Origin of the sequence: uncultured Jatrophihabitans sp., assembly GCF_964252635.1 — a bacterium.
Lineage (GTDB): Bacteria > Actinomycetota > Actinomycetes > Mycobacteriales > Jatrophihabitantaceae > Jatrophihabitans.
Genome location: NZ_CAXUNP010000025.1, coordinates 1 through 51,147, shown reverse-complemented (window position 1 = coordinate 51,147; position 51,147 = coordinate 1). Strand labels below are relative to the sequence as shown.

Sequence of the window (51,147 nt, the reverse complement as noted above, 5' to 3'; positions counted from 1 at the left end):
GAGCTGTGGCTCCCGACCCAAGCGCCCGCCAATGCCCGGCGTGCGGCGGCGGCGCGATCGGCCTCGGCCCGGGCCGCCGCGGCAGCCTCGCGCTCGGCCCGTGCCACCTGCCGCTGCTTGGCCATGCGCTCATCCTGCCTGCCTCGAGTGGTCACCTGTGCGGCGAGTGGTCACCTGCAGCCGACCACTCGCCGCGCAGGTGACGACTCGGCGCCCGTCAGACGGTCTTGAGCCAGTTCTCGAGCAGCGCGGCGCCGGCGTCGCCGGACTTCTCGGGGTGGAACTGGGTGGCGCTGACGGCCCCGCGCTCGACGGCGGACACGAACGGCTCGCCGTGCGTGGTGCGGGCGACCAGCCCGCTGGTCTCGTGCACCGCGTAGGAGTGCACGAAGTAGAAGCGGGTGCCGGCGTCGAGGCCGGCGAACAGCGCCGACTCCTTCGGCGCCTCGACGGTGTTCCACCCCATGTGCGGGCGCACGGGGGCCCGCAGCGCCTCGACCCGTCCGGGCAGCACCCCGAGCCCGGCCGACTCGACCCCGTGCTCGACGCCGGCGTCGAACAGCACTTGCATGCCCACACAGATGCCCAGCACGGGACGCTCGTCGCGAAGTCGGGCGGTTAGCACGTCGGCCGCCCCGACACCGCGCAGCCCGGCCATGCACGCCGCGAACGCACCGACCCCGGGCACGACCAGGCCGTCGGCCTCGACGGCGGCGGACGCGTCGGACGTGACCGTCACGTCGGCGCCGACCCGCTCGAGTGCCCGCTGGGCCGAGCGCAGGTTGCCCGACCCGTAGTCGAGCACGACGACCGTGGTCAGAGCACACCCTTGGTGGACGGGATGCCCTGGACGCGCGGATCGAGTTCGACGGCCGCGCGCAGTGCCCGCGCCACCGCCTTGTACTGGGCCTCGGTGACGTGGTGCCAGTCACGCCCGGCGTGCACGGTGACGTGCAGCGCGATGGCGGAGTGGTACACGAAGGACTCGAAGACGTGCCGGGTCAGCGTGGTGGCGTACTGGGTGCCGATCATCGGCGGCGCGCCGTCGGGCTCGTTGTGCACGAGGTACGGGCGGCCCGACAGGTCGACGGCGGCGTGCACGAGGCACTCGTCCATCGGGATGCTGGCGTCGCCGAAGCGGCGCGTGCCGGCCTTGTCGCCGGCGGCCTGCGCGAACGCCTGGCCCAGCGCGATGGCGGTGTCCTCGACGGTGTGGTGCGCGTCGATGTGCAGGTCGCCCTCGACCTGGACGGTGAGGTCGAACAGCCCGTGCCGGCCGAACGAGGTGAGCATGTGGTCGTAGAAGCCCACCCCCGTCGAGACGTCGGTGCGCCCGGTGCCGTCGAGATCGATCTCGACGAGCACCTTGGTCTCGGTCGTCGAGCGCTCGACGCGTCCGAACCTGCTCATGCGGGAACCTCCGTCAGTATCGCGGTCAGAGCCGTGCGGAACGACGCCATCTCGGTAGGCGTGCCGATGGACACCCGCAGCCACCCGTCGGGTCCAGTCTCGCGGATCAGCACGCCCCGGTCGAGCAGGCCCTGCCACACGCGGTGCCGGTCACCGAAGACGCCGAAGAGCACGAAGTTGGCGTCCGACGGCGCGGCGTGCAGCCCGAGGCCCACCAACCACTCCTGCGTGCGATCGCGTTCGGCCCGCAGTTCGTCGACCGCGGCGAGCATCTCGCCGGCGTGTGCCAGTGCCACCCGCGCCACGGCCTGGGTGACCGACGACAGGTGGTACGGCAACCGGACGATGCGTACGGCGTCGACCACTGCCGACGACGCGGCGAGATAACCCAGGCGGCCGCCGGCGAGCGCGAACGCCTTCGACATGGTGCGGGTGACCACCAGGCGGGGGTGGGCGGGCAGCAACGACACCGCGCTGGGCACACCGGCGCGGCGGAACTCGCCGTACGCCTCGTCGACCACCACCACGCCGGGGGCGGCCGCGAGGATGGCCTCGACGTCGGCGAGGCCCAGCGCGGTGCCCGTCGGGTTGTTCGGCGAGGCGAGCAGCACGACCGACGGCCGGTGCTCGGCGATGACGTCGAGGGCGTGCGGCAGGTCGATGCCGAAGTCGTCACGACGGCGGCCGACCACCCACCGGGTGTGGGTGTCGCGTGCGTACTCGGGATACATCGAGTACGTCGGCGCGAACGACACCGCGGTGCGGTCCGGCCCACCGAAGGCCATCAGCAGCTGCAGCATGATCTCGTTGGAACCGTTCGCGGCCCACACCTGGTCGACCCCGAGCTCGGCCCCGCCGTCCGTGGAGAGGTAGGCGGCGAGATCGGTGCGCAGGTTGAGCGCGTCCCGGTCGGGGTAGCGGTTCAGGCTGCGTGCCGCGTCCGCGACCGCCGCGGCCATGTCGGCGACGGTGGCCTCGGACGGCGGGTACGGATTCTCGTTGGTGTTAAGCGCGACCGGCACGTCGAGCTGCGGCGCGCCGTAGGGCAGCTCGCCGACGAGCTCAGGACGCAGCGGAAGGGCCTCGGTCATGAGGTGACGCGCACGGCGACGGCGGCGCCGTGCGCGGGCAGGTCCTCGGCCTCGGCCAGCGCGATGACGTGCGGCGCGACCTCGGCCAGGGCGGCGGCGTCGTACTCGACGAGGTGGATGCCCTTGAGGAACGACTGCACCGACAACCCGGACGCGTGGCGGCCGGTGCCGCCCGTCGGCAGCACGTGGTTGGAACCCGCGCAGTAGTCGCCGAGCGACACCGGGGCGTGCGGGCCGACGAAGATGCAACCGGCGTTGCGCACGCGTTCCGCCCACGCGCGGGCGTCGACGGTGATGACCTCGAGGTGTTCGGCGGCGTAGGCGTCGACCACCGCCAGACCCTGTTCGAGGTCGGTGACGAGCACGACGGCCGACTGCTCGCCGGTCAGGGCGGTGCGCACGCGGTCGGTGTGCTTGGTCGCCGCCACCTGCCGCTCGACCTCGGCGTCGACGGCGTCGGCGAGCTCGGTGGAGTCGGTGACCAGTACTGACGCGGCAAGGGTGTCGTGCTCGGCCTGGCTGATGAGGTCGGCGGCGACGTGCGACGGGTCGGCGGTGGCGTCGGCGAGCACCGCGATCTCCGTGGGCCCGGCCTCGGAGTCGATGCCGACGATGCCGCGCACGACGCGCTTGGCCGCGGCGACGTAGATGTTGCCGGGGCCGGTGACGACATCGACGGGCTCGATGCCAAGCGACACGTCGCCGTAGGCGGCGAGCGCCACGGCCTGCGCGCCGCCGACCGCGTACACCTCGTCGACCCCGAGCAGGGCGCACGCCGCCAGGATGGTCGGGTGCGGCCGGCCACCGAACTCCTTCTGGGCGGGCGAGAACACCGCGATCGAGCCGACGCCCGCCACCTGGGCCGGGACGACGTTCATGACGACGCTGGAGGGGTAGACGGCCAGCCCGCCCGGCACGTACAGCCCGACCCGCGCGACCGGCACCCACCGCTCGGTGACCGTGCCGCCGGGGACGACCTGCACGTCGACGACCTCGCGCCGCTGTGCCTCGTGGACGATGCGGGCGCGGCGGATCGACTCGGCCAGCGCGTCGCGCACGGTCGGGTCGAGACGGTCCAGGGCCTCGCCGAGGGCGGCGTCGGGAACCCTGGGCTCGGGCACGTCGACGCCGTCGAAGCGCAGCGTCGCGTCGCGTACCGCCGGGTAGCCGCGTGCCGCTACGTCCGCGATCAACGGGGTGACGGCCTCGAGCGCGGCATGCACGTCGACCCGGGCGCGCGGGAGCACGCGGCGCAGGTCGGCGGAGGCTGCGGTCGTCAGATCCAGGCGGCGTAGCACAGGGCCGAGTTTACGGGCCCGCGCTGCACCGGGTCCGCCTTGTGACCGGCGTCTAGCGTGAGGGGGTGGCGCCCGAGCACGCACTGATCCCGTTGTTCCCGCTCAGCCACGTCCTGCTGCCCGGCATGCCGCTGCCGCTGCACATCTTCGAGCAGCGGTACCGGCAGCTGCTCGACGACATCGCCGAGACCCCGGACGGACCGGTGTTCGGGGTCGTCGCCCTGCGCACCGGGACCGAGGCCGAGAACCCCGGTGTGGCCGCGCGCGGCGACGCACCCGACGTCGAGCGGGTGGGCACACTGGCCGAGATCCTCGAGATCGAGCGCGAGCCCGACGGCGCCGCCGACCTGCTGGCGGTGGGCACCCGGCGGTTCACGGTCGAGGCGCTGGTGCCCACCGGCAAGCCCTACCTGCGTGCGGAGGTCACCTTCCTCGACGAGTCGGACGGCGGCCTGACGCGTGCGCAGGAGGTTCGGGCCCGCGAGCTCATGGACGTCTACGACTCCTACCTGCTGCGCCTGGCCGGGCGGGGCACCGGTTCGGAACTGCCCAACGACGCGAGCATGCTCGCCTACCAGATCGCGGCGCGGCTGCCGCTCCCGCCGGCAGAGAAGCAGGCCCTGCTCGGAGACCTCAGCACGTCAGAACGGTTGACCCGGCTGGCCCGGTTGCTGCGGCGGGAGATCGCCCTGCTGCAGGGGACGCGCAGCATCGCCGTATCCCCCGCCGTACTGCGGATGGGCGCCGGCAGCAACTGACTCGGGTGGCTGCCTCGCGGCCACCACGGCGTCGTGGACCGGGTCGGGACGGCCGAGGTCGTCCCGGGCGGCGAAGGCCACCAGCATCCCGAACACCAGCACCGACACCGCGGCCTGCACGACCAGCAGGCCGTGGGCGTGCACGGTCAGCGGCAGCTGGTCGCTGAACCGTTCGGAGCTGTCGGGGATGGCCCGGCCGGTGCCGTCGCCGCCGCCGGTGAGGTGACCGACGGCCATGGTGAGCAGCGATCCGGCCACCCCACCGACGGCGAGGGCCAGGGCGGTGGCGACGCCCCGCATCGGGCGCAGGAACCACATCGCGAGGCCGGCCACCAGCCCGAGCACGGCCGCGATGACCAGGAACCGACCGTCGCCGGCGACGAACGCCTCGGTCTCGTCGGGCACGTAGACGCCCGGGTGCAGCACGAGCGCCCGGGGGCCCCTCGGGCTCCACCCGGACCAGACGAGCCCGGCCAGTGCCCCGACCGCGGCCAGCACGAGCACCAGCAAGCCGGCGCGCAGGACGTCGGTGCGGGTGGACGGGGCGCTCACGGACGCCAGTCTGCCAGCGCGCGTGGGCGGGTCAGGTGCTCGGGGGCACGCGGCCCACCGATTGGCGCAGGACGAGGTAGAGCTCGTCGCGGCTCGCCTTCGGTACGGCGCGGTCGACCTCGAAGCGGCGGATCCGCGCCATGGTGTCGGCCCGACGCCGCCCCACCAGCCGCACGATGAGCAGCGGCAGGGTGATGACCCGGCCGGGCAGGCCGACGCGCCGCAGCTCGCGGAACACGCCTGCGCTGGCGCCGTTGACGATCTCGGACACCCGATGCTCCATCGGCCCGTAGGCCTTGGCGTTCATCAGCCGCCGCAGGACCAGGCGCAGCAGCCCGCGCATGGCGTACACGCCGATCGCGAGGACGACGAGCAGGACGGCCAGCAGCGTCGAGTGCAGGACCCACTGCGACACGGCGGCGAGCGCGACCAGCACGAGCGCGAGGACCAGCAGCGCCCAGCTGACGCGCTCGAGGATCACCCGACCGACGATGTAGCGGGCCAGGGCCCACCGGCTGAACTCGTTGCCCTGCTCGAAGGAGCCCACCTCGTCGGCGCTGTAGAAAGCGTCGCCGTCGGGTCGATCGGGTACGGCCGGTTCCATGGGAGCGAGGTTACCGACGCACCGTGTGGGCTCGGCCCGGTGAGGTGGCGGCGTGCCGTCCATCCCGTGTTCACCGCCCGCTCATCCGGGCCTCGGACCATGCTGGTCATGCCCGCCCCCCGCTGCGCTCCGAGCGCCGAAGGCCGTCCCGTTCCGTCGCGCTCCGACTGCGTCGCCGCATGACCGGCACGCCCAACCTGTCCGTCGTGCTGCCCGTCCTGAACGCCGAGCCCTACATCGGCCAGACGTTGCGCTCGGTGGTGGCCAATCTTCGACCCGACATCGAGCTCATCGTCATCGACGACGGCTCGGACGACGCCACGCCGGAGATCGTCGCCGAGGCGGCACCCCGCCTGCCAGGGACGCGCGTCATCACCCACGAACACGCACATGGCCTGGCCGACGCCCGCAACGTCGGCCTGGCCGCGGCCGAGGGTCGGTTCGTCACCTACCTCGACGGCGACGACTGGCTGGCCCCCGGGTACCTGCCGCAGCTGGTCGATGCCATCGACAGGCTCGGTTGCGACTTCGTCCGTGTCGACCACGTGCAGGTCGAGGGCCGCGCGCGGGCCACGCACTGGGCCCCGCAGGGGATGCGGAACACGGTGCTCGACCCCCGCGAGAGCATCCTGCCGGCGAACCGGCGCAGCATGGTCGACTACCCGTACGCGTGGGCCGGCGTCTACCGCCGCAGCCTGGGCGACCTGCTGACGTTCCCGTCCGGCCTGCGCACGGCCGAGGACCGTCCGTGGATCTGGCGCCTGCACCGCGAGCTGCGCTCGTACGCCGTGGTGTCGCTCGCCGGGCTGTTCTACCGGCGGCTGGTCACCACGTCGCTGACCCAGGTCGGCGACGAGCGCCAACTGGACTTCTTCCGCGCCTACGACCAGGTCCTGCGCGAGGTCACGGCCGACCCGCAGGCCGCGCGCTTCCTGCCGAAGGCGACCCGGCAGTTCGTCGCCATCCTCGGGCACCACCTCACCCTGCTGCCGCGCTACGAACGGGCGCTCGCGGCCCGTTTCCGTGCGCGTGCGCGATCCGCGCTGGCCGCCCTGCCACCGGAGCAGCTCGCCGGGATCGTCGTGCGGGGCGAGCGAGCCGCCGCGCTGCGGACGGTCGTGCCCGCGAGCAGTCCGCTGCGAGCAGGACTGCGGCGATGAGCGCGCCGACGACCCAGGTCTTCTACTGCTCGACGCTACTCAGCGCGATGACCATCGCCGCGGGCATCGACGCCGGCCGCTTCGGGGCCGGCGACCGGCGGGTGGTGATCGTGTCCGACAACGGGCCGGCACCCGAGATCGGCACGTCGCTGGCGCAGTCACCCGGCTTCGCCGTGCTCCGTGATCGGGTCGACCGCGTCGTGTCGTGGAACGACCTCATCGCCCCGCTGCACCCGTCGGCCTGGTCGCCGCGCGACGTCGAGGTACCGATGCTGGCGCGCGCGCTGCTCGCGCACCTCGGTCTCGAGGAGCCGCCGGGCGAGCTGGTCGTCGAATCGATCGCGGTGGCACCGGCGCGGGCCGTGGCGACGCTGCTGCGTGACTGCCCCGTCAGCGTCGTCAGCGACGGGCTGATGAGCTACGGGCCGACCCGCAACCACCTGCCCGGCGAGCTGGGTTCGCGGATGCGGCGCGTGCTGTACCTCGACCTGGTGCCGGCCCTGCGACCGGTCCTGCTGCGCGAGGAGGGCGTGGACACCGACGCATTGCCGGACGAGCCGGTGCTCAAGGTGATGGCGGAGGCCACGTCTGTTCCGGCCCTCGCCGACGCCGTCGTGTCGTTGCCGCGCGGCGGCGCCCTCGTGCTGGGCCAGTACCTGTCCGCGCTGGACATCATGACGCCGGCGCAGGAGGCCACGCTGTACGCCGACATGGTGCGAGCCGCCGCCCGGGCCGGTCACCGCCAGGTGCTGTTCAAGGCCCACCCGGCCGCCGACCGCGCCCAGGCGGGCACGGTGCGGGCGGCCGCGGCGGAGGCCGGCGTCCGGTTGACCGTCGTGCCGCCGTACCTGCCGGCCGAGCTGTGCTTCGCCGAGGGACGGCCCGACCTCGTCGTCGGCTGCTTCTCGACCGCGCTGCTCACGGCCCGGAGCCTGTTCGGCCTGGAGGTGGCGACGATGGGCGCGCGGCAGGTGCTCGACGCGCTGACGCCGTACCAGAACAGCAACCGGATCCCGGTGACCATCGTGGACGCCGTCGTACCCCGGCTGAACCAGGACGGCACGACAACGGGTGCCGAGATGGCCGCCGCCGACCTCACCGAACTCGTCGAGGCGGTCAGCTTCTGCATGCAGCCGACGATGTTGCCGGAGCTGCGACCTGCCGCGGAACGGTGGCTGGCGCGGCACGGCTCGACGCGCTACTTCACGCGACGTCGGCTGCGCGCGACCGGCCTGGCACCCACGAGTCGCGCGCGCACGCGGTTGGCCGACTCCCGCATCGCTCACTGGGACGCGACGCGGGGCGGCCTGCGGCGGGCGCGCGCGTTCCGCGCCCGGGTGGACGTCACGCGACGTGCGGCACGTGGTGGTACACCAAGTCGATGACGCGCGTCCGGGTGCGCACGATTGTCTGTGGCGGATCGCTACCGGGCGGGTCTGTGCCGGGTGGGTCGGGACTGTGACTTGCATACCGGTGCCCGGTGGGGGTGGTGGTCGTGATGACGCCGTCGGCGCGGGCCGACCAGCCGGGTGCCTGTTTGGCGTAGTTGCAGGCCTCGCAGGTGCCGGCGGCGTTGGCGATGGTGGTGCGGCCGTCGCAGGCCCAACCGCGAACGTGGTCCGTGTGCCTGATCAACGCATCGCACCAGGGGGTGCGGCAGCGGCCCAGGTCGCGGAGCCGGACGAAGCGCCGCTGATTGGCGGTGAAGGTGCGGGCGCGGGTCTCCATCGCGGCCAGCTCACCGTTGCCCGGGTGGCGGAACAGTCGGCGTAGCCACCGCGGCGCGTCGGTGTCACCCAGGGCCAGCTCGCGGGCCAGGTCGGCGGGGATCGGGCCGTGCCCGACGAGTTCGGCAGGCTCGTGGTCACCGGCGAGCAGGGCGCGGTCGGTCATGACCAGCTCGATCTCGACCGGCACCGCGCCGGCGGTGGCCTGGCCGGTGAGCCGTTCGACCAGGGTGTCGGCCATGACCTGCCCCCGCCCGCGCTCGTCACCGCCCGCCGCCTTCAGATCGGCGTGCCGACCCAACGCCGCATACGCCGCGACGCCTTGGGCGACGGGCAGCAACGCGGTCAGCCGGCACATCGTGTCGGCCGCCGGCCGCACCGAGACCCGCCGGTCGTTCACGGCCGCGCGGGAGCGCTCCACGAAACCGGCCGGGTCGAGCCGGTAGGCAGCCCTCCGCGCCTCGACCTCGACCCGACGATCACCCCACCCGGACAACCGTGTGGCCAGTTCGGCATCCACCAGCGCGCGGTCCTCCCGGGACAGGAACAGCGTCTCCCGGGCCACGAGCATTGCCCGCCACTCCGAGACCCGTCCCGCCCGAAGCTCGGCGAAGGTGGTCGGCAGCTCCCGAGTCAGCACCGCACACCAGCCGACGTAGCGGCGGGCCTGCCACGGCGAGACCCGTCGCGCCAACGCCACCTGCCCGGCGATGCCCCGATCCTGCCGGTCGGTTGGCTCCCCCGCCGCAGCCGCGCGTCGGGACAAGGCGAACGCCGCCGTCACCGCGGCCTGCGCCGCTGCAGCAGCAGCCTTCAGCTCCTCCAACAGACGCAACTGGTCGACTAGAGCCGCATCATCGGCCGCCGGCTCCACCGCGCGCAGAGCAGCCGACATCACCGCCAGTTCGTCACTCGCAACCCCGTCCACAATGCAGACCCTGCCCGAGGGGTCCGACAGTTTCCGCGGCGAGCCGCGGCCCTCAAAATCGAGAGCCGGTAACCGTCCCGGAGAGGTACGAAGGTTTCGTGACTCACGATTCCGAACACGTCGACGCAGTACGCCACGGCTACGACGTCCTGTCCTACCTCTACCGAGGCGATGCCGACCCGGTGGGTCCGCAGTACGCAACTCGGCTGGAACGCCTGGTCGCTGCACTCCCCGTCGGCGCGCACGTGCTCGACGTCGGGTGCGGCAACGGCATTCCTGTGGCAAGGCGGCTGGTCGACGACGGGTTCCAGGTCACCGGCGTCGACCTCAGTGACACGCAGATCCGGCGGGCCCGCGCACTGGTCCCCGGCGCGGCGTTCGTCAGGGGCGACATCACCGACCTCCGTTGGCCTCCCGCGACGTTCGACGCGGTGCTCGCGTTGTACTCGGTGATCCACATCCCGTTGTCCCGTCAGCCCGCCCTGCTCGCGGACCTGGCCCGATGGACGAAGCCGGGCGGACAGTGCTTGCTCGTCGCGGGAGCCACGGCCTGGACAGGCACGGAGGAGAACTGGCTGGGTGGCGCCGCATCGATGTGGTGGAGTCATCCCGACGCGTCGACCTACCGACGATGGCTGGCCGCCGCCGGGTGGCACGTGGTCGACAGCTGGTTCGTGCCCGAGGGCGACGGCGGCCACCAGGCGTTCTGGTCTGTCAGGTCGTGACGCCCACCCGGGGGTCCCGCGGGGCGACCGCCGCGATGTGCGCGACGAAGTCCCGCGCGTGGCTCGTCGCCGACGGCGTGAACCACGACGGATCGACCGGACGCACGTCGATGCGCACGCCCTCGTCACGCATGAGGTCCCCCAGGACCACCGGCAGGGTGTGCGACGCGGTCGACGGGAACGTGATCACCCGGCGCGACACCGGACCCTTGCGCAGCGCGAGTTCCGCGGGCAGGTCGGCGCGGACGACCGTGACACCCGGCAGCGTGTCGATCTCGGCCACGAGCGAGTCCGACTCGCGCCGGTGCGCGAAGTACCGCACCGGGGCGTGCCGGCGGACCAGCGTCGCGACCGCGTCGACGTACGCACGCCGGTCGATGAGGCCACTGTCCACCAGCGAGATGCCGAGGACGTCGACGCGGTCGTCGACGATGTCCGGCGTGCGCCAGGCCCGCGCCCACGAGTAGCGGTTGTCCACCCGCGTCGCGCCGAGCGGCGTCGCGTCGCGCAGGCAGCTGAACACCGTCAGGCGCCGTCGGACGCTCGGCGTCAGCAGCTTCGTGGCTCGCGCCTCGAGCGCCATCCGTCCCTGCAGCGGCTTGCGCCACCGGACCATCGGCTTGTTCGCGTCGAGGCAGGCCACGAACTCCCACGTCGCGGTGCCGTCGTCCACGGCGACGAGGTGGTCGGCACGCACGAGCGGCAGGAGGCTCTGGATGTAGCGCGAGAACGGGTCGCCGAGCACCAGCCGGTCCGCGGTGCGGACGTCGTGGGCCACGGCTGCCGCGCCGGTGAACGCCGCCGAGTTGCGCGCCCGCACCGAGCGGTGACGCACGTCGACACCCATCCCCCGCGCCAGAGCCGCCACGCGGAACAGCTGACGCAGCGACTGCCGGTCCGTGGGGGCCAGCACGTCGACGCGGACGTCGTCGATGGAGCCCGTCGTGTGCGCCCACTCGACGACGTTGTGCAGCTGGGTGGCCGTCTCGACGAGCGCGACCGTCTTGGGCATGGCCACGGTCAGCTCACCGCCGTCTCGAGACCGACGCGGCGCAGCTTGGCCCGGATCGGCACCTCGCTGTCGTAGACGCGCTTCACACCGTCGCCGAGCGCGGCCTCGACCGTACGGATGTCCCGCACCAACCGCTGCAGGCCGCCCGGTTCCACCGACGCGGCCTGGTCGGAACCCCAGTTCGCCCGGTCGAGCGTGATGTGCCGCTCGACGAAACACGCCCCGAGCGCGACGGCCGCGACCGTGGTCTGCAGGCCGATCTCGTGGCCCGAATACCCGATCGGCACGTCGGGGTAGGCGTGCATCAGGGTGTGGATCATGCGCAGGTTCAGCTCGGGGGCGGGCGCCGGGTAGGAGCTGGTGGTGTGGCAGATGATCAGCTTCTCGCGGCCCAGGACGTCGACCGCGTGCCGGATCTGCTCGAGCGACGACATGCCGGTCGACAGGATCACCGTGCGCCCGGTGTCGCGCACCCGCGCCAGCAGCTCGTCGTCGGTGAGGCACGCCGAGGCGATCTTGTGGGCGGGCGGGTCGAAGGTCTCCAGGAAGTCGACGCTGGGGACGTCCCACGGTGACGCGAACCAGGCCATGCCGCGGCTGGCACAGTACCGCTCGATCGCCGCGTACTCCTCGGTGCCGAACTCGACGCGGTGCCGGTACTTCAGGTACGTCATCCGGCCCCACGGGGTGTCGCGCTCGACCCCCTGCTGGTCGGCGGGGACGCAGATCTCCGGCGTGCGCTTCTGGAACTTGACCGCGTCGCAGCCGGCGGTCGCGGCGACGTCGATCATGGCCAGCGCGTCCTCGAGCGAGCCGTTGTGGTTGATGCCGATCTCGCCGGTGACGTAGACGGGGTGGTCGGGTCCGACCGGGCGGTCACCGATGTAACGCAAGCGGTTCAGATCCATCGCGGATGTCCTTTCCGAGCACTCTCGACGCGACTTCGCGAACCGCGCCGTGGCCACCTGGGGCGGCCGTGACGATGCGGGCCCGTGCCCGTACCGAGTGATGCGCGTCGGCGACCGCGATGGGCCAGCCGACGAGGTCGAAGCACGGCAGGTCGTTGACGTCGTTGCCGACGAAGGCCGTGCGGTGCAGGGCGTGCCCGCGGTCGGCGCACCACTGCGCCAGCGCCACGCCCTTGTGGTCGATGCCGGTGAGCGCGGGGACGTGGAGCTTGCGGGCCCGTGCCTGCACGACGGGGTTGCGTTCCGTCGACAGGATCAGCACGTCGAGACCTGCGCGGCGCAGCGCGGCCACCCCGAGCCCGTCGCCGCGGTGCACCGTGACCGCCTCGCGGCCGTCCTGGTCGACGGTCACCCGATCGTCGGTGAGGGTGCCGTCGAAGTCGAGCACCACTGCGTCGAGATCGGCCGGCCCGGGGTCGCGCGGCCGGTCGAGCAAGGGGCTGAGCAACCGGGCCCGCGCGAGGTCGTCCGGCTCGTCGATCTCCAGCGTGCGGGACGGGTCCACCACGACCGGGCGCACGCGACCGAAGAAGCGATGACCCTGGCACCGCAGGCCACTCACCCGCATCGCGTACGCGGCTCCGGTCTCGAGCAGCTCGACGGCGCGGTCCTGACGGCGCGCACGGTGGCCGGGGTCGTGGTTGACGCCGCTGCCGTCCGGACGCCACAGGAACCCGTGCGACGGTGCGGCCGTGAACGCGCTGTCGGCCTCGCCGTCGAGGACGGGGTGGATCACCCCGTCCAGGTCCGAGCTGTCGAGGAACGGGCTCGTGCACTGCACGAGCACCGCGACCACCGCCTCGGGGGCGTAGCTGTCGAGCGCGTGCAACAGCGCGGACTCCGAGGACGCAGCGTCCGAGGCCAGCTCGGCGGGACGCACGACGACCTCGGCGCCGGCCTCGCGCGCGGCCTCGGCGATCAGCCGGTCGTCGGTCGAGACCAGGACCCGGTCGACGAGCTCGGCGCGCCGGGCCGCGTCGACGGCACGTGCCACCAGCGCGCGACCGCCGACCAGCGCGACGTTCTTGCCGGGCACACCTTTCGACCCTCCCCGCGCCGGGATCACCGCCACCACGCTCATGCCCTCACTCCGTTCGGGCATGCAGAGACGCAATTCCGTCGGACCGCTCCGCAAGCGTCGCTCATTGGTTCGCCCACCTCCGCAGACGCGGCTCGATGCGGGCGGTGCCGAGCCGGTGGACGCGACGGGCCGCACCACGCAGGACACGCCGACCCCGGTGTGGCTGGTGCTCGATGCGTCCGGCCGGCGTCGAGCCGTCCGGGTCCAGCCCGTGCCGCGCGAGCAGGTGCGGGAGGTACGCGCCGGATTTCTCGGTCGTGAACCACGGCCGCAGCGGCGGCAGCGTGTCGTGCTGCGCTGTCAGGCGGAGCAACCGGTCACGTACCGCCTCGTAGGCGTCGTCGTCGCCCACCCCGTTGTCCGCCGCCCACGTCGGGTCGGTCGTGGGGAGCACGCCGTCGTGCAGCTCCGGCCAGGACACGAGCGCACCGGACGCGGCGAAGACGTGGTTGCCGAGCGACTCCCGCACCCCGAAGTCGGTGAGGACACCGACCGGGATGTTGCGGTGCATCGCCTCGAGGGCTGCGGTCGAGCTGACGGTGACGCACAGGTCCGTGCGGTCGAGGACGTCGGCCATCGAGCCGTAGGCGTAGCTGACGTTGGCCGGCAACGACGCCTCGCGAACGAGCGTCGCGTAGTGATGGGTCTCGACGTGCGTCGTCTGCTCACCGGGACGCGCGCGCAGCTTGACGACGACGTGCCGCTCCGGGTGGCGACGCGCGTGCTCGAGCACCTGCGTCATCGCGTACCGGCGCTCCTGCGCCGTCTCCGGCACCGAGGGTTGCGCCACGAAGGTGACGGTGAACGGGCGGTCGCCGGCGGGTGTCCCCCGACGGCTGCCCAGGAACGGCAACGCCGTGCGAACGACGCTGTCGGGGTCGGCGCCCACGGCCCGGTACACGCTGCGGAACGTGCGCTCGTCGGCCGCCGAGTTGGCCAGCACGACGTCGGCGCCGGCGCGCAGCAACAGCCCGTCGACGACGCGCTCGTAAACGACCCCGACGTACCCGGTCACGACCACGGGCCGCGACTGGCGGCCCTGCCAGGCGTGCGCCAGGCCGTGCAGCAGGGACTGGATAGTGCCGCCGGCGCAGGCGAGCACGACGACTTCGGCCTCGACGTCGGCCAGTCGGTTCAGCACGTCGCTCATGCCGCCGCGGGTCAGCGTGACCGCGGCGACGCCGACCTCGCGCACCTGCGCGTCGGTCGGCGCGGCACGGCCGTCCACCAGGTGGCCGTGCACACGTGACGTGCCCGCGCCGGTGAGCTGGTGCGCCAGCGACGCACCCCACTTCCAACGCGTGTCGGAATCGGCGACGACGTGGACGTCCCACGTGGTCGTCGACCCGAGCTCGGCGCTGTTCATCACGACGAGCGTGGCTGCGACGTTCGCCGGGACGGCGGATGACACGTGACCGGAAGGTGTACGTCGAACGGACGCTGAGAATTGACTGGTGACGCCCGTCATGCCGCGGTCCGCGGCTTGCGGCCCGCGTGGAACACGCGGACGTTCTCGCGCCAGCCGCCCAGCGCGTCGAGTGGCATCGGGTCGCGAGCGGCCTTCTTCCGTACGTCCCGTCGGCGCTCGGTGGTGTCGAAGCCCTGCTCGATCACGTCGAGGCCGCCGAACAGGAAGGCCAGGGCGTCCGGTGTGTAGCGGTAGTAGTCGATCGGGCAGGGGTGGTAGCGCCAGCTGAACAGCGTCGAGGTGTAGGACAGGCCCCCGGGTGCCAGGATCCGCGTGATCTCCTCCGCCGCGAGCCAGGGCCGGTCGAGATGCTCGAACACGTCGACGGACACGACCACGTCGAAGCTCGCGTCCGCGATCTCGGGACAGGCGGTGATGTCGCCGACCACGGTGCGCTCGTCGGAGTGCTCCAGGTCCAGGTTGAGGTAGTCGAAGCCGGCGCCGAACACGTGCCCGCGGGGGTGGCGGCGGCCGCCGATCTCCAGCACCCGGCCGTTGGTCACGCCGCAAGTGGCGAGGAGCCGGCGCAGGTGGCCGTTGATGCGGTCGTCGCGCACGCCGGCACCGCGCCACTCGTTCTCGAGAACGGTCAGCTGGGCGAGCCGGGCCTGGGCCGGCGACCGTCGCAGCCCGGCCGAACCTCGCCGTCGCAGCTCGTCGCGCAGGCGGTGGGCTGCGCTGCGCGCGGCGGGGACGACGGCCATGTCGCGAACCTAGGAACGGCGGGTGGACCGCGCGGTCCCTGCGCGCGACGAGTCGCCGTCGTCGAGATGGACGTCGGGTTACCGAGCCGGGGCTCCGTCCCACCGACGTCGTGCACCGCTGCCGCGGTCAGGCCGAGAACGCGCCCGCGCCCAGCAGGGCCTTCAGGTCGCCCATCAGCGCGGCCGACGGGGTGACGCGATGCTCGAGGACGAGCTGCGGGCTGTTGCTGCTCACCAGCGCGAGGTGCACCTCGGTCATCCCCGGATGCCCGACCAGCACGTCCTTGAGCCGCGACACGAGCGGCGGGGTGCACCGGTTGGCCTCGATGCGCAGCCGCACCGGGCCGCCCGGACCCTGCGTGGTGTCCAGGATCGTGAGGTCGCTGGCGATGAGCTTGACGGTGTCCTCGCGCGCGTCGGTGCGGCCCTTCACCGAGACGATCGCGTCCTCGGTGACGTTCAGTGCCACCTGGGCGTAGGTCGCGGGGAAGAACATGACCTCGATGGAGCCCTCGAGGTCCTCCAGCACGGCGTTGGCCCACGGTGCGCCGGCCTTGGTGACCCGACGGTTCACCGAGCTCAGGATGCCGCTGAGCGTGACCGTCTGCGCGTCGCCCTGCCCCTCGGTCTGCACCGACGCGACCGTCATGTCGGCGCTGGAGGACAGGATGTGCTCGAGTCCGAACAGCGGGTGGTCGGAGACGTAGAGCCCGAGCATCTCGCGCTCGAACTGCAGCAGCACCTTCTTGTCCCACTCGCCGTCGGGAACGCGGATCGCGAACACGTCGTCGACCGGGGCGTCTGCGCTGTCGTCGCCGAAGGAGCCGAAGAGGTCGAACTGGCCGATGGCCTCCGCGCGTTTGGTGTCGAGCACGGCGTCGACCGCGGCCTCGAAGGTGTTCATGAGCCCGCGGCGGGTGTGGCCCAGCGAGTCGAACGCGCCGCCCTTGATCAGACCCTCGATGGTGCGCTTGTTGCAGACGACGGCGTCGACCTTGCGCAGGTAGTCGCCGAAGTCGGCGAACAGGCCCTTGGCCTTGCGGGTCGCGACGACCGAGGCCACCACGTTCGCGCCGACGTTGCGGATGGCGGTGAGGCCGAAGCGGATGTCGGTACCGGTCGGGGTGAAGTTGGCCTCGGACTCGTTGACGCACGGCGGCAGGACCTTGATGCCCATGTGGCGGCACTCGGCGAGGTAGATCGCCATCTTGTCCTTGTCGTCCTTGACCGACGTCAGCAGCGCGGCCATGTACTCGGCCGGGTAGTTGGCCTTGAGGTAGGCCGTCCAGTACGAGATCAGCCCGTACGCGGCGGAGTGCGCCTTGTTGAAGGCGTAGTCCGAGAACGGCAGCAGGATGTCCCAGAGCGTCTTGACCGCGGCCTCGGAGAAGCCGTTGTCCTTCATGCCCTGCGCGAACCCGGCGTACTGCTTGTCCAGCTCGGACTTCTTCTTCTTGCCCATGGCGCGGCGCAGGATGTCGGCCTGGCCGAGGGAGAAGCCGGCGACCTTCTGCGCGATCGCCATCACCTGCTCCTGATAGATGATCAGGCCGTAGCTGGTGTCCAGGATCTCCTTGAGCGGCTCCGCGAGCTCGGGATGGATCGGCGTGATCTCCTGCCGGCCGATCTTGCGCAGCGCGTAGTTGGTGTGCGAGTCGGCACCCATCGGCCCGGGCCGGTACAGCGCGATCAGCGCCGAGATGTCCTCGAAGTTGTCGGGACGCATGAGACGCATCAGCGAGCGCAGCGGCCCGCCGTCGAGCTGGAACACGCCGAGCGAGTCCCCCCGCGCCAGCAGGTCGTAGGCGGCCCGGTTGTCGAGCGGGAGATCCTCGAGGACGAGGTTCTCGTCGCGGTTGATCGTGATGTTCTCGAGGGCGTCGTCGAGGATCGTGAGGTTGCGCAGCCCGAGGAAGTCCATCTTGATCAGGCCGAGGTGCTCGCACGTCGGGTAGTCGAACTGCGTGATGATCGCGCCGTCCTGCTCGCGCTTCATGATCGGGATCAGGTCGAGCAGCGGGTCCGAGGACATGATGACGCCGGCGGCGTGCACGCCCCACTGCCGCTTCAGGCCCTCCAGGCCCTTGGCCTGGTCGACGACCTTCTTGACCTCGCCGTCGGCCTCGTACAGCGAGCGGAACTCGCCGCCCTCGTTGTACCGGTCGTGGGTCTTGTCGAAGATCTTGTTGAGCGGGACGTCCTTGCCCATGACGGGCGGCGGCATCGCCTTGGTGATGCGGTCGCCCATGGCGAACGGGTAGCCCAGCACCCGGCCGGCGTCCTTCACGGCCTGCTTGGCCTTGATGGTGCCGTAGGTGACGATCTGCGCGACGCGGTCGTCGCCGTACTTCTCGGTGACGTAACGGATGACCTCACCGCGCCGACGCTCGTCGAAGTCGACGTCGAAGTCGGGCATGGAAACGCGGTCGGGGTTGAGGAACCGCTCGAAGATCAGCCCGTGCCTCAGCGGGTCGAGGTCAGTGATGCGCATCGCGTAGGCGACCATCGACCCCGCGCCCGAGCCACGACCGGGGCCGACACGGATGCCGTTGTCCTTCGCCCAGTTGATGAAGTCGGCGACGACGAGGAAGTAGCCCGGGAAGTTCATCTGCTCGATGACGCCGACCTCGTAGTCGGCCTGGCGCTGCACCTCGTCGGGGATGCCGCCCGGGAACCGGCGCCGCAGCCCGGCGGCGACCTCCTTGGCGAACCAGGTCCGCTCGGTCTCGCCTTCGGGAACCGGGAAGCGCGGCATGTAGGTGCCGTTGCCCTCGGTGAAGTCGACCTCGCAGCGCTCGGCGATGAGCAGGGTGTTGTCACACGCCTCGCGCAGGTCGTACTTGTCGGCCCACAGCGAGCGCATCTCGGCCGGGGACTTCAGGTAGAAGTCGCGCGCGTCGAACTTGAACCGGTTCGGGTCGGCCATGGTCTTGCCCGACTGCACGCAGAGCAGGATCTCGTGGGTGTCGGCGTCCTCGGCGTGCGTGTAGTGCAGGTCGTTGGTGGCGACGGTGGGCAGCTGGAGGTCCTTAGCCAGCTTCAACAACCCGTCGCGGACCCGGGTCTCGATGTCGAGGCCGTGGTCCATGAGTTCCAGGAAGTAGTTCTCCCGGCCCAGGATGTCCCGGAACTCGGCGGCGGTGGCCCGGGCCTTGTCGTAGTCGCCGATGCGCAGCCAGGTCTGGATCTCGCCCGACGGGCAGCCGGTGGTGCCGATGAGGCCGCCGGCGTACTCGCTCAGCAGCTCGCGGTCGGCGCGCGGCTTGTAGAAGAAGCCCTCGATGCTGCTGCGTGAGGCCAGCCGGAACAGGTTGTGCATGCCCGTGGTGTTCTCGGCCAGCAGGGTCATGTGGGTGAACGCACCGCCGCCGGACACGTCGTCGTCGCCGCCCTTGTTCCACCGCACCCGGGTGCGGTCGGAGCGGTGGGTGTTGGGGCTGAGGTAGGCCTCCATGCCGATGATCGGCTTCACGCCGGCGGCGGTGGCCTTGCTGTAGAAGTCGTAGGCGCCGAAGACGTTGCCGTGGTCGGTCATCGCCAGGGCCGGCATGCCCATCCGATGGGCTTGCTCGAACAATTCCGTCAGGCGCGCGGCGCCGTCCAACATGGAGTACTCGGTGTGCACGTGCAGGTGCACGAAGCTGTCGGAGCTGCCGTCTGACACGGAGGATCGAGCCGCCTTCCCGGGGTGGAACCGTGCGCGCGAACCATCCGCGCCGCAGGACGCCAGTCTGTCACCCGGGTCGGACATCGTCGGGCGTGTCGGGGCACGCGTGTCTCTCGACCCGAGGTCGAGGTGGCGACGTCCTCAGTGCGCTGATCGGTCGGTGGTGTTATCTTCCCGTGATCTCGCCCGGGCGAATCATGGGCGGACGGACCGAGGAGACCCATGCGACTCTCGACCTGGCTCGGCATCGGCGCCCTGACCCTGAGCTGCTGCCTGGCCCCCGCGGCGGCGATAGCCGCTCAGCCCGCGGCCGCGGTGTCCCCGGTCTGCGTCGAGAACGACGGTGACCCCAACAGTGGTCTGTACTCGATCACGGACATCAACTACGACGCCCTGTCCGACGACGTGGTCGGCGTCCCGAACGCCGCCGAGGCCGGGCACGCGGGCGCCGGCGCGGTGGACATCCACTACGGCTCGTCCCAGTCCGTGCCGGCCCGCACCCAGCGCTTCGACGCCTCGCTGTTCCCGGCCACCGGCGGCCCGGAGACGAACGCGGCGTTCGGGGCCTCCGTCGCGTTCACCCACCTGACCACGCGCGACGACGGCGGCTGCGCCGATCTGCTCATCGGCGCGCCGGGCGCCAACGGCGGCCGCGGCTCGGTCGTCATCGCGCGCGGGTCCAACGCCGGGGTCACCGCCGAGGGGGCCACCGTGCTCTCGGGCAGCAGCGCCGGGGAGCGTTTCGGGTCGGTCGTCGTGGCCGACGACGACGACCTCTGGATCGGCGCGCCCGACCGCACCGTCGACGGGGCGGTGCAGGCCGGGGCGATCGACCACTACCGCTGGGCGAACGGCACGGCCACTCTCGTGCAGACCCTGACCGAGTCCACGCCCGGCGTTCCCGGCCTGGCCGAGGCCTACGACCATTTCGGCAGCGTGCTCTCCATCGAGCACTACGGCGCGCTGGTCGTCGGCGAACCCGACGAGGACGTCGGCACCGGTGCGCGAGACGCGGGCACGGTCACGGTGGTCTTCACCGACCGCACGACCGGCAAACTGACGAGGGCACGCACCTTCGCCCAGAACTCGCCCGGTGTCCCGGGAACCTCCGAGGCCGGTGACCACTTCGGCGCGAGCGTGACCTCCGTGGCCAACAACAACGCGGCCGGCACCGCTAACATCGCGGTGGGCGTGCCCGGCGAGTCCCTCGGGCGCCTGGCGGGTGCCGGGACGGTCGACCTGTTCACCGTCAAGGCGTCCAGCGTGAACCCGAGTTCGGCGTCGGCCCTGTCGCAGGACTCCCCTGGCGTACCAGGGGCCGACGAGGCCGGGGACCACCTCGGCCAGCAGGTCGACTACATCGGGAACTACCTGTGCGTGAGCATGCCCGGCGAGGACCTCGGCAGTGCCGTCGACACCGGCCGGGTGCTGTGCAGCGGCGTCGGTACCGTCGGCGGCCCGGGCAAGCACGGCTGGGTCTCCTACCAGCAGGGCTCGACCGCCGGTGGACCGAGCGGTTCACCGCAGTCGGGTTCGGCGCTCGGCACGTACCTGTCGCGGAGTGCCTACAGCCTGGCGGGTGACTACTTCGCGGGCGGGGAATCGGTCGTCATCGGTGCACCAGGGGTCACGCTCGGGGGCAAGAAGGACGTCGGTGCGGTGTTCTACGACACCGGGGTCACCGACAGCGGCGGCCAGGTGGCCGGCGAGCGCTACGGCGTTCCTGCCTTCACCGTCAGCAACGGGGCCTCCTACGACACGCGCTGACCACCCGACGAGGGCGGTCGGTCAGCGGATCCGCACTCGCGCGCCGACGTGCACCCACCGGTAGAGGAACGCGATCGCGGCGAGCGGCATGTGCACGCAGCCATGCGAGCCGCCTGTCCGGTATCTCGGGCTGCCGAAGGGAAAGGTCTGCCATGACGCGTCGTGGAAGCCGAACAACGGGGCGTCGAACGGGATCCAGTACCTGACGGCGAAACTGCGCCCGTCGACCAGCGTCAGGGTGGTGTTCCGCGTGCGGGCCTGAACCGTGTACGAGCCGGTGGGTGTGTGCGTGTCCTCACCCGGGATGCCGGTGGTGACGGCGGTGTCGCGTACGAGCCGGTGGCCGGCGCACACCCACAGATGCTGGGCCCGCACGCTGACCCGGACGAGCTGCCCGGAGGTGTTCGAGGCGCACGGGTCGATCGCGGTCGTGGGCGTGGTCGTGGGCGTGGTCGTGGGCCTGGCGGCGGGTGCCGCGCTCGTCGTCGCGGCCGCGGGCGCCGCCGTCGGTCCGGGCCCGGTGGCCGCCGCTGGCGACGTCGCGGGCGAGGTCCGTGCCACAGGCGCCTGCGTCGAAGCGGCCCGTCCCGGTGGGTGGTCGTCGGTCGGGGCACGGCGGAGATCCGAGCTGCACGCGGTCACCGCCGTGGCGGCGAGCGTCAACGCCGCGAGACGCAACCACCACGACGTCGACACGGGATCAGCGTAGGTGATCATCAGCCGTCTTCCGGGTCGGGAAGGATGGCCGGATGGACGTCGACGAACTGCTGGCCGGTTTTCGCCCCTTGCTGCGCGGAGCGTTGGTGGCGACCGACTTCGACGGCACGCTGGCTCCGTTGACCCGTGACCCGGAGGACTCGCGCGCCGTCGCCGGCGCGGTCGACGCCCTGACCCGCCTGACCCGGCTCGGCGCGCGCGTCGCGGTGATCACGGGTCGCGACGCGCGCACCGTGCTGCGTCTCGGTGCGCTCGAGACGGTGCCGGGGCTGACCGTGGCCGGCATGTACGGCATCGAGACCTGGACGGCGGGCGAGCTGACGACACCCGAGACGCCCCCGACCATCACCGCGCTCCGGGACCGGCTCCCCGCGGTTCTCGCGGACGGCGACCCCGACATCTGGATCGAGGACAAGCGCCTGTCACTGGTCGTGCACGCGCGGCGCGCTGCCGATCCGGACGCGGCGCTGGCCGGCGTGGAGGCGGGGGTCCGTGCGCTCGCCGACGAGCTGGCCCTGGAGGTGCACCCGGGCAGCCAGGTGCTCGAACTGCGCTTGCCCGGCTACGACAAGGCGGCGGCGCTGGCCCGGCTTGCCGTGGGCGCCGGTGCCGTCGTCTACCTCGGCGACGACCTGGGCGACCTGCCGGCGTTCGCCGAGATCGGCAGACTGCGTGCGGCCGGCGTGCCGGCGTGGAGCGTCGGGGTGCTGTCGTCCGGCGTCCGCGGCATCGCCGAGGCCGTCGACGTCACCCTGCCCGACCCGGACGCCACGGTGCAGCTGCTCGAGCGACTGGCCGGTTGAGGGCCGGTCCGGCGACGCATCCCGAGGGCCAGGGCGACACCGGCCGCACAGACGACGAGGCCCGGGCCGGCCGTGGGGCCGGGCGCCTGGCCGAACAACGCCCACGCGGCGAGGGCCGACGTCGGCGGGGTGAGGTACAGCAGGGTGCTGGCCCGGGTCGCGCCGGAGCGGCGGGCCACCAGCAGGTAGCTGCCGTAGCCGCCGAAACTGGACAGGACGACGAGCCACGCCACGGCACCGCCGAACGCCGGGGTCGTCGGCGGCGCGAGGTGCCCGCGCGACACGGCGAAGGCCAGGAACACCAGCGCGGCCGTCCCGGACTGCACGCCGAGCGACACCGGCACGCTCGTGGCCGGACGCCACCGCCGGTCCAGGAGCGTGCCGGCGGCCAGGCCGGCCACCGCCACGACGGGCAGCGCGTAGGCCCACGCGGGTGCGTGACCGGACCCGAGATCGCCCAGCACGACCAGCCCGACGCCGAGGCCCGCGACCACCAGCCCGACGCGCTGACGTGACGTGGTGCGCTCCCCCAGCAGGGGATCCGCGACAGCAGCCACGACGAGCGGTTGCAGTGCGGCGACGAGCGCGCACGTCCCCGCGTCGACGCCCGCCGCGGTGGCCGAGAAGATGCCACCCAGGTACACGACCTGCACGAGCAGCCCGAGCACCACGAGCCGGCGCAGGTCCCGGGCCGACACCCGCTCGCGGCGCGCCAGGGCCCAGACACCCAGTACGGCCGCCGACACCACGGTCCGCCAGGCCAGGACCGTGTCGAACGGTGCCTGGTCCGTCCCCATGACCGCGCCGACGAAACCGGACGACCAGCACAGGACCAGGGTCGTCCCGGCGATCGTGTCGACGTTCTTCGAGTTCATACCACTCAGGTAACCAGACCGGTCGGTATACTCGCAGGCTATGTCGACCTACTCGCCGGAAGCAGTGTTCGCGGACCCACCGGTACTGACGCCCGCCGGACGGCGGATCGCGGCCGCCGCGGCCACCCTGTTCTACGAGCGCGGCATCCGCGCGGTCGGCGTGGACACGGTCGCGGAGGTGGCCGGGACCACCAAGAAGACGATCTACGACTGCTTCGGTTCGAAGGACGCCCTGGTCGCCACGTACCTCGTCCTGCGTCAACGACGCTGGAGCGCGCATCTGGAGGCCGAGATCACGAGCCATCGTTCGCCGCGGCTGCGCCTGCTCGCCGTCTTCGACGCCCAGCAGTCCTGGCTGGCCGACAACCGTCGCGGCTGCGCGTTCGTCAACGCCTGGGCCGAGGCGGGCACCTCCGAGCCGGTCGCCGCTGTCGTACGGGCGGAGAAGGCGTGCATGCGGCGTCGGATCGACACGCTGGTCGCCGAGGCCGGTCTGCCCCGGGCCGCGGACACGGCGGCGACCCTCCATCTGCTCTACGAGGGTGCGCTCGTCGCCTCGACGGCGGGCGGGGACGAGCGCGCGGTCGCCGACGCCCGGCGGGCAGCCGCCCTGCTCGTGTAGTCGGCCTCAGCTCAAGGCGTCGAGCTGGGCCTGGAACCAGTCGATCGGCGGCAGCTTGACCGCCGCCGCGCGCATCCGCTCGGCACCGGGGCGGCGCTGCTCGACCGGTGTGCTCAACGCGTCGTGCAGCGCCTGGGCCGTGGCCGACACGTCGAAGGGGTTGACCACGAACGCGTCGTCGCCGAGGACCTCCACGGCGCCCGTCTCGCGCGAGAGGACCACGGCCGGGGACCGTTCCGACAGCACGAGGCCCTCGAGCACGACGAGGTTCATCCCGTCCCGCACCGAGTTGACGAACACGACGTCGCTGCGGCGCAGCACGGCCAGCGCGGACGGGTAGTCGTCACCGATCTCGAAGATCAACGGCGTCCACTCGTCGGTGCTGAACTCGTCGTCGATGTCGCTCGCCAGCCGCTCGATGCGGGCGGTGTACTCGCGGTAGGCCGGCACGTCCTCGCGCGACGGGTTGTTGTACACGGCGTGCACCACCCGACCGTGCCATTCGGGTCGCGTACGGAGCAGCTCGCGGAAGGCCAGCAGGCCGCGGAACACGTTCTTCGAGAGCTCCGTGCGGTCGACGCGCCCGATGAGCAACCGGTCGCCCACGGTGTCGTCGAGCACCCGCAGGGCGCTGTCGACGCTGCGCCGCCCACCCAGCCGCTTCATCTCGTCCGGGTCGGTGCCGAGGGGGAACACGCGCACGCCGTCCGGGTCCACGTCGGTCACGGCGCGGGCCGTGGCCCGGAACAGCTCGGCCCAGCGTTCGGTGTGGAACCCGATGACGTCAGCGCCGAGCATGCCGTCGACGATGGCGTGGGCGACGTCGTCGGGCAGCATGGCGAAGTCGTCCGGGGTGATCCAGGGCGTGTGCGTGAAGTGGCCGATACGCACGTCCGGACGCAGGTCACGCAGCATTTTCGGGACGAGGAACAGGTGGTAGTCCTGCACCATCACGGTGGCGTCAGGGCCTGCCGCCTCGGCCAGCGCCTCGGCGAAGGCCCGGTTGAAGCGGATATAGCTGTTCCACTGCCGCCGCCACGTCGCGTCGAACGACGGCTGGGTGGGCAGGTCGTAGAGCCGGTGCAGCACGAACCAGAGCGTCGAGTTGGCGACGCCGTTGTAGGCGTTGCGGAAGGTCAGCGCGTCGATCGGCAGGAGCCGGACGTCGAAGTCGCCGTGCAGCGCATCAGCGACCTCCGGCAGCTCCGAGATGCGACCACCCGGTGCCCGCCGCGCCAGGGACCGCTCGCGGTCGTTCATGGCCGCGCTGACCCACACCGCGTCGGGGGTGGTCGACAACGCGGCCTGCATGCCCGACACCAGCCCGCCGCTGCCGCGGGTGATCTGGTCGTCACCGTCGTCGACCGCCACCACGGTCAACGGCCCGCGGTTGGACGCGACGAGCAATCGGGCGGTGCCGGTGGTGCGGTCGGCGGTCGTTTCAGTCATCCGCTCGTCCTACCCACGATCGATCAGCCCTCGGCCGCCAGGACGTCCAGGGCGTGCTGCAGGTCCTGCGGATAGGGCGAGACGACGCGCAGCTCCTCCCCCGTGCCCGGGTGCTCGAACGCCAGCTCGCGGGCGTGCAGCCACTGCCGGGTGAGGCCCAGTCGCGCGGCCAGCGTGGGGTCGCCCCCGTAGGTCAGGTCGCCGACGCAGGGGTGCCGCAGGGCGGCCATGTGCACCCGGATCTGATGGGTGCGGCCCGTCTCCAGGTGGACGTCGAGCAGCGTCGCCGCGCGGAAGGCCTCGGTCGTCTCGTAATGGGTGACGCTGGGCCGGCCACCGCCGACGACGGCGAACTTGTAGTCCGAGCCGGGATGCCGGTCGATCGGCGCGTCGATCGTGCCCCGGGTCGGGTCAGGGTGACCTTGGACGAGGGCGCTGTAGCGCTTGTCGACGGTGCGTTCCTTGAAAGCGCGCTTCAGGGCGGAGTAGGCCCGTTCGCTCTTGGCCACGACCATCGCCCCGGTGGTGCCGGCGTCGAGACGATGCACGATGCCCTGCCGCTCGGCCGGCCCGCCGCTCGCCAGCTGGTAGCCCATGGCGGCGAGGCCCTGGGTGACGGTCGGGCCGTGCCACCCAGGGCTCGGGTGCGCGGCCACCCCGACCGGCTTGTCGACGACGAGCAGGTCGGCGTCGTCATAGAGGACGGTGAGCCCGTCGACAGCCATCGGCGGCGCCTCGCGCCCGGTCTCCGGCATGGTGACCTCGAGCAGCTCGCCGTGCTGCACGCGGGTGCTCCGCGGTGCGTCGGCGCCGTCGACGGTCACTCCCCCGGAGTCGATGAGGTCGGCCGCCGCGGTGCGGGACAGGCCGGTCAGCCGGGACAGCGCGACGTCCAGCCGCAGGCCGTCGAGGCCGTCCGGGACCGGCAGCAGCCGCGACTCAGGCATCCTTGCCGGCCTGCCTGCGTCCGTCGAACTCGATGCCGAGCACCGCCAGCAGCGCGGCGAGCACGGCGCCGCAGACGATGCCCGAGTCGGCGAGGTTGAAGATCGGCCAGTGCGCACCGTTCGGCCCGAACACGCTGATCCAGTCGACGACGTAGCCGCGGCCGACACCGGGGTGCCGCGCCAGCCGGTCCACGAGGTTGCCGACCGCACCGCCCAGGACGAGGCCGAGCGCGACCGCCCAACCTGCCGAGCGCAACCGCCCGGCCGTGCGGATGATCACGATGACGACGGCCACGGCGACCACGGTCAGGATCGCCGTGAACCCGGTGCCGAGGGAGAAGGCGGCGCCGGAGTTGCGGGTCTGGTCCAGGTAGATCAGCCCGCCCAGGATGCGGACCGGGGTATGGGTCGGGGGCAACTTCGCCACCACAAGCACCTTGCTGACGACGTCGAGCGCCAGCACGACCGCCGCGACGATCGCGAACAACACGATGCGGCGGCGCCGCGGGGGGCGCTCGTCGGGGTCAGCGTCGGCGCGGGCGTCGGCGTCTCGGGACTGCACGCGTCGATTCTCCCGCATGGTGTGCGCGCAAGCGGCACCGCGTATCGGACGGGATGGTCTGAATTACGGCGAAGATCACGCCACCGCGTCGGAGAGGCGAGCGATCCGGGCGCTGCCGGGTGCGTTCAGCGGCGCTCCTCGCGCTGCTTGCAGGCCACATCGAGCGTCGCCGCCGGGAACGCCTTGAGCCGCGCCTTGGGGATCGGCTTCCCGCACCGCTCGCAGAACCCGTAGGTGCCGTTCTCGATGCGCTCGATCGCGTGCTCGGTCTGCGTGATCAGATCGAAGCGGTTCGCGGCGATGGACTGTTCCTGCTCGCGCTCGAAGGTCTTGCTCCCGGCGTCGGCCTGATCGTCGCCGGCGCCGTCGTTGCTGGTGCGCTGCAGGTCGTCGAGGTCGCGCAACGACGTGTCGTACGCCTTACGCATCTCGGCGAGCTCGTCGACGAGCTGGGTGCGGACCTCGGCCAGCTCGGCCTTGGTCCATTCGGTTCCGGCGGGGACGGAGACCTTGTCGGTCTTCGCGGCGGTGTCGGTCACTGGTGCTGCTTTCTGGGTCGTGCTCGCGGGGGTTGTCGTACTGGCGGATGCCGTCGTACTGGCGGGCTCAGGTGTTGTAGCCGCGGCGTCGGTCTCGGTAACCGCGGCTCGTGCGGGTGTGACGTTCAAGGCGGGGTCGGCGGCCTTCGTGGCGGGCGCCTCTGTGGCCGGGGCGGCCTCGGTTGCGGCTGGCTTCGTGGCCGGCGCGGGCTTCTTCACCGCCGCCTTCTTGGCCGGCGCGGCCTTCTTCACCGCCGCCTTCTTGGCCGGCGCCGCCTTCTTCGCGGTAGCAGCCGACTTCTTGGCCGCCTTCTTGGCGGTTGCCTTCTTGGCCGGGGCCGCCTTCTTCGCGGGAGCAGTCTTCTTCGCCGCCGCCTTTTTGGCTGGGGCCGCCTTCTTCGCCGCCGCCTTTTTTACCGGCGCCGCCTTCTTCGCCGCCCCCTTCTTGGCCGCCCCCTTCTTCGCCGGGGCCGCCTTCTTCGCCGCCGCCTTCTTCGCCGCCGCCTTCTTGGCGGCTGCCTTCGTCGCCGGAGCCGACTTCGTCTTCGACGAGGTCGCGGCGGCGACAACCCGACGAGGCGAGGTCACCGCGTCGTCCTTGCCGGCCGGCGAGGCGGCTGCGCCCTTCGCGGTCCGACCCCCCGCACCGACGCGACGCAGGGCACGACCGATTCGTCCCGCGGCTGCCATGGATACCTCTTCCGGGTCGCTGCACGTGTCGCGGCCGGCAATCCCGACGCGGTGACGCAAAGGCGGTCAATATATGGGCCTGATCACTGCGCCGCCACCCCCCACGCCGCCACCGCTTCCACCCGTGCGGTCCCAGCTCGGTGGCGCTGCCCACTAAGCTGGTCCTGCAACGACGAGGACGAGTAGTCGCGGGGCACCAGCCGAAGCGACCCGGGGACGGTGTGAGCCCGGGGGCCAGGGCCGTGGCGAAATCACCTCCGAGCACCGGAAGAACGGGCGAGAGCCCCAGTAGACCCGGACCCGAACGAAGCGGGCGCGCAGACGGGCTGGACCCCGGATCGCGTCAACGAGGGTGGTACCGCGGGGCGCGAGCCTCGTCCCTCGAGTCGGAACGCAGGACTCGAAGGAGCACCACCCATGGCCGGGTACGAACCGCTCACGCCGCACGTCGACCTCCCCGCACTCGACCATGCGGTCATCGAGCGCTGGACGGACTCCAAGGTCTTCCAGCGCAGCATCGACGCCACCGCCCACGGCCCGGAGTGGACCTTCTACGAGGGCCCGCCCACAGCCAACGGCATGCCGGGCACCCATCACGTCGAGGCCCGGGTCTTCAAGGACGTCTTCCCGCGCTACCGCACCATGAAGGGCTACCACGTGCCCCGGCGCGCGGGCTGGGACTGCCACGGCCTGCCCGTCGAGCTCGCCGTCGAGAAGGAGCTCGGCTTCACCGGCAAGCCCGACATCGAGGCCTACGGCATCGAGGCCTTCAACGCCAGGTGCCGCGAGAACGTCCAGCGCCACGTCGACGCCTTCGAGACCATGAGCGAACGCATGGGCTACTGGGCCGACTACGAGCACGCCTACTGGACGATGAACCCCGACTACGTCGAGTCGGTGTGGTGGGCCCTGAAGACGATCTACGACAAGGGCCTGCTGGTCGAGGACTTCCGGGTGTCGCCTTACTGCCCCCGCTGCGGCACCGGGCTCTCCGATCACGAGGTCGCCCAGGGCTACGAGGACGTCACCGACCCCTCCGTCTACGTCCGCTTCCCGCTGACCTCCGGCCCGTGGGCCGGGCGGGCCGACCTGCTCGTGTGGACGACGACGCCCTGGACGCTGATCTCGAACACCGCAGTGGCGGTGAACCCCGAGGTCGACTACGTGCTCGCACGGCACGGCGACGACCTGCTCGTGGTCGCCCGGCCACTGCTCACGAAGGTCCTGGGTGACGACGCCGAGGTGCTCGAGACCCTGCCCGGCCGCGACCTCGAGCGCTGGACCTACGCGCGCCCGTTCGCGCTGGTGACGCTGGAGGACGCGAACTACGTCGTGCTGGCCGACTACGTCACCACCGACGACGGCACCGGGCTCGTCCACCAGGCCCCGGCGTTCGGCGCCGACGACCTGGCGGTTAGCCGCGCGTACGGCCTGCCCGTCGTCAAGCCGGTCGGCGCCGACGGTCACTTCACCGGCGACCTCGGCCTCGTCGGCGGGATGTTCTTCAAGGACGCCGACGAACCGATCGTCGCCGACCTGCGTGCGCGTGGGCTGCTGTTCCGGCACGTCCCCTACGAGCACAGCTACCCGCACTGCTGGCGCTGCCACACCCCGCTCATGTACTACGCGCTGCCGTCCTGGTACGTCCGCACCACAGCCGTGAAGGACGAGCTGCTGGCCGAGAACCAGGCCACCAACTGGCACCCGTCGACGATCAAGAACGGCCGGTACGGCGACTGGCTGAACAACAACATCGACTGGGCACTGTCGCGCGACCGCTACTGGGGCACCCCGCTACCCGTCTGGCGCAACGACGAGGACCCCTTGAAGCAGGTGTGCGTCGGCTCGCTGGCCGAGCTGCACGAGCTGTCCGGGGTCGAGCTCACCGACCCGCACCGGCCCTTCGTCGACGACGTGACGTTCACCCGCCCCGGTGAGGCGGGCACCTACCGTCGCGTCCCGCAGGTGATCGACGCGTGGTTCGACTCGGGCTCGATGCCGTTCGCGCAGTTCGGCGCGCCCTACCGCAACAAGGACGAGGCCGACGCCGCGTACCCCGCCGACTTCATCTGCGAGGCGATCGACCAGACCCGTGGCTGGTTCTACTCGCTCATGGCGATCGGCACGCTCGTCTTCGGCCACTCGTCGTACAAGAACGTCGTCTGTCTCGGGCACATCCTGGCCGAGGATGGACGCAAGATGAGCAAGCACCTCGGCAACATCCTGGAGCCCATCTCGTTGATGGACCGCCACGGTGCCGATGCCGTGCGCTGGTTCATGCTCTGTGCCGGCTCGCCGTGGTCGGCACGACGGGTCGGCCACAAGGTGCTCGACGAGATCGCGTCCAAGGTCATCCGCACCTACTGGTCCATCGCGTCGTTCCAGTCGCTGTACGCCCGGGCCAACGGCTGGACGCCCGACAGCCCGGCCAGTGTTCCCGGCGTGCTCGACCGGTGGGCGCTGTCCGAGGCGCACCGCACCGCCCGCGAGGTCGACGACGCGCTCGAGGCCTACGACACCGCCCGGGCCGGACGGGTTCTTGCCGACTACATCGACGACCTGTCGAACTGGTACGTGCGCCGCTCCCGGCGGCGTTTCTGGGACGGCGACGCGGCCGCGCTCGAGACGTTGCACGAGTGCCTCGAGATCCTCACGCGGTTGCTCGCGCCGCTCGTTCCCTTCGTCACCGAGCAGGTGTGGGGCGCGCTGTTCGCCTCGACCGGCGGCGCGGACTCGGTGCACCTGACGCCGTTCCCGGAGGCCGACGCAGACCGGATCGACGAGAACCTGGGGGCGCAGGTGGCGCTGGTCCGCCGCCTCGTCGAGCTGGGGCGTGCGGCCCGCGCGGACTCGAAGATGAAGACCCGCCAGCCCCTGGGCCAGGCGCTGATCTCGGCGCCCGGCTGGACCTCGCTGCCCCCCGAGCTGCAGGACCAGGTGCGCGAGGAGCTGAACGTCGTGTCCCTGGCCGACCTTGCCGACGCCGACGAGCTCGTCGAGCTGTCCGTCAAGGCCAACTTCCGCGAGCTCGGACGGACCTACGGCAAGCGCACCCAGCGGGTCGCCACCGCGATCTCGGACGCTGCGGCCGCCGGCATCGACACGTTCGTGGAACGTTTCCGGGACGGGACGCTGACGGTCGACCTCGACGGCGAGACCCTGCCGGTCACCGGGGACATGGTCGTGGTGTCCGAGACACCGCGGTCGGGCTGGGCGGTGTCGTCCGGCGGCGCCGACACGGTCGCGCTGGACCTGGAGCTCACGCACGAGCTGCGCCTGGCCGGGCTGGCCCGCGAGGTCGTCCGGCTGGTGCAGGACGCTCGCAAGAATGCCGGGCTCGACGTCACCGACCGCATCGAGCTGTGGTGGCGGGTGGGCGGCTCCCCCGAGCCGGCGGAGGCCATCCGGACCCACGGTCAGCAGGTGGCCGGCGAGGTGCTGGCGTCGTCGTTGACCGAGGGCGCGCCGGCCGACGAATCGTCGACCTACTCGGCAGGTGACGAGGAGCTGGGCCTCACGGTCTGGCTGCGCCGCGTCTGATTCCGACGGCGCGCCGCAGTAGACGGTATGCAGACCCGCGGGTCAGGACCCGCGTGTCTGCATACCGTCGCGGTCGCGATCAGAACGGGCGACGCTGGCACAGCGAGCAGGGCTGGAAACCGTCGGTCTCGGCCTCGCTCAACAGCATGGGCTGGGCCTGCTGACCCTTGATGATCAGGCAGTCCTCGGCGTGGAAGCGCGGCCGGCCGTCGACGACCCAGACCATCGGTGCGTCGGCGCCGGCCGGCGCGGTCGACGACGACGCCCCCGACGCGGCGGTGGCGCCGACCAGCGCGGGCTCGGGCTGTACGGACGGCTCAGGCTGGCGCTCCGGCTCGGGCTGAACGGACGGCTCGGGCTGGCGCTCCGGCTCGGGCTCTACCGACGGCTCCGGTTCGGATGCGGCCGCCTGGACCGGCTCCGGCTCAGCTGCTTGCTGCGGCTCGGGCTCGGGTTCAGTCGTGCGCTCGGGCTCCGCCGCCTGCACCGGCTCTGGCTCAGCCGTCCGCTCGGGCTCCGCCGTCTGCACCGGCTCTGCCTCAGCTGCACGCTCGGGCTCCGCCGCCTGCACCGGCTCTGGCTCAGCCGTCCGCTCGGGCTCCGCCGCCTGCACCGGCTCTGCCTCAGCTGCACGCTCGGGCTCGGCCGCCTGCACCGGCTCGGGTTCGGCCGGTTGCTCCGGCTGAGCCTCTTGCTCCGGCTCGGACGCGGTGGCCTGCTGCGGCTCGGGCTCGGCCGGTTGCTCCGGCTCGGGCGCGGTTGCGGGTTCCGGATCGCTCGGGGTTTGAGCGTCGCTCGCCCCGGCAGCCTCCGGCGTGCACACCCGGCACTCGGTGAAACCGTCCTCGACCGCCTGGTCGTGCGGCACCGGCTCGGAATTCAGGCCCGCGATCTCCGGACACTGCTGCCGGTGGTAGTCCGGGAAACCGTCGACCACCCACACCTCGGCCACCGTCTCGGCCGTCGCGTCCTCGACGTGGGGTTCCGCTGGCGCTCCCGCGTCGGCTCCGGCGTCGGGCTCGGGTTGCCGCTCGGGCGCCTCGGCAGCTTCCGGACGGCACACCGAGCACTCGGTGAAGCCGTCCTCGACCGCCTGGTCGTGCGGCACCGGTTCCGAGTCCAGCCCGGCGATCTCCGCGCACTGCTGCCGGTGGTAGTCCGGGAAGCCGTCGACGACCCACACCTCTGCCGCGGTCTGCTCCGTTGTCGCGGCAGGCGTGTGCTCGGCGGGCGTGTCCTGGGCAGGCGTGTCCTCGGCTGCGCGCGACTGGTCCGCCACGGCGGCGGGCTCGGGGTGCCCCGCAGGGGCCTCGGCGGCCTCCGGACGGCACACCGTGCATTCGCGGAAACCGTCCTCGACGGCCTGGTCGTGCGGCACCGGCTCGGCGTCGAGGCCGACGAGCTCGACACACTCGCGGCGGTGGTAGTCGGGGAAACCGTCGACGACCCACACGTCGCCGGAGCCGTCCGCGGCCGTCGAGGGCTCCGAGTCGGACCCGGCTTTGGGCTCGGACCCCGCCTCGGACGGCTTCGTGGTGCCGGCCGGAGCCTCGCTCGCCTCGGGCGTGCAGACGGAGCACTCGGCGAAACCGTCGCCGACCGCCTGGTCGTGCGGCACGGGCTCGGAGTCCAGGTCGGCGATCTCGGAACAGTTCTCGCGGTGGTAGTTCGGGAAACCGTCGACCACCCAGACGCTGCGATCGTCGGTGGCCGTCGCCGATTGCGGCTCGAACGCTTGCTGATCGCTGTCCGGTCGCTGCACGGGCGGAGCGTCAGGGGCGTCGCCCGAGTCCGGCGCGCACTCGGTGCACGCCGCGAACCCGTCCTCGACCGCCTGCTCACGCGGGATCGGCTCGGCATCGCTGCCCTGCAGGGTCCGGCAGTCCTGGCGGTGGTAGTCGGGCCGGCCGTCCACCACCCACACGGTGCCCGCGCCGCCGGGGGCGGCCGGGGCGGTGGGGACGGCCCCGGCCGTCACGCGGTCGGGGTTGCACACGACGCACGGTTGGAAGCCGTCGTCCACGGCCTGGTCGTACGGGATCGGCTCGGAGTTCAGGCCGCCGAGCTCGCTGCACCCCGCCACGTGGTACTCGGGGTAGCCGTCCGCGACCCAGACCTCGACGACGCCGTCCGCAGCGCCGGGCTCGGCCCCCTGCGTCGCGTCGTCGGATTCAGGGCGAACCGCCTCGGAGTCAGCCGCCTCGGACGTGGCCGGTGCGGCCGGGACGGAGCTGCCGGCCGCATCGTCGACGGTGCTCTGGGTTGCCGCGGCCTCGAGCGGCGTACAGACCGAGCACGGGGTGAACCCGTCCTCCTGGGCCTGTGACAGCGGGATCGACTCGGCGGCGAGCCCGTCCAGCGCCGAACACTTCTCGCGGTGGAACTCGGGATGACCGTCGGCCACCCAGACCTGACCCTCGGCGTCGGTACCGCCCGGGACGGACGCGGTGGCCGGGTCCTCGTCCACCTTGGCGAACGACACCGTCGGTGCCGACGCGGGGACGGCAGCCGGCGCGTCCTGCTCCGTCGGCGGGGCTGAAGCGGCACCGGAGCCGCTCGCGGCCACCTGGTCGGCCTTCGGGTCGGCAGCCGTCGACGGCGGCCCGGAGGGGTCGTCCGCGGACCTGCGCCCGGCGCGACGCTTGCCGCCCGCGGTCTTCGTCGACGAGCGGTTCTGCAGGTAGGACCAGATCATCACGCCCGCGGCGAGGGCACTGGCCACCAGCGAGGCCACGATCAGGCCCACGCTGGAGAACACGATCCCCAGGACGACGAGCACCGCTGCGACGAGCAGCAGACCGATCAACACCATTGGGCGTCACTCCCCGTACCTGAGGGGCGCGGCCCCGGCACGACCGGCGCACTCGACGCGTCCCGGGCGTGCACCTTCGTCTCCAGCGTCAGTGTCCTGGCGCCGCGGTTACTGGGCCTCGGCGTAGTCGCTGTTCGGCGACGCAGGCTCGGACTTACCGCTGGCGTCCAGGTCACGCAGCTGCGACTCGAGGTAGCTCTTGAGCCGGGTGCGGTACTCGCGCTCGAAGGTGCGCAGCTCCTCGACCCGCCGCTCCAGGGCCGCCTTGCGCTGCTCGAACTGTGCGGTGATGGTCGCGGCGCGCTGCTCGGCGTCCTGGACCGTCTGGTTCGCCCGCGCGTTGCTCTCCTCGTCGAGCTGGCGGGCCCGCTGCTCGGCCTCGCTGATCTGGCGGGTGGACTGCTCGTTGGCCGAGTCGGTCGTCGACTTGGCGTTCGCCTGCGCCTCGCTCATGAGCTGCTCGGCCTCGGCCTTGGACTGGGCCAGGTGCTGGTCGGCGGTCTGCTGGGCCAGGGCGAGCATCTGCACGGCCTGCTGGTGGTGCTCGGCCAACTGCGGTGCGGCCGCCTGGCCCTGTCCCTCACCCGACTGCTGCTGCGGCGCGCTCTGGGCGGCGCTCAGCGCGGACTGGGCCTGCTCGAGCTCGGAGCGGTTGGCGGTCAGCTGCTGCTCGGTCTGGGCCAGCTGCTGCTGCAACGACTGCAGCTGCTGGGCCGCCCCGTCGTTGCCCTGGGTCAGCGCGTGCTCGAGTTCCTCGATGCGGCTGTTCAGGCGGGCGTTCTCGTCCCTGGCGGCGGCGAGCTCGGCCGGGTCGGCTCCGCCGCGCCCGTCGGTGTCGCCGTCGACCGCCTGGGCGGGCTGGGCCGGGGCCGGCTGCCCCGAACCGGCGCGGTTACGCAGGTCGTTGTTCTCCTCGATGAGACGGGAGAGCTCGACCTCGACGATGTCGAGGAACGCGTCCACCTCCTCCTCGTCGTACCCGCGCTTGCCGATGGGCGGCTTCTTGAAAGCCACGTTGTGCACTTCGGCGGGGGTCAACGGCATTCGGTCACCTCAGTTGCTCGTCACGCGCCGGCCCGGCCGGATCGTGATGCGGTTCGTTCGTCATCGTGCTTGCTGAATCTTAGGCACCCTGTTAAGCCAGGCCCAACGCCACCACACGCAGCACGATGAGCACGATCAGCAGGATTATGACGCTCAAGTCGAGGCTTACACTACCCAGCCGGAGCGGCGGGACCAATCGCCGGAGCAGACGGATCGGCGGGTCGGTCGCCACGTACACCATCTCCAGGCCCACGGCCGCCGTACCGACCGGCCGCCACGACCTCGCGAACTGCCGGGTCCACTCGATGACGATGCGCGCCAGGATCAGGATGATGTAGATCCAGAGGGCATAACCGATGACCTGCCACAGCAGCGACATCGCGTGCCCCTTCGTTCGATGACGCGGCCCCGGTCCACACCCGACGCCGGCTCTACCCATGACAACGGCCCGGCACCGCAAATGGTGCCAGGCCGCCGATCGGGAACTGTGATCAGGACTGGTTGAAGAAGCCGTTCTCGATCTTCGCCTTGTCCTGGGCCGTCACCGAGACGTTGTGCGGGCTGAGCAGGAACACCTTCGCCGTGACGCGTTCGATGCGCCCGTGCAGGCCGAAGGTCAGGCCGGCCGCGAAGTCGACGAGCCGCTTCGCGTCCGCGTCGTCCATCTCGGACAGGTTCATGATCACCGGCGTGCTCTTGCGGAAGTGCTCGCCGATCGTCCGCGCCTCGTTGTAGGTGCGCGGGTGCAGCGCGGTGATCTGGTACGCGGGCGCGGCCGGGTACTCGTCGGCGTAGGTGACGGCGGCGGGCGCGTCGTCGTACTCACGGCTGTAACGCGTCATCTCGGTCGATTCCCCTCGGGCGGTGTAGCGGTCGCCGTGCGCGCTGCGGGCGTACTGCGGCTCGGCCTGCGCGTAGTCGTCGTGCCGGCCCGCGGAGCGTTCCGGGGCCGAGCCGTAGCCGTCGGCCTCGGCGTACTCGTCCTCCTCGACGAGGCCGAGGTAGACGCCCATTCGGTGCATCGCTCCGGGCATTGATCCTCCACACGAATCAGCGGGCTGTAGGACGAGCGCGGGCCGGACGGCCTGGCTCGTATGCAGATCGGACGCTAGCCGACATCGGGGCTCCGACGGCCGAGCAACGCCGTACCGACACGCACGTGTGTCGATCCGTGCCGGACCGCCGCCTCCAGGTCGTCGCTCATCCCCGCCGAGACGGCGTCGGCGCCGGGATGCGCGGCCCGCACCTGCTGCGAGAGCTCGGCGAGCCGGGCGAAGGCGGCGTCGACGTCGGCGCCCATCGGCGGTACCGCCATCACCCCTCGCAGCCGCAGCGACGGACGTTGCGCGACCGCGTCGGCGAGCGCCGCCAGCTCGCCGACGGCCACGCCGCCCCGGTCGGGGTCGTCGTCGAGGCTGATCTGCACGAACACGTCGAGCGGGGTCTCGCGGTGCTCCTGCGCGGCGTCGGCGAGGGAACGCGCGAGCTTGAGCCGGTCGACAGAGTGGACGGCGGAGGCATAGGTGACCACGCTCTTCGCCTTGTTGGTCTGCAGCCGACCCACCAGGTGCCAGCGGATCGTGCGGGCCTGCTCGCCCAGCTCGTCGAGCTTGCGCCGGACCTCCTGGTCCTTGCTCTCCCCGATGTCGCCGACCCCCAGCCGGGCCAGGGTCGCCACGTCGGCGGCCGGACAGGTCTTGGTGACGGCGACGAGCGTCACCTCGGCGGCGTCACGGCCCACGGACTCGCAGGCGTTCGAGATCCGCGCCCGCACCGCACCCAGCGCCGTCACCAACGCTGCCTGCCGCCGATCGCCGTCGCCGGTGTTCACCTGCCGGCCCGGGTCCGACTAGGACTTGAGGAAGTCGGGGACGTCGAGATCGTCGCCGTCGTAGGCGGCGTCGAGGTCCAGGGCGGCGCCACGCGAACCGTTGCTCGTGGTCGGCGTGCCGTACTGCCCGGCCGGCTCGTAGGGCCGGGGCTGCTGGGGCTGCGCCGCGGCCGCGTTCGGCGTGGACGCGGCGTGCGCGGGCACGGAACGCCGGGACTGCGCCGCCGGCTCGTGGCGGATGTCGACCTTCTTGTACGGCAGCTGGCCGCTGTCGAACCCGGCGGCGATCACGGTGACCTTGACCTCGTCGCCGAGGGTGTCGTCGATGACCGCACCGAAGATGATGTTGGCCTCGGGGTGCGCGGCCTCGGCCACGAGCGTCGCGGCCTCGTTGATCTCGAACAGGCCGAGGTCGGAGCCGCCGTAGATCGACATCAGCACGCCGTGGGCGCCGTCCATGCTCGCCTCGAGCAGCGGGCTGGCGATGGCGATCTCGGCGGCCTGCCGGGCGCGGTTGTCGCCGCGCGCCGAGCCGATGCCCATGAGGGCCGAACCCGCGTTGCTCATGACGCTCTTCACGTCGGCGAAGTCCAGGTTGATCAGGCCGGGCGTGGTGATGAGATCGGTGATGCCCTGGACACCGGACAGCAGGACCTGGTCGGCGCTGCGGAACGCGTCCATGACGGACACGTTGCTCTCGCTGATCTGCAGCAGGCGGTCGTTGGGAATGACGATGAGCGTGTCGCACTCGGCGCGCAGGGCGTCGATGCCCTCGTCGGCCTGGGTGGCCCGCTTCTTGCCCTCGAAGCTGAACGGCCGGGTGACCACGCCGATGGTCAGGGCACCCAGCTTGCGCGCGATGCTGGCCACGACCGGGGCGCCACCGGTGCCGGTGCCGCCGCCCTCGCCGGCCGTCACGAACACCATGTCGGCGCCCTTGAGGACCTCCTCGAGCTCGTCGCGGTGGTCCTCGGCCGCCTTCTTGCCCACCTCGGGCTGCGCACCGGCGCCGAGGCCGCGGGTCAGCTCGCGGCCGACGTCGAGCTTGACGTCGGCGTCGCTCATGAGCAGGGCCTGCGCGTCGGTGTTCACGGCGATGAACTCGACGCCCTTGAGGCCGACCTCGATCATCCGGTTCACGGCGTTGACGCCGCCGCCGCCGACGCCGACGACCTTGATGACCGCGAGGTAGTTGTGCGGTGCTGTCATGGTGGCTCCTGTGTGCTGGTGTGGCCGGTGCGACTGGTGGCTGGTGGGCTCCGTACAGCGGGCTGCACGGAAACAAGGTCGATGGTCCGAGAACCCTCACCCTCAAGTAAACGGTTAATATTATGTCAACCTGGGGTGATGGACCGAAGTTAGAACCACGGCACGCATTTGGCCGTCAGGCGCGCCGCGCGACACGCCGCCAGTTGTCCGCCGTCGGTAGGGACAACCGACAGGCGTCGTCGCTGCCGGTCTAGCGGCTGTACGGACGCTGCGGGTCGACGACGTTGAACTGGGTGTCGTGCTTGGCGTGCGCGAGCAGCACCGGCAGGATCCGGCCCTTCTGCTCGCTGCTCGACGCGCTCCCCCACTGGGCCATCCGGCCCTTGGTCAGCACGAGCGTGATCGCGACCGGGTCCAGCGCGTCGATCGAGCGCACGTCCGGGCGCAACCGGACGGGCAGGGCGGCGGCCACCCGGGCCACCGCGGCCCGCGCCGACGCCGCCGCCGACCCGGTCGGGACGACAAGCTTGGGCAGGCGGGCCGGCGCCGCGGCCAGTGCGTGGTAGGCGTTGCCGGTGCGGTCCACGAGTACGTCGTGCCCACCGGTGCTGAGGTAACCGACCGGAACCCGCTCGACGACGGTGACGATCACCGTCGACGGGAACGACGTGCTGACCTGTGCCGAGGAGACGTCGGGCAGCGCCTCGACGCGCCTGGTCGCCGCGGCCGTGTCGAGACGCACCAGCGGTGTGCCGTGCGCGATGCGCGCCGCCTGCTGCACCTGGGTGGCGGTCAGGGTGTGCGCGCCGCGCACCTGCACGGTGCGCACGCCGAACAGCGCGCTGAAGGCGACGACCCAGGTGACGACGAGCGCGAGGACCACGACGACGCCCCCGGCGAGCAGCAGCCGCAGGCGGCGCCGTGACGAGGTGGGGGCCGGCCGGTCGCCCGCTCCGCCGACGTCACCGTCACCGTCGCCGTGGTCGGCTCCGGCAGGACGCAGGAACGGCGTCGTGGTGCTCATGCGTTCGTCCCCGCGCAGGCGTCCCGGATCGACCGGCACAACAGGTACACGTTGCCGATGCCCATCGTCACGACGAGGTCGCCGGGCTGCGCGACCGCGGCCACCCGCGCCGGCACCGCGTCATAGCGCGGTTCGTAGATCACCGCGCCGTCGGGCAGGTCGATCAGGTCGCTGATGGTCGCGCCGGTGACCCCTGGGATGGGCTCCTCACGAGCCGGGAAGATGTCCATGACCAGCGCAACGTCGGCCAGTTGCAGGGCTTCGGCGAACTCCCGCGCGAAGGTCTGGGTGCGGCTGTACGTCCCGGGCTGGAAGACCGCGATGAGCCGCCCCGTCCCGGCCAGCGCCTCGCGTGCACCGCGCAGCGACGCCGCGATCTCGGTCGGGTGATGGGCGTAGTCGTCGAACACCCGCACCCCGCCGCCCTCGCCGTGCGACTCGAAGCGCCGGTGCACTCCGGCGAAGCCCGCCCAGGCAGCGATCGCGGTGTCGATGTCGAGGCCCAGTTCGGCGACGAGCACCAGGGCCGCGGTGGCGTTGAGGGCCATGTGGGCGCCGATCAGCGCGCCCACGCGGAGGTGCCGCTCGCCGACACCGGGGCCGCGCACGTCGAACTCGACGGCGTCCGCCCGGGTCCGCACATCGGACAGGACGACGTCGGCGTCCTCGCTGAGGCCGTAGGTCAGCACGCGCCGCCCGGCCGCCCGCGCGTGGTCGGCCACCCGCCTGGCGCCGTCGTCGTCAGCGCACGTCAGCACGAGCCCGGCGGGGTCGACCCGGTCGACGAACTGCTCGAACGCGCGGTGGATGCCCTCGAGGCTGCCGTGGTTCTCGAGGTGGTCGGCCTCGACGTTGAGCACGATCGCGGACGTCGGCCGCGTCAGCAGGAACGAGCCGTCGCTCTCGTCGGCCTCGACGACGGCGAACGGCCCGCTGCCGAGGTGGGCGTTCTTGCCGGTCTCGTAGAGGTTGCCCCCGATGGCGAACGAGGGGTCGGCCCCGCAGGCCTGCGCCGCCACGACGAGCAACGAGGTGGCCGAGGTCTTGCCGTGGGTGCCGGAGACGGCGACGCAGCTCTTGCCCTCGAGCGCTGCGGCGAGGGCCGCCGCGCGCCGCAGGAACGGCTTGCCGCTGGCCCGGGCGGCCACGAACTCCTCGTGGTTGGGGTTGATGGCCGTCGTGTAGACGAAGGTGTCGGCGTCGTCGAGGTGGCTCGGCGAGTGCCCGATGTGCACGGTGGCGCCGAGGGCCCGCAGGCCGGTGACCGTGGTGGACTCACGCGCCTCGCATCCGCTGACCTGCAGCCCGCGTTCGAGCAGGATGCGGGCCAGCGCACTCATCCCCGAGCCCGCGATGCCCATCACGTGCACCCGGCCGAGGTCGGCCAGCGCCGGGATGACATCGGTGGCCGCGCTGCGGACCAGTGCGGCCCCGGGGGCCGACCAGTCGTCGGGACGGTCACCGTCGTGGTCGCGGGTCGGCCGGCTCGCCGTCACTGCTTCGCTCCTGGAAACCGTCGGTGTTCCTCGGCTACGTCGAGCACCCGGCGGGCCAGGACGACGTCGGCGTCGCGAGCGCCGGACGACTCGGCGGCGCGGGACATCGTGGCCACCGTCGCCGGATCGACGATACGCGGCACGACCTCGCGCAGCACCCAGTCCGGCGAGAGGGCCGCGTCGTCGACGAGCAGACCGCCACCGGCCCGGACGATCGGCTCGGCGTTGAAGCGCTGCTCGCCGTTGCCGACGGGGTAGGGCACGTAGGCCGCGGGCAGGCCCACGGCCGCCAGCTCGGCACACGTCATGGCCCCGCACCGACAGAGCGCGAAATCGGCCGCGGCGTAGGCGTACTGCATGCCGTCGACGTAGGGCACGACGACGTAGGGGACGTCGGGGTCGGACGCGACGTCGAGCTCGTTCTTGGGGCCGATGACGTGCAGCACCTGCACGCCCGCCGCGCGCAGGCCGTCGGCCGCCCCGGACGCGGCACGGTTGATGGACTGCGCGCCCTGCGAGCCGCCGAACACCAGCAGGGTGGGCAGGTCGGGTCGCAGCCCGAACCGCTCGCGGGCCTCGGCGCGCAGTGCTGGGCGGTCGAGCTGCGAGATGGCCGGGCGCAGCGGGATGCCGATCGGCGTCGCGTGCGGCAGGTGCCCCTGGGCGGACGCGGTGAACACGTGCTGCGTCATCCGGGCTGCCCCCCGGTTGGCCAGGCCCGGCCGCGCGTTGGCCTCGTGCACGACGATCGGGATGCTGGCGCGTCGGGCGGCGAGGTAGGCGGGCACCGCCACGTACCCGCCGAAACCGACGACCACGTCCGCATGCACGCGCTCGAGCACCGCGGAGGCGGCCGTCACCGCGGCCCGGACGTTGCCCGGGGTCTGCAGCAGCGCGCGGTTCAGACGGCGCGGCAGAGGTACGGGCGGCACGAGCTCCAGCGGGTACCCGCGGGCCGGGATGAGCGTGGTGTCGAGCCCCTTGCTCGTGCCGAGGGCGGTGACCTCGACGCCCGGGTCCAGACGGCGCAGCGCGTCGGCGAGGTTCATCGCCGGTTCGATGTGCCCCGCCGTTCCCCCGCCGGCGACGACGACGTGCACCGTCATGAGACCTTCCTGGGTGCGGAGCGCCGCTGCGGCGTGGCCGGACGGGCCGGCGCCGCGGGCCGACCGGCCGGCGCTCCGGCCGGTGCACGCCGGGGCGAGCGTGCCACGGCGGCAGGAGCCGGCGCGGCCTGACGGCGTTTGGCCGGGGCCGCGTAGGGCTTGGGCACGGGTATGCGGGCCCAGCGCTCGAGGCGGCTGCGGCGGCCGAGGCGTTCGGAGCGACGGCAGACGTTCGTCGCATTCGTCTCGTGCCGCGCGAACGAGGTGAGCATGCCGAGGACGAAGAAGGTGACGAGCAGGGACGTGCCGCCTGCCGAGATCAGCGGCAGCGGGATGCCGGTGACGGGCAGCAGGCCGCTGACGTAGCCGATGTTGATGACGGCCTGCCCGCAGATCCAGATGGTCGCCGCGCCGCACGCGAGACGCACGAACGGGTCGGCGTTGCGCCGCACGATCCGCAGGCCCGAGTAGGCGAACAGCCCGAACAGGGCGAGCACCGCGGCACACCCGATGAAGCCGAGCTCCTCGCCGATGATCGCGAAGACGTAGTCGGAGTTGGCGTTCGGTACGTAGCCGTACTTCGACGTGCCGTGCCCGAGGCCGACACCGAACAGACCGCCCGAGGCGAGCGCGTACAGCCCCTCGACGGTGTGGTAGCCGCTGCCCTTCGCGTCCTTGAACGGATCGGTGAAGGTGGTCAGCCGCTGCAGGCGGTAGGGCGCGGCGACCGCGAGCAGCAGCACGGCGCCGGCCACGGTGGCCAGCACCACCGTGAAGTACCGCAGCGGCATGCCGATCATCCACAGCAGCCCGAGCAGGATGAGCATGAAGCACAGGGTCGTGCCCAGGTCGGGCTCGACCATGACGAGGGCGATGACCACGGCGAAGCCGGGCAGCAGCGGGACGAACAGGTGCCGGGCGCGGCGCAGGCTGCCGAGCTGCTGCTTGCGGGCGAGCAGGTCGGCGCCCCACAGCAGCACGGCGAGTTTGGCGAACTCGGACGGCTGCAGCTGGACCGGGCCGACGTCGATCCAGCGGCGGGCGCCGTTGATGACGACGCCGACGCCGGGCACCAGGACGGCGAGCAACCCCACGAGGGCCAGGGCGAGCACCGGGTAGGTGAGCCCCCGGAACATCCGCGGCGACATGCGCACGGCCGCCCAGAAGACGAGCAGCCCGACGACGATGAACTCGCCCTCCTTGACGGCCTGCCCCCAGATGGAGCCACCGCCGGTGCCGTCGTGGACGGCCGAGATGGTCGTCGACACCGACATGAGCACGCCGAACAGCAGCAGCCCACCGCTGGCCAGTAACAGCATCTGCACGGAGGCGTACGGCTTGTCGAGGAACTGCTGCCGGGCGCGCGAGGCACGGTCCAGCCGGCCGACGCGGTCGGTGAACGTGCGCGGACGAGCCTTCGCCTGGTGGGGGTCGGCCGTCACCGCGGGACGTCCGGGCCGAGCGCGCGGGCCGCGGCGGCGAACGCGTCCCCGCGTGCCGCGAACCCGGTGAACATGTCGTAGGAGGCGGCCGCCGGCGCCAGCAGGACGGTGTCACCGGGCCGCGCGAGATCGGCGGCAGCGCGCACGGCGGCAGTCATCGCACCATCGTCGTTCCTGTCGACCATGATCACGGGGAGGTCGGGCGCGTGTCGTGCGAGGGCGGCACGGACCAGCTCGCGGTCCTGGCCCAGCAGCACCGCTCCGGCCAGCCGGTCGGCGCACGCCGCCACGAGCGGATCCACGTCAACCCCCTTGAGCTGGCCGCCGGCGACCCACACGATGCGCGGGTAGGCCGACAGCGACGCGGCGGCCGCGTGCGGGTTCGTGGCCTTGCTGTCGTCCACCCAGGTGACGCCGTCGCGTTCGAGCACCGCCTGGTTCCGGTGCGGGTCGGGTTCGAAGGCGCGCAAACCCTCGGCCACCGCCCGGGCCGGTGTGTCGATCGCCCGGGCGATCGCCGCGGCGATCAGTGCGTTCGCCACGTTGTGCCGCCCGGGCGGGCGTACCTCGGCGGCCGCGAGCAGGTCGAGCGAGTCGTCGCCGAAGGCCCGGCTGACGAGGCGCCCGTCCCGCACCCCGAGCTGGCCGACGCCGGGCTCGCCGAGCGTCGTGGTGACCGCCCCCTCGGGCAGCCGGGCCGCGACCCGGACGTCGTCGACGTTGCCGATCGCGACCTCGCCGCGCCAGATCGTGGTCTTCGCGTCCTCGTAGGCCTCGTAGGACCCGTGCCAGTTCAGGTGGTCGGGAGCCAGGTTGAGCAGCGCCCCCGCGGCCGGTGCCACCGACGGCGCGAAGTGCAGTTGCTGGCTGGACAGCTCGACGGCCAGCACGTCGTAGGGCGGGTCGGCGAGCACCGCGTCGATGAGCGGAACCCCCACATTGCCCACCGCCACGGCCCGGTGGCCCGCCGCGCGCAGGACGGCCTCGAGCATGTGCACGGTCGTCGTCTTGCCGTTGGTGCCGGTGAGGGCCAGCCACGGGGCAGCGCCGTCGGCTCGCAACCGCCACGCCAGCTCGACCTCGCCCCACACCTCGACATCGCGGGCGGCGGCGTCCACCAGCACCGCGTCCGTCGGAGGGACTCCGGGCGACGCGACGACCAGGTCGACGGACGGCGGCAGCGCGTCGAGCGGCCCCAGCCACGAGGCCCCGGCCTCGACGAGCTCGGTGACAGCGGCGCCCTCGGTGGTCGCGGTCAGCAGCACCTCGGCACCGCGCGCCACGAGGGCCCGCGTCGCCGACGCGCCGGCGACTCCGACCCCGACGACGAGCACGTGACGTCCCGACAGGTCGAGCGACGCCATCAGCCGATGAAGTCGGCGTAGAACAACCCCACCCCGAAGGCGACGGACAGCCCGGCCAGGATCCAGAACCGGACGATGATGGTGATCTGCTCCCAGCCGCCGAGCTCGAAGTGGTGGTGCAGCGGCGCCATCCGGAACACCCGTCTACCGGTGCCGGTGCGTATTCGCGTGATCTTGAACCAGCCGGTCTGCACGATCGAGGACACCGTGATGGCGGCGTACAGGCCGCCGAGCGCGACCAGCAGCAACTCGGTGCGGGTGAGGATCGCCAGTCCCGCCATCAGCCCACCGAGCGCGAGCGAGCCGGTGTCGCCCATGAAGATCTTGGCCGGTGAGGCGTTCCACCACAGGAAGCCGAAGCAGGCCGCCATCGCCGAGGCCGCCACGATGGCGAGGTCGAGGGGGTCGCGCACCTGGTAGCAGCCGGGCGCGGGGTGCGGGATGTTGAGGCACTGGTTGCGCGACTGCAGGAAGGTGATCAGCGTGAACGCGCCGAACACCATCGCCGCGGCCCCGGCCGCCAGCCCGTCGAGGCCGTCGGTGAGGTTCACCGCGTTCGAGGTCGCCGAGATGATCAGGTACGCCAGGACGACGAAGCCGACGGCGCCGATGCCCAGCACCTTGATGTCGCGGACGTAGGAGATGTGCGTCGAGGCGGGGGTCAGCCCGAAGCGGTTCTTGAACATCAGGGCCAGGACGCCGAACACGACGGCGACGAGCAGTTGGCCCAGGAACTTGGCGCGCGCCCGCAGCCCGAGGCTGCGCTGACGGCGGATCTTGATGAAGTCGTCGAGGAAACCGACGGCGCCCAGCCCGACCATCAAGAAGATCGCGAGCATGCCCGAGGCCTGCACGCCGCCGTCGCCGCGGATCGCGCGCACGATGTGCGCCACCGCGTACCCCACGACGGTCGAGCCGATGATGGCGACACCGCCCATGGTCGGCGTGCCGCGCTTCACCAGGTGGGTCTGCGGCCCGTCCAGGCGGATCTCCTGGCCGAAGCCCCGCCGGCGGAAGTAGACGATCACCATCGGGGTCAGCAGGATCGACGTCATCAGGGAGAAGACGGCGGCGACGAGAATGGTCTTCATCGCGGCTCGCCTCCCTCCTGCGCCGGCCCGGCTGCGGGACCGGACTCCGTATCGTCCGTGATCGCCTGGGCCACCCGTTCGAGGCTCGCCGCCCGCGAGGCCTTCACGAGCACGACGTCGCCCGCCCGCAGCTCCGCGCGCAGGTAGGACACCGCGGCGTCGACGTCGGGCACCCACCGCGATCCGTCTGGGCCCGAGCCTTCCAGAGCGGCCCCGTGCAGGATCGGGCGGGCGGTGTCGCCCACGACCACGAGCTGCGCTATGCCGAGCCGTGCGGCGAGCCGGCCGACGGCCTCGTGCTCCGCCGCGGCGTCGTCGCCGAGCTCGGCCATCTCCCCCAGCACGGCGACGGCGCGGCCTGAGCGGCGGCTGCCGACCGTGGCCAGCGTGCGCAGCGCGGCAGCCACCGACTCGGGGTTGGCGTTGTAGGCGTCGTTGATCATCAGCACCCCGTCCGGACGCTCGGTGGTCTCCATCCGCCAGCGGCTGGCTGGCGCCACCTCGCCCAACGCCGTCGACAGCTCGTCGAAGGCCAGGCCGCACTCCAGCGCGACAGCGGCCGCGGCCAGCACGTTGCCGACGTGGTGGGCACCGACGAGGCGCAACGCGACCGGCGCCCGGCGCCCGTCCTGCACGAGCTGGAAGCGGGCCCGGCCGAGGTCGTCGAGCGTGACGTCCTCGGCGCGCAGGTCGGCGGTCGCGGCCTCCCCGACGGTGACGACCCGCGCCGTCGTGCGCTCGCGCATGGCCAGGACGAGCGGGTCGTCGGCGTTGAGCACGGCGAGCCCGTCGGCCGGCAGCGCCTCGACCAGCTCGCCCTTGGCCCGGGCGATGGCGTCCCGGGAGCCGAACTCCCCCAGGTGGGCGCTGCCGACGTTGAGCACGACCCCGATGCGCGGCGGCGCGATCTCGGTCAGGAAGCGGATGTGGCCGATGCCGCGGGCGCTCGTCTCGAGGACGAGGAACTGGGTGGACGGGTCGGCGCGCAGGACCGTGTACGGATGGCCGAGCTCGTTGTTGAACGACCCCGGCGGCGCGACCGTGGGGCCGAGGCGCGCGAGCAGCTGGGCCAGCACGTCCTTCGTCGAGGTCTTGCCGGACGAGCCGGTGACGCCGATGACGGTGACGTCGGGCAGACGACGCACCACCGCTCCGGCGAGCGCGGCCAGCGCGGCGAAGCCGTCGGCGACCTCGATCGTCGGGCCGTCCGTCGGGCGGGTGACGAGGCTGGCCGCGGCGCCGGCCGCCGTGACCGCGGCGACGTAGTCGTGGCCGTCGACGCGCTCGCCGGGCAGGGCCAGGAACAGCCCACCGGGGACGACCCGGCGGGAGTCGAACTCGAGGGGTCCGGTGACCGGGGTGTCCGGTTCGGCGCCGGTGAGCCGGCCGCCGACCAGCGTGGCGACCTCACCGAGAGTCAGCTCAATCACGGGCAGTCAGTTCGGCGCGCAGCACGACGCGATCGTCGAAGGGATGGATCACGCCATGGATCTCCTGCCCGGTCTCGTGCCCCTTCCCGGCGACGAGCAGGGTGTCGCCGGGGCCGGCGGCGGCCACACCGGCGGCAATGGCGGCGGCGCGGTCACCCACCTCGACCACCTCGGCTCGTTCGGCGCTGGGAACGGCGAGCGCGCCGTCCAGCATCGCGCGCCGAATGGCAGCGGGGTCCTCCGAACGGGGGTTGTCGTCGGTGACGACGAGCAGGTCGGCGTCACGGGCCGCGATCTCGCCCATGTGCGGCCGCTTGCCGCGGTCGCGGTCGCCCCCGCAGCCGAGCACCACGATCAGCTTGTTCTCGGTGAGCGGCCGCAGCGCCCGCAGCGCTCCGTCGACCGCGGCCGGCTTGTGGCTGTAGTCGACCACCGCCAGGAACGGCTGGCCCTCGTCGACGCGTTCCATCCGGCCCGGCACCGACGCGGCGGCGACGGCCGGGGCCGCGACGTCGACCGGGATGCCGGTGGCGTGCAGGACGGCCAGGGCGAGCAGCGCATTGGCCACGTTGTACCGGCCGGGGATGGCGCAACCGCTCCGCAGCTCGACCCCCGGGCCGTGCACCAGGAAGGAGGTGCTGCCGTCGGGCTGCTCGACCACGTCGTCGGCCCACCAGGTGGCCGTGCCTCCGTTCGTGCACACGGTCACCGGGTCGGTCATCGTGCCGGCCAGTCGCACACCCCACTCGTCGTCGACGACCACCACCGGACGCTCGGTGCGCTCGAACAACGACGCCTTGGCGGCGAAGTAGTCCTCCATGTCGTCGTGGAAGTCGAGGTGGTCCTCGGACAGGTTGGTGAAGGCCGCGACGTCGAAGCCGATGCCGTCGACGCGGCCCATCCGCAGCGCGTGGCTCGACACCTCCATGGCGACGTCGGTGACGCCGCGCTCGCGCATGACGGCGAGCAGCGACTGGAACTCGGGCGCCTCGGGCGTCGTGAACCGCGCCTTGACCTCGGTCTCGTCGATGAGGGTGGCGACGGTGCCGATCAGCCCGCTGGTACGGCCGGCCGCCTGCAACCCGGCACGCATGAGGAACGTCGTGGTGGTCTTGCCGCTGGTCCCCGTGACGCCGAGCACGTGCAGGCCGGTGGACGGGCGGCCGTACACCTCGGCCGACACGGCGCCGAGCACCGGGCGCACGGCGTCGACCTCGAGGACGGGCACGCCGGCGGGGAGCGCGGCGCGTCCCGCGGGGTCGGTGAGCACCGCGACGGCCCCCGCGGCCAGGGCCGCCCCGGCGTAGGCGGCACCGTGGACCGTGCGGCCGGGCAGCGCGGCGAACAGGTCGCCCGGCCGGACGAGGTCGCTGGCCGCGGTGATGCCCGTGACGTCGACGTCCTCGCCGTGCAGCGTGACCGGAGCGACGGCGGCGAGGCTGCTCAACCGCTGCGGGGTCACCGCGGCCGGGCGGGGGATGTCGTTGGTCGGCCCGACGGACGAGGAACTGGGCGGCACGTCAGCAGACGTTAGCGGGCAGGTACCGGCGGTCCTGACCGGCGCAGTCCTCCAGCGGCACGTGGACGGACTTGCTGCCGGTCGGGGCGATCTGGGCGTGCTGCACCTCGTACGCCGCGATGTGGTGGAACAGCGGAGCGGCGACGTCGCCGCCCTCGACCCCGTGGGCGGGGTTGTCGACCATGATCGCGACCACGAACTGCGGGTCGTCGGCGGGGACCATGCCGGCGAAGGTGTCCCAGTTCTTGTAGCTGGAGTACGCGCCGCCGTGCGCCGGGTCCGGCTGCTGGGCGGTGCCGGTCTTGCCGGCGACGCGGTAGCCGGGCAGGGCCGCCTTGACGCCGGTGCCGCCCGGCTGGATGACCGACTCGAGCATCGTGCGCAGCGTCCTGGACGTCTGCGGGCTGACCACCCGGATGCCCTTGGGCTGCTTGGTCACCTTCACCGACCCGTCGGCGCCGGTGACGGACTGGACGATCCGCGGCGGGATGCGCACCCCGTTGTTCGCGATCGTCTGGTAGATCGACGCGAGCTGGAGCACGGTCATCGACTCGCCCTGGCCGAACGGCAGGTTGGCGAACGTGGACGCGGACCAGTCCTTGATCGGCGGCACGTAGCCACCGCTCTCACCCGGCAGCTCGATGCCGGTCTTGTCGCCCACCCCGAACAGCTTCTCGTAGCGGTACCAGGTGGACGGGCCGATCTGCTTGGCGATCTTGAGGGTGCCGACGTTCGACGACTCGGCGAGGATGCCGGTGGCGGTGAAGGTCTGGGTCGAGTGGTCCCACGCGTCGCGCACGGTGACGCCACCGGTGCGAATCGAGTCCGGCACCGAGTAGTGGGACTGCGGCGTCAGCAGCCGCTGCTGCAGCGCCGCGGCGAAGGTGATCGACTTCTGCACCGAGCCGGGCTCGAACGCCGACATGACGGTCGGGTTGATGGGCAGGTTGGGGTTGATCGTGTTGGGGTTCGCGGCGTCGAACGTGCCGGATGCGGCCAGCGCCAGCACCTGCCCGGTGTGGGCGTCCAGGACGGCCATCTGGGCACCCTTGGCGTTGGCCTCGGGCACGGCCTGGTCGAGGTACTGCTGCGCGACGAACTGCAGGTTCTGGTCGATGGTCAGCTTGATGTTCGACCCGTTGACGGCGGGCACGGTGTCGGCGCGGCTGCTCGGGTTGGTGCCGCCCGAACTGTCTACCGCGAAGCGCATGCTGCCGTTCTTGCCGGCGAGCTGGCTGTTGAACTCCGACTCGATGCCCGCGGCGCCGGAGCCGTCGGTGTGCACGGTGCCGACGATGTTCGCCGCGGTCGACCCGCTCGGGTACTGGCGCTGGGTGGTGGCCTGCTCGTAGATGCCGACGAGCTGCAGGTCCATGATCTTCTGCGCGGTCGCGGGCGACAGTGCCGTCGCGAGCGGCGCCCAGTGGGTGCGGCCCGACAGCGCGGTGACGATGGCCGCCGCCGGCCGCTTGATCAGCGGTGACAGCACCTGCGCGTAGTGGGCCCGGGCGGTCACAGGCACCTGCAGCGGGTCGGCGGTGATGTCCTGCGCGTCGGACGTGTACGCGATCGGCGTGCCGAAGCGGTCGGTGATGGTGCCGCGCAGCGCGTTCAGGGGGACGACGTTGTCGCGCTGGTCCGCGGCCGCGGTCGCGTAGTTGCTGTGGTCGACACCCTGCAGCTGGACGAGCCGACCGCCGATGACGAGCAGCAGCGTGCAGACCGCCGCGAAGCCGTAGCGCAGGCGCCCGTCGAGGCGGCCGAGACGCAACGCCCGGCGTGTGCTGCGCGCCGGGGGGCGCCTCGGCGCGCGTCGGGCGACGGGACGGCCCTGGTTCGGACGGCCCTGCACCGGACGCCCCTGGTTCGGACGCCCCTGGTTCGGACGGCCGGACGGCTCGACCCGCCGCCGCCCCTCGAAGCCGACCCCCCCCCCAGGCGGCCCCGGCCGGCCCCACCCCCGGGCCCCCGGCCCCCGCGCGTTTGCGCCTCCGGCGGATCGACGCGGCCCAGTGGGCGATAGGACCAGTGCCGCCGATCCTCGGCGGTGACCGCCATCGCCTCTCGTCCGCTCGTGGCTGCCGCCTCGGTCTCCGGCCAGGCGGCGCCCTGGTC

General features: G+C 72.1%; 42 protein-coding genes and 1 pseudogene. 9 read left to right on the top strand and 34 right to left on the bottom strand.

The window, feature by feature from the left end:
- Positions 1 to 217 precede the first annotated feature (217 nt).
- From hisH to hisD, 4 genes are read right to left on the bottom strand one after another with little or no spacing between them, the layout of a single operon-like run.
- Positions 218 to 820: an imidazole glycerol phosphate synthase subunit HisH gene (gene hisH / locus ACFFCA_RS12535; RefSeq protein ID WP_375485266.1), complete on the bottom strand. Its 603-nt coding sequence runs from the start codon at positions 818 to 820 to the stop codon at positions 218 to 220.
- Complete coding sequence (gene hisB, locus ACFFCA_RS12530; protein ID WP_375485260.1) at positions 817 to 1,410, bottom strand: imidazoleglycerol-phosphate dehydratase HisB; 594 nt, start codon at positions 1,408 to 1,410, stop codon at positions 817 to 819. The genes hisH and hisB overlap by 4 nt, the downstream gene beginning before the upstream one ends.
- Positions 1,407 to 2,501: a histidinol-phosphate transaminase gene (locus ACFFCA_RS12525; RefSeq protein ID WP_375485257.1), complete on the bottom strand. Its 1,095-nt coding sequence runs from the start codon at positions 2,499 to 2,501 to the stop codon at positions 1,407 to 1,409. Before ACFFCA_RS12525 ends, hisB begins: the two co-directional genes overlap by 4 nt.
- Positions 2,498 to 3,799: a histidinol dehydrogenase gene (gene hisD / locus ACFFCA_RS12520; RefSeq protein ID WP_375485255.1), complete on the bottom strand. Its 1,302-nt coding sequence runs from the start codon at positions 3,797 to 3,799 to the stop codon at positions 2,498 to 2,500. Before hisD ends, ACFFCA_RS12525 begins: the two co-directional genes overlap by 4 nt.
- A gap of 65 nt (positions 3,800 to 3,864) precedes the next feature.
- On the opposite strand from hisD, the gene ACFFCA_RS12515 reads away from it, so the two are divergent.
- Complete coding sequence (locus ACFFCA_RS12515) at positions 3,865 to 4,557, top strand: LON peptidase substrate-binding domain-containing protein (protein ID WP_375485253.1); 693 nt, start codon at positions 3,865 to 3,867, stop codon at positions 4,555 to 4,557.
- Here ACFFCA_RS12515 and ACFFCA_RS12510 read toward each other — a convergent pair.
- Both ACFFCA_RS12510 and ACFFCA_RS12505 read right to left on the bottom strand, forming a co-directional pair.
- Positions 4,441 to 5,109 carry a DUF2567 domain-containing protein gene (locus tag ACFFCA_RS12510; protein ID WP_375485251.1) on the bottom strand — a complete coding sequence of 223 codons (669 nt, stop codon included), beginning with the start codon at positions 5,107 to 5,109 and terminating at the stop codon, positions 4,441 to 4,443. The two genes, ACFFCA_RS12515 and ACFFCA_RS12510, sit on opposite strands and share 117 nt — an antisense overlap.
- 31 nt (positions 5,110 to 5,140) lie before the next feature.
- Positions 5,141 to 5,713: a hypothetical protein gene (locus tag ACFFCA_RS12505; protein ID WP_375485249.1), complete on the bottom strand. Its 573-nt coding sequence runs from the start codon at positions 5,711 to 5,713 to the stop codon at positions 5,141 to 5,143.
- Positions 5,714 to 5,892: 179 nt separating this feature from the next.
- On the opposite strand from ACFFCA_RS12505, the gene ACFFCA_RS12500 reads away from it, so the two are divergent.
- Both ACFFCA_RS12500 and ACFFCA_RS12495 read left to right on the top strand, forming a co-directional pair.
- Positions 5,893 to 6,873 carry a glycosyltransferase family 2 protein gene (locus ACFFCA_RS12500; RefSeq protein WP_375485247.1) on the top strand — a complete coding sequence of 327 codons (981 nt, stop codon included), beginning with the start codon at positions 5,893 to 5,895 and terminating at the stop codon, positions 6,871 to 6,873.
- Positions 6,870 to 8,258 carry a polysialyltransferase family glycosyltransferase gene (locus ACFFCA_RS12495; protein ID WP_375485245.1) on the top strand — a complete coding sequence of 463 codons (1,389 nt, stop codon included), beginning with the start codon at positions 6,870 to 6,872 and terminating at the stop codon, positions 8,256 to 8,258. Before ACFFCA_RS12500 ends, ACFFCA_RS12495 begins: the two co-directional genes overlap by 4 nt.
- Here ACFFCA_RS12495 and ACFFCA_RS12490 read toward each other — a convergent pair.
- Positions 8,218 to 9,435: a DUF222 domain-containing protein gene (locus ACFFCA_RS12490; protein ID WP_375485243.1), complete on the bottom strand. Its 1,218-nt coding sequence runs from the start codon at positions 9,433 to 9,435 to the stop codon at positions 8,218 to 8,220. The genes ACFFCA_RS12495 and ACFFCA_RS12490 overlap by 41 nt on opposite strands.
- 191 nt (positions 9,436 to 9,626) lie before the next feature.
- On the opposite strand from ACFFCA_RS12490, the gene ACFFCA_RS12485 reads away from it, so the two are divergent.
- On the top strand, positions 9,627 to 10,253 hold the full coding sequence (locus tag ACFFCA_RS12485) for a class I SAM-dependent methyltransferase (protein WP_375485241.1): 627 nt from the start codon (positions 9,627 to 9,629) through the stop codon (positions 10,251 to 10,253).
- Here the strand turns inward: ACFFCA_RS12485 and ACFFCA_RS12480 are convergent.
- From ACFFCA_RS12480 to dnaE, 6 genes are all read right to left on the bottom strand, one after another.
- Positions 10,243 to 11,271, bottom strand: coding sequence for a hypothetical protein (locus ACFFCA_RS12480; RefSeq protein WP_375485239.1), 1,029 nt, complete (start codon positions 11,269 to 11,271; stop codon positions 10,243 to 10,245). The two genes, ACFFCA_RS12485 and ACFFCA_RS12480, sit on opposite strands and share 11 nt — an antisense overlap.
- 2 nt (positions 11,272 to 11,273) lie before the next feature.
- The gene (locus tag ACFFCA_RS12475; RefSeq protein WP_375485238.1) at positions 11,274 to 12,173 is read right to left on the bottom strand and encodes an N-acetylneuraminate synthase family protein; all 900 of its coding nucleotides are present in this window, start codon (positions 12,171 to 12,173) and stop codon (positions 11,274 to 11,276) included.
- A complete protein-coding gene (locus ACFFCA_RS12470; RefSeq protein ID WP_375485236.1) occupies positions 12,142 to 13,335 on the bottom strand; it encodes a cytidylyltransferase domain-containing protein in 1,194 nt (397 codons plus the stop codon). Before ACFFCA_RS12470 ends, ACFFCA_RS12475 begins: the two co-directional genes overlap by 32 nt.
- A gap of 40 nt (positions 13,336 to 13,375) precedes the next feature.
- On the bottom strand, positions 13,376 to 14,725 hold the full coding sequence (locus ACFFCA_RS12465; protein WP_375485234.1) for a DUF6716 putative glycosyltransferase: 1,350 nt from the start codon (positions 14,723 to 14,725) through the stop codon (positions 13,376 to 13,378).
- Between the two features lie 53 nt (positions 14,726 to 14,778).
- Positions 14,779 to 15,486, bottom strand: coding sequence for a methyltransferase domain-containing protein (locus ACFFCA_RS12460; RefSeq protein ID WP_375485232.1), 708 nt, complete (start codon positions 15,484 to 15,486; stop codon positions 14,779 to 14,781).
- Between the two features lie 127 nt (positions 15,487 to 15,613).
- The gene (dnaE, locus tag ACFFCA_RS12455; protein ID WP_375485264.1) at positions 15,614 to 19,093 is read right to left on the bottom strand and encodes a DNA polymerase III subunit alpha; all 3,480 of its coding nucleotides are present in this window, start codon (positions 19,091 to 19,093) and stop codon (positions 15,614 to 15,616) included.
- Positions 19,094 to 19,375: 282 nt separating this feature from the next.
- On the opposite strand from dnaE, the gene ACFFCA_RS12450 reads away from it, so the two are divergent.
- Positions 19,376 to 20,920, top strand: a complete 1,545-nt coding sequence (locus tag ACFFCA_RS12450) for a hypothetical protein (RefSeq protein WP_375485230.1) — start codon at positions 19,376 to 19,378, stop codon at positions 20,918 to 20,920.
- A 21-nt stretch (positions 20,921 to 20,941) separates the two neighbouring features.
- Here the strand turns inward: ACFFCA_RS12450 and ACFFCA_RS12445 are convergent, their stop codons facing one another.
- Complete coding sequence (locus ACFFCA_RS12445) at positions 20,942 to 21,343, bottom strand: L,D-transpeptidase (RefSeq protein ID WP_375485262.1); 402 nt, start codon at positions 21,341 to 21,343, stop codon at positions 20,942 to 20,944.
- Between ACFFCA_RS12445 and ACFFCA_RS12440 the strand changes: the two genes are divergently transcribed.
- Positions 21,321 to 21,629, top strand: coding sequence for a hypothetical protein (locus tag ACFFCA_RS12440; protein ID WP_375485268.1), 309 nt, complete (start codon positions 21,321 to 21,323; stop codon positions 21,627 to 21,629). The two genes, ACFFCA_RS12445 and ACFFCA_RS12440, sit on opposite strands and share 23 nt — an antisense overlap.
- A 40-nt stretch (positions 21,630 to 21,669) precedes the next feature.
- Positions 21,670 to 22,284, top strand: a pseudogene (otsB, locus tag ACFFCA_RS12435) (trehalose-phosphatase); the annotation flags it as partial.
- Here otsB and ACFFCA_RS12430 read toward each other — a convergent pair.
- Positions 22,254 to 23,315 (bottom strand): DMT family transporter, encoded by a 1,062-nt coding sequence (locus ACFFCA_RS12430; RefSeq protein ID WP_375485228.1) that lies wholly within the window; start codon positions 23,313 to 23,315, stop codon positions 22,254 to 22,256. The pseudogene otsB and the gene ACFFCA_RS12430 sit on opposite strands and share 31 nt — an antisense overlap.
- 40 nt (positions 23,316 to 23,355) lie before the next feature.
- Here ACFFCA_RS12430 and ACFFCA_RS12425 point away from each other — a divergent pair, with 40 nt between their 5' ends.
- Entirely contained in the window at positions 23,356 to 23,937 is a 582-nt protein-coding gene (locus ACFFCA_RS12425; RefSeq protein WP_375485226.1) for a TetR/AcrR family transcriptional regulator, read from the top strand.
- Positions 23,938 to 23,943: 6 nt separating this feature from the next.
- Here ACFFCA_RS12425 and ACFFCA_RS12420 read toward each other — a convergent pair whose 3' ends face one another.
- From ACFFCA_RS12420 to ACFFCA_RS12405, 4 genes are all read right to left on the bottom strand, one after another.
- Entirely contained in the window at positions 23,944 to 25,386 is a 1,443-nt protein-coding gene (locus tag ACFFCA_RS12420) for a trehalose-6-phosphate synthase (RefSeq protein WP_375485224.1), read from the bottom strand.
- Positions 25,387 to 25,409: 23 nt separating this feature from the next.
- Positions 25,410 to 26,333 carry an RluA family pseudouridine synthase gene (locus ACFFCA_RS12415; protein ID WP_375485222.1) on the bottom strand — a complete coding sequence of 308 codons (924 nt, stop codon included), beginning with the start codon at positions 26,331 to 26,333 and terminating at the stop codon, positions 25,410 to 25,412.
- Positions 26,326 to 26,895, bottom strand: coding sequence for a signal peptidase II (gene lspA / locus ACFFCA_RS12410; RefSeq protein WP_375485220.1), 570 nt, complete (start codon positions 26,893 to 26,895; stop codon positions 26,326 to 26,328). The genes ACFFCA_RS12415 and lspA overlap by 8 nt, the downstream gene beginning before the upstream one ends.
- Before the next feature lie 125 nt (positions 26,896 to 27,020).
- Positions 27,021 to 28,184 carry a TraR/DksA family transcriptional regulator gene (locus ACFFCA_RS12405; protein ID WP_375485218.1) on the bottom strand — a complete coding sequence of 388 codons (1,164 nt, stop codon included), beginning with the start codon at positions 28,182 to 28,184 and terminating at the stop codon, positions 27,021 to 27,023.
- Between the two features lie 357 nt (positions 28,185 to 28,541).
- Here ACFFCA_RS12405 and ileS point away from each other — a divergent pair, with 357 nt between their 5' ends.
- Positions 28,542 to 31,664, top strand: coding sequence for an isoleucine--tRNA ligase (gene ileS, locus ACFFCA_RS12400; RefSeq protein ID WP_375485216.1), 3,123 nt, complete (start codon positions 28,542 to 28,544; stop codon positions 31,662 to 31,664).
- A gap of 79 nt (positions 31,665 to 31,743) precedes the next feature.
- Here ileS and ACFFCA_RS12395 read toward each other — a convergent pair whose 3' ends face one another.
- From ACFFCA_RS12395 to ACFFCA_RS12325, 15 genes are all read right to left on the bottom strand, one after another.
- Positions 31,744 to 34,476 carry a hypothetical protein gene (locus ACFFCA_RS12395; protein WP_375485214.1) on the bottom strand — a complete coding sequence of 911 codons (2,733 nt, stop codon included), beginning with the start codon at positions 34,474 to 34,476 and terminating at the stop codon, positions 31,744 to 31,746.
- A gap of 108 nt (positions 34,477 to 34,584) precedes the next feature.
- Positions 34,585 to 35,520 (bottom strand): DivIVA domain-containing protein, encoded by a 936-nt coding sequence (locus tag ACFFCA_RS12390; RefSeq protein ID WP_375485212.1) that lies wholly within the window; start codon positions 35,518 to 35,520, stop codon positions 34,585 to 34,587.
- A gap of 91 nt (positions 35,521 to 35,611) precedes the next feature.
- Positions 35,612 to 35,899 carry a YggT family protein gene (locus ACFFCA_RS12385; RefSeq protein WP_375485210.1) on the bottom strand — a complete coding sequence of 96 codons (288 nt, stop codon included), beginning with the start codon at positions 35,897 to 35,899 and terminating at the stop codon, positions 35,612 to 35,614.
- Positions 35,900 to 36,011: 112 nt separating this feature from the next.
- Positions 36,012 to 36,554, bottom strand: a complete 543-nt coding sequence (locus ACFFCA_RS12380; protein ID WP_375485208.1) for a cell division protein SepF — start codon at positions 36,552 to 36,554, stop codon at positions 36,012 to 36,014.
- A gap of 74 nt (positions 36,555 to 36,628) precedes the next feature.
- Positions 36,629 to 37,312 (bottom strand): YggS family pyridoxal phosphate-dependent enzyme, encoded by a 684-nt coding sequence (locus ACFFCA_RS12375; RefSeq protein WP_375485206.1) that lies wholly within the window; start codon positions 37,310 to 37,312, stop codon positions 36,629 to 36,631.
- A 57-nt stretch (positions 37,313 to 37,369) separates the two neighbouring features.
- Positions 37,370 to 38,560 (bottom strand): cell division protein FtsZ, encoded by a 1,191-nt coding sequence (ftsZ, locus tag ACFFCA_RS12370; protein ID WP_375485204.1) that lies wholly within the window; start codon positions 38,558 to 38,560, stop codon positions 37,370 to 37,372.
- Positions 38,561 to 38,810: 250 nt separating this feature from the next.
- Positions 38,811 to 39,584 carry a cell division protein FtsQ/DivIB gene (locus ACFFCA_RS12365; RefSeq protein ID WP_375485202.1) on the bottom strand — a complete coding sequence of 258 codons (774 nt, stop codon included), beginning with the start codon at positions 39,582 to 39,584 and terminating at the stop codon, positions 38,811 to 38,813.
- Positions 39,581 to 41,080 carry a UDP-N-acetylmuramate--L-alanine ligase gene (gene murC, locus ACFFCA_RS12360; protein ID WP_375485200.1) on the bottom strand — a complete coding sequence of 500 codons (1,500 nt, stop codon included), beginning with the start codon at positions 41,078 to 41,080 and terminating at the stop codon, positions 39,581 to 39,583. Before murC ends, ACFFCA_RS12365 begins: the two co-directional genes overlap by 4 nt.
- Positions 41,077 to 42,186: a glycosyltransferase gene (locus tag ACFFCA_RS12355; protein WP_375485198.1), complete on the bottom strand. Its 1,110-nt coding sequence runs from the start codon at positions 42,184 to 42,186 to the stop codon at positions 41,077 to 41,079. The genes murC and ACFFCA_RS12355 overlap by 4 nt, the downstream gene beginning before the upstream one ends.
- The gene (gene ftsW / locus ACFFCA_RS12350) at positions 42,183 to 43,628 is read right to left on the bottom strand and encodes a putative lipid II flippase FtsW (RefSeq protein WP_375485196.1); all 1,446 of its coding nucleotides are present in this window, start codon (positions 43,626 to 43,628) and stop codon (positions 42,183 to 42,185) included. The genes ACFFCA_RS12355 and ftsW overlap by 4 nt, the downstream gene beginning before the upstream one ends.
- Positions 43,625 to 44,992 (bottom strand): UDP-N-acetylmuramoyl-L-alanine--D-glutamate ligase, encoded by a 1,368-nt coding sequence (gene murD, locus ACFFCA_RS12345; protein WP_375485195.1) that lies wholly within the window; start codon positions 44,990 to 44,992, stop codon positions 43,625 to 43,627. Before murD ends, ftsW begins: the two co-directional genes overlap by 4 nt.
- Complete coding sequence (mraY, locus tag ACFFCA_RS12340) at positions 44,992 to 46,083, bottom strand: phospho-N-acetylmuramoyl-pentapeptide-transferase (RefSeq protein WP_375485194.1); 1,092 nt, start codon at positions 46,081 to 46,083, stop codon at positions 44,992 to 44,994. The genes murD and mraY overlap by 1 nt, the downstream gene beginning before the upstream one ends.
- On the bottom strand, positions 46,080 to 47,513 hold the full coding sequence (murF, locus tag ACFFCA_RS12335; RefSeq protein WP_375485192.1) for a UDP-N-acetylmuramoyl-tripeptide--D-alanyl-D-alanine ligase: 1,434 nt from the start codon (positions 47,511 to 47,513) through the stop codon (positions 46,080 to 46,082). Before murF ends, mraY begins: the two co-directional genes overlap by 4 nt.
- On the bottom strand, positions 47,506 to 49,032 hold the full coding sequence (locus tag ACFFCA_RS12330) for a UDP-N-acetylmuramoyl-L-alanyl-D-glutamate--2,6-diaminopimelate ligase (protein ID WP_375485190.1): 1,527 nt from the start codon (positions 49,030 to 49,032) through the stop codon (positions 47,506 to 47,508). Before ACFFCA_RS12330 ends, murF begins: the two co-directional genes overlap by 8 nt.
- A gap of 1 nt (position 49,033) precedes the next feature.
- On the bottom strand, positions 49,034 to 50,803 hold the full coding sequence (locus ACFFCA_RS12325) for a peptidoglycan D,D-transpeptidase FtsI family protein (protein WP_375485188.1): 1,770 nt from the start codon (positions 50,801 to 50,803) through the stop codon (positions 49,034 to 49,036).
- Positions 50,804 to 51,147 lie beyond the last annotated feature (344 nt).

Bases quoted from the DNA above. Each gene is read 5' to 3' on its own strand.
- ACFFCA_RS12395 (WP_375485214.1), bottom strand. From the start codon at position 34,476: ATGGTGTTGATCGGTCTGCTGCTCGTCGCAGCGGTGCTCGTCGTCCTG.
- ACFFCA_RS12385 (WP_375485210.1), bottom strand. From the start codon at position 35,899: ATGTCGCTGCTGTGGCAGGTCATCGGTTATGCCCTCTGGATCTACATC.
- ACFFCA_RS12365 (WP_375485202.1), bottom strand. From the start codon at position 39,584: ATGAGCACCACGACGCCGTTCCTGCGTCCTGCCGGAGCCGACCACGGC.
- ACFFCA_RS12355 (WP_375485198.1), bottom strand. From the start codon at position 42,186: ATGACGGTGCACGTCGTCGTCGCCGGCGGGGGAACGGCGGGGCACATC.
- ACFFCA_RS12390 (WP_375485212.1), bottom strand. From the start codon at position 35,520: ATGCCGTTGACCCCCGCCGAAGTGCACAACGTGGCTTTCAAGAAGCCG.
- ileS (WP_375485216.1), top strand. From the start codon at position 28,542: ATGGCCGGGTACGAACCGCTCACGCCGCACGTCGACCTCCCCGCACTC.
- ftsZ (WP_375485204.1), bottom strand. From the start codon at position 38,560: ATGACAGCACCGCACAACTACCTCGCGGTCATCAAGGTCGTCGGCGTC.
- ACFFCA_RS12430 (WP_375485228.1), bottom strand. From the start codon at position 23,315: ATGAACTCGAAGAACGTCGACACGATCGCCGGGACGACCCTGGTCCTG.
- mraY (WP_375485194.1), bottom strand. From the start codon at position 46,083: ATGAAGACCATTCTCGTCGCCGCCGTCTTCTCCCTGATGACGTCGATC.
- hisB (WP_375485260.1), bottom strand. From the start codon at position 1,410: ATGAGCAGGTTCGGACGCGTCGAGCGCTCGACGACCGAGACCAAGGTG.
- ACFFCA_RS12505 (WP_375485249.1), bottom strand. From the start codon at position 5,713: ATGGAACCGGCCGTACCCGATCGACCCGACGGCGACGCTTTCTACAGC.
- ACFFCA_RS12470 (WP_375485236.1), bottom strand. From the start codon at position 13,335: ATGCCCGAACGGAGTGAGGGCATGAGCGTGGTGGCGGTGATCCCGGCG.
- dnaE (WP_375485264.1), bottom strand. From the start codon at position 19,093: ATGTTGGACGGCGCCGCGCGCCTGACGGAATTGTTCGAGCAAGCCCAT.
- murD (WP_375485195.1), bottom strand. From the start codon at position 44,992: ATGGCGTCGCTCGACCTGTCGGGACGTCACGTGCTCGTCGTCGGGGTC.
- ACFFCA_RS12500 (WP_375485247.1), top strand. From the start codon at position 5,893: ATGACCGGCACGCCCAACCTGTCCGTCGTGCTGCCCGTCCTGAACGCC.
- ACFFCA_RS12420 (WP_375485224.1), bottom strand. From the start codon at position 25,386: ATGACTGAAACGACCGCCGACCGCACCACCGGCACCGCCCGATTGCTC.
- ACFFCA_RS12425 (WP_375485226.1), top strand. From the start codon at position 23,356: ATGTCGACCTACTCGCCGGAAGCAGTGTTCGCGGACCCACCGGTACTG.
- ACFFCA_RS12525 (WP_375485257.1), bottom strand. From the start codon at position 2,501: ATGACCGAGGCCCTTCCGCTGCGTCCTGAGCTCGTCGGCGAGCTGCCC.
- ACFFCA_RS12380 (WP_375485208.1), bottom strand. From the start codon at position 36,554: ATGCCCGGAGCGATGCACCGAATGGGCGTCTACCTCGGCCTCGTCGAG.
- ACFFCA_RS12460 (WP_375485232.1), bottom strand. From the start codon at position 15,486: ATGGCCGTCGTCCCCGCCGCGCGCAGCGCAGCCCACCGCCTGCGCGAC.
- ACFFCA_RS12495 (WP_375485245.1), top strand. From the start codon at position 6,870: ATGAGCGCGCCGACGACCCAGGTCTTCTACTGCTCGACGCTACTCAGC.
- ACFFCA_RS12450 (WP_375485230.1), top strand. From the start codon at position 19,376: ATGCGACTCTCGACCTGGCTCGGCATCGGCGCCCTGACCCTGAGCTGC.
- ACFFCA_RS12415 (WP_375485222.1), bottom strand. From the start codon at position 26,333: ATGCCTGAGTCGCGGCTGCTGCCGGTCCCGGACGGCCTCGACGGCCTG.
- ACFFCA_RS12475 (WP_375485238.1), bottom strand. From the start codon at position 12,173: ATGGATCTGAACCGCTTGCGTTACATCGGTGACCGCCCGGTCGGACCC.